36 protein-coding genes and 1 tRNA gene (1 of these 37 running past the window's edge) are annotated in these 57,671 nt (G+C 43.4%); 25 read left to right on the forward strand and 12 right to left on the reverse strand.

Annotation, left to right across the window (positions count from 1 at the left end; genetic code table 11):
• The 10 genes from ACQ4LT_RS08120 to rpoC form a co-directional block, all read left to right on the forward strand.
• On the forward strand, window positions 1-210 hold a 210-nt coding region (locus ACQ4LT_RS08120), incomplete at its 5' end, for an EF-Tu C-terminal domain-related protein (protein WP_445665536.1).
• Window positions 211-280: 70 nt separating this feature from the next.
• Window positions 281-353: transfer RNA gene (locus tag ACQ4LT_RS08125), tRNA-Trp, on the forward strand.
• A 24-nt stretch (window positions 354-377) separates the two neighbouring features.
• Window positions 378-560: a preprotein translocase subunit SecE gene (secE, locus tag ACQ4LT_RS08130; RefSeq protein WP_445665537.1), complete on the forward strand. Its 183-nt coding sequence runs from the start codon at window positions 378-380 to the stop codon at window positions 558-560.
• Complete coding sequence (gene nusG / locus ACQ4LT_RS08135; RefSeq protein WP_445665538.1) at window positions 557-1,120, forward strand: transcription termination/antitermination protein NusG; 564 nt, start codon at window positions 557-559, stop codon at window positions 1,118-1,120. Before secE ends, nusG begins: the two co-directional genes overlap by 4 nt.
• 74 nt (window positions 1,121-1,194) lie before the next feature.
• Window positions 1,195-1,626 (forward strand): 50S ribosomal protein L11, encoded by a 432-nt coding sequence (gene rplK / locus ACQ4LT_RS08140; protein WP_445665539.1) that lies wholly within the window; start codon window positions 1,195-1,197, stop codon window positions 1,624-1,626.
• A gap of 16 nt (window positions 1,627-1,642) precedes the next feature.
• On the forward strand, window positions 1,643-2,344 hold the full coding sequence (gene rplA / locus ACQ4LT_RS08145; protein WP_445665540.1) for a 50S ribosomal protein L1: 702 nt from the start codon (window positions 1,643-1,645) through the stop codon (window positions 2,342-2,344).
• Window positions 2,345-2,365: 21 nt separating this feature from the next.
• Complete coding sequence (rplJ, locus tag ACQ4LT_RS08150; RefSeq protein WP_445665541.1) at window positions 2,366-2,890, forward strand: 50S ribosomal protein L10; 525 nt, start codon at window positions 2,366-2,368, stop codon at window positions 2,888-2,890.
• A 53-nt stretch (window positions 2,891-2,943) separates the two neighbouring features.
• Window positions 2,944-3,315, forward strand: coding sequence for a 50S ribosomal protein L7/L12 (rplL, locus tag ACQ4LT_RS08155; protein WP_445665542.1), 372 nt, complete (start codon window positions 2,944-2,946; stop codon window positions 3,313-3,315).
• Between the two features lie 180 nt (window positions 3,316-3,495).
• Window positions 3,496-7,311, forward strand: a complete 3,816-nt coding sequence (gene rpoB / locus ACQ4LT_RS08160; RefSeq protein WP_445665543.1) for a DNA-directed RNA polymerase subunit beta — start codon at window positions 3,496-3,498, stop codon at window positions 7,309-7,311.
• A gap of 53 nt (window positions 7,312-7,364) precedes the next feature.
• A complete protein-coding gene (rpoC, locus tag ACQ4LT_RS08165; RefSeq protein WP_445665544.1) occupies window positions 7,365-11,705 on the forward strand; it encodes a DNA-directed RNA polymerase subunit beta' in 4,341 nt (1,446 codons plus the stop codon).
• Window positions 11,706-11,835: 130 nt separating this feature from the next.
• Here the strand turns inward: rpoC and ACQ4LT_RS08170 are convergent, their stop codons facing one another.
• From ACQ4LT_RS08170 to ACQ4LT_RS08185, 4 genes are all read right to left on the reverse strand, one after another.
• On the reverse strand, window positions 11,836-12,174 hold the full coding sequence (locus ACQ4LT_RS08170) for a YtxH domain-containing protein (protein WP_445665545.1): 339 nt from the start codon (window positions 12,172-12,174) through the stop codon (window positions 11,836-11,838).
• Window positions 12,175-12,313: 139 nt separating this feature from the next.
• Window positions 12,314-15,382 (reverse strand): efflux RND transporter permease subunit, encoded by a 3,069-nt coding sequence (locus ACQ4LT_RS08175; RefSeq protein WP_445665546.1) that lies wholly within the window; start codon window positions 15,380-15,382, stop codon window positions 12,314-12,316.
• A gap of 10 nt (window positions 15,383-15,392) precedes the next feature.
• Complete coding sequence (locus tag ACQ4LT_RS08180) at window positions 15,393-18,662, reverse strand: efflux RND transporter permease subunit (RefSeq protein ID WP_445665547.1); 3,270 nt, start codon at window positions 18,660-18,662, stop codon at window positions 15,393-15,395.
• Between the two features lie 30 nt (window positions 18,663-18,692).
• Complete coding sequence (locus tag ACQ4LT_RS08185; RefSeq protein WP_445665548.1) at window positions 18,693-19,916, reverse strand: efflux RND transporter periplasmic adaptor subunit; 1,224 nt, start codon at window positions 19,914-19,916, stop codon at window positions 18,693-18,695.
• A gap of 241 nt (window positions 19,917-20,157) precedes the next feature.
• Here ACQ4LT_RS08185 and fsa point away from each other — a divergent pair, with 241 nt between their 5' ends.
• The 3 genes from fsa to ACQ4LT_RS08200 all read left to right on the forward strand — a co-directional run bounded on the left by fsa (window position 20,158) and on the right by ACQ4LT_RS08200 (window position 23,014).
• Complete coding sequence (gene fsa, locus ACQ4LT_RS08190) at window positions 20,158-20,820, forward strand: fructose-6-phosphate aldolase (protein ID WP_445665549.1); 663 nt, start codon at window positions 20,158-20,160, stop codon at window positions 20,818-20,820.
• A 127-nt stretch (window positions 20,821-20,947) separates the two neighbouring features.
• Complete coding sequence (locus ACQ4LT_RS08195; protein WP_445665550.1) at window positions 20,948-22,330, forward strand: replication-associated recombination protein A; 1,383 nt, start codon at window positions 20,948-20,950, stop codon at window positions 22,328-22,330.
• 114 nt (window positions 22,331-22,444) lie between these two features.
• On the forward strand, window positions 22,445-23,014 hold the full coding sequence (locus ACQ4LT_RS08200; RefSeq protein WP_445665551.1) for an NADPH-dependent FMN reductase: 570 nt from the start codon (window positions 22,445-22,447) through the stop codon (window positions 23,012-23,014).
• A 42-nt stretch (window positions 23,015-23,056) separates the two neighbouring features.
• Here ACQ4LT_RS08200 and ACQ4LT_RS08205 read toward each other — a convergent pair whose 3' ends face one another.
• The 4 genes from ACQ4LT_RS08205 to ACQ4LT_RS08220 all read right to left on the reverse strand — a co-directional run bounded on the left by ACQ4LT_RS08205 (window position 23,057) and on the right by ACQ4LT_RS08220 (window position 28,065).
• Window positions 23,057-23,761, reverse strand: a complete 705-nt coding sequence (locus tag ACQ4LT_RS08205) for a response regulator transcription factor (RefSeq protein ID WP_445665552.1) — start codon at window positions 23,759-23,761, stop codon at window positions 23,057-23,059.
• Window positions 23,751-25,448, reverse strand: coding sequence for a sensor histidine kinase (locus ACQ4LT_RS08210; protein ID WP_445665553.1), 1,698 nt, complete (start codon window positions 25,446-25,448; stop codon window positions 23,751-23,753). The genes ACQ4LT_RS08205 and ACQ4LT_RS08210 overlap by 11 nt, the downstream gene beginning before the upstream one ends.
• Before the next feature lie 175 nt (window positions 25,449-25,623).
• The gene (locus ACQ4LT_RS08215; RefSeq protein ID WP_445665554.1) at window positions 25,624-27,648 is read right to left on the reverse strand and encodes a M1 family metallopeptidase; all 2,025 of its coding nucleotides are present in this window, start codon (window positions 27,646-27,648) and stop codon (window positions 25,624-25,626) included.
• Between the two features lie 36 nt (window positions 27,649-27,684).
• Complete coding sequence (locus ACQ4LT_RS08220; protein WP_445665555.1) at window positions 27,685-28,065, reverse strand: response regulator; 381 nt, start codon at window positions 28,063-28,065, stop codon at window positions 27,685-27,687.
• Between the two features lie 426 nt (window positions 28,066-28,491).
• Between ACQ4LT_RS08220 and ACQ4LT_RS08225 the strand changes: the two genes are divergently transcribed.
• The 9 genes from ACQ4LT_RS08225 to ACQ4LT_RS08265 all read left to right on the forward strand — a co-directional run bounded on the left by ACQ4LT_RS08225 (window position 28,492) and on the right by ACQ4LT_RS08265 (window position 49,064).
• Window positions 28,492-29,883 (forward strand): efflux transporter outer membrane subunit, encoded by a 1,392-nt coding sequence (locus ACQ4LT_RS08225; protein WP_445665556.1) that lies wholly within the window; start codon window positions 28,492-28,494, stop codon window positions 29,881-29,883.
• A gap of 63 nt (window positions 29,884-29,946) precedes the next feature.
• The gene (locus tag ACQ4LT_RS08230; protein ID WP_445665557.1) at window positions 29,947-31,146 is read left to right on the forward strand and encodes an efflux RND transporter periplasmic adaptor subunit; all 1,200 of its coding nucleotides are present in this window, start codon (window positions 29,947-29,949) and stop codon (window positions 31,144-31,146) included.
• 29 nt (window positions 31,147-31,175) lie between these two features.
• Window positions 31,176-34,316 carry an efflux RND transporter permease subunit gene (locus tag ACQ4LT_RS08235; RefSeq protein WP_445665558.1) on the forward strand — a complete coding sequence of 1,047 codons (3,141 nt, stop codon included), beginning with the start codon at window positions 31,176-31,178 and terminating at the stop codon, window positions 34,314-34,316.
• A gap of 901 nt (window positions 34,317-35,217) precedes the next feature.
• Complete coding sequence (locus ACQ4LT_RS08240) at window positions 35,218-36,348, forward strand: tyrosine-type recombinase/integrase (protein ID WP_445665559.1); 1,131 nt, start codon at window positions 35,218-35,220, stop codon at window positions 36,346-36,348.
• A 736-nt stretch (window positions 36,349-37,084) separates the two neighbouring features.
• Window positions 37,085-40,252: a SusC/RagA family TonB-linked outer membrane protein gene (locus tag ACQ4LT_RS08245; protein WP_445665560.1), complete on the forward strand. Its 3,168-nt coding sequence runs from the start codon at window positions 37,085-37,087 to the stop codon at window positions 40,250-40,252.
• Window positions 40,253-40,294: 42 nt separating this feature from the next.
• Window positions 40,295-41,656, forward strand: coding sequence for a RagB/SusD family nutrient uptake outer membrane protein (locus ACQ4LT_RS08250; protein ID WP_445665561.1), 1,362 nt, complete (start codon window positions 40,295-40,297; stop codon window positions 41,654-41,656).
• Window positions 41,657-41,777: 121 nt separating this feature from the next.
• Entirely contained in the window at window positions 41,778-44,906 is a 3,129-nt protein-coding gene (locus ACQ4LT_RS08255; RefSeq protein WP_445665562.1) for a WD40/YVTN/BNR-like repeat-containing protein, read from the forward strand.
• Window positions 44,907-44,935: 29 nt separating this feature from the next.
• Complete coding sequence (locus ACQ4LT_RS08260; protein WP_445665563.1) at window positions 44,936-48,082, forward strand: VPS10 domain-containing protein; 3,147 nt, start codon at window positions 44,936-44,938, stop codon at window positions 48,080-48,082.
• Window positions 48,083-48,416: 334 nt separating this feature from the next.
• Complete coding sequence (locus tag ACQ4LT_RS08265; RefSeq protein ID WP_445665564.1) at window positions 48,417-49,064, forward strand: LexA family protein; 648 nt, start codon at window positions 48,417-48,419, stop codon at window positions 49,062-49,064.
• Here ACQ4LT_RS08265 and ACQ4LT_RS08270 read toward each other — a convergent pair.
• The gene (locus tag ACQ4LT_RS08270; protein WP_445665565.1) at window positions 49,044-49,406 is read right to left on the reverse strand and encodes a hypothetical protein; all 363 of its coding nucleotides are present in this window, start codon (window positions 49,404-49,406) and stop codon (window positions 49,044-49,046) included. The genes ACQ4LT_RS08265 and ACQ4LT_RS08270 overlap by 21 nt on opposite strands.
• An 80-nt stretch (window positions 49,407-49,486) precedes the next feature.
• Between ACQ4LT_RS08270 and ACQ4LT_RS08275 the strand changes: the two genes are divergently transcribed.
• Window positions 49,487-50,827, forward strand: a complete 1,341-nt coding sequence (locus tag ACQ4LT_RS08275; protein WP_445665566.1) for a DNA polymerase Y family protein — start codon at window positions 49,487-49,489, stop codon at window positions 50,825-50,827.
• A 303-nt stretch (window positions 50,828-51,130) separates the two neighbouring features.
• Here the strand turns inward: ACQ4LT_RS08275 and ACQ4LT_RS08280 are convergent, their stop codons facing one another.
• The 3 genes from ACQ4LT_RS08280 to ACQ4LT_RS08290 form a co-directional block, all read right to left on the reverse strand.
• Window positions 51,131-52,651 (reverse strand): sensor histidine kinase, encoded by a 1,521-nt coding sequence (locus ACQ4LT_RS08280; RefSeq protein ID WP_445665567.1) that lies wholly within the window; start codon window positions 52,649-52,651, stop codon window positions 51,131-51,133.
• Window positions 52,652-52,907: 256 nt separating this feature from the next.
• Entirely contained in the window at window positions 52,908-53,348 is a 441-nt protein-coding gene (locus ACQ4LT_RS08285) for a hypothetical protein (RefSeq protein ID WP_445665568.1), read from the reverse strand.
• A gap of 160 nt (window positions 53,349-53,508) precedes the next feature.
• Window positions 53,509-55,323, reverse strand: coding sequence for a PAS domain S-box protein (locus ACQ4LT_RS08290; protein ID WP_445665569.1), 1,815 nt, complete (start codon window positions 55,321-55,323; stop codon window positions 53,509-53,511).
• 620 nt (window positions 55,324-55,943) lie between these two features.
• Here ACQ4LT_RS08290 and ACQ4LT_RS08295 point away from each other — a divergent pair.
• Both ACQ4LT_RS08295 and ACQ4LT_RS08300 read left to right on the forward strand, forming a co-directional pair.
• Complete coding sequence (locus ACQ4LT_RS08295; RefSeq protein WP_445665570.1) at window positions 55,944-57,281, forward strand: M1 family aminopeptidase; 1,338 nt, start codon at window positions 55,944-55,946, stop codon at window positions 57,279-57,281.
• Window positions 57,282-57,521: 240 nt separating this feature from the next.
• A protein-coding gene (locus ACQ4LT_RS08300) for a DUF5694 domain-containing protein (protein WP_445665571.1) crosses the window boundary here: on the forward strand, window positions 57,522-57,671 show its start. 549 nt of this gene lie beyond the right edge of the window; 150 of the gene's 699 nt are visible here — the first part of the coding sequence; the start codon lies at window positions 57,522-57,524; its stop codon lies beyond the right edge, outside the window.

Below are 57,671 nucleotides of genomic sequence, written 5' to 3' on the forward strand. Positions count from 1 at the left end.
GGCTATCGCCCGCAGTTTTACTTCCGGACCACAGACGTGACGGGGAGCTGCGAGCTGCCCGACGGCGTAGAGATGGTAATGCCGGGCGATAACGTGACGATGGAAGTGAGTCTGATTCAGCCGGTCGCGATGGAAGAAGGCCTGCGCTTTGCGATCCGCGAGGGCGGCCGCACGGTAGGCGCCGGTGTTGTAACTGAAATTATTGAGTAATAAGACACGTTTCTGCACGTAAAATTGCATGAAAGGATGGGCTTATTAAAAGTCTGTTCTTTCGGCATATACGGGTGTAGCTCAATTGGCAGAGCAGCGGTCTCCAAAACCGAAGGTTGTGGGTTCAAGTCCTTCCACCCGTGCAAGTTTAGAATTGAATAAAATTCATGAATAAGATTAAAGAATATTTAGAGGATGTGCGCAAGGAGATGAAGAAAGTCTCCTGGCCAGATCAGGACGAGTTGGTCGACTATACTATTGTTGTAGTAGTGTTTACAATCATCTTGTCTGCATTTATTTTTGCGGTAGATCAAGTTTATAGCACGATATTAGAAGCCATTTATCAATGACACAAGAAGATCAACATCAGTGGTACATAGTTCGTGTTTTTTCAAATCACGAGAAAAAAGTGAAGCGTTATTTGGATCGTGAGATTGAAATGCGGGGACTGGAAGATAAGATCAGTGAGGTGTTGATTCCTACTGAAACGATAATTGAGATACGGTCGGGAAAGAAAAAGACGCGCGAAAAGAATTTTCTGCCCGGTTATATTATGCTAAAAACGATATATGATGAAGAAGTAAATAATCTTATTCAGGGTGCTCCGTCAACGATAGGATTTTTGAAGAACAAAAAGGAGCACAAGCCCAAGCCTCTCCGTAAGTCTGAGGTAAATAGAATTCTTGGACAAGTTCAGGATAATGAAGATATGGCGGAGCAAGAGGGCAAGATTGAGATCCCTTATGACGAAGGGGATATTGTTAAAGTTATTGATGGACCATTTAAGGATTTTGACGGAACCGTACAAGAGGTTAATACTGATAAACTCAAACTACGTGTTCTTGTAAGTATTTTCGGTCGAAAGACCCCGGTTGAAGTTGGTGTGAACCAGGTAGAACCTGCAACTTGACCACATAACTAATCACTTGATGCAAAGTGAGCTATTACGCGGCAAATAAGAATAAGTACAAGCAGTAAATTAAAATGGCAAAAAAAGTAGATCAAGTACTTAAGCTCCAGATTCGTGGCGGGCAGGCAAATCCTGCACCACCTGTTGGACCTGCGTTAGGTCAGGCTGGAATCAATATTATGGAGTTTTGTAAGGCATTTAATGCTGCTACACAAGAAGACGCCGGAACGATTATTCCGGTTGAAATTACTGTGTATCAGGATAAATCCTTCACTTTCATAACGAAGACTCCACCTGCTGCAGTACTGCTAAAACAAGCAGCTGGAATTGAGTCCGGTTCCGGAGAGCCAAACAGAACGAAAGTTGGCCAGGTAACTTGGACCCAGTGCAAAGAGATAGCAGAACAGAAGATGCAGGATCTCAATGCTTTTGAGATTGAGAATGCTGCAGAAATGATTGCAGGTACGGCCAGAAGTATGGGGCTGCGAGTACAAAGAGATAAATAGAAGGTAAAATTAATTTATGTCAACTAAACGAGGAAAAAAATACCAAGAGGCCGCAAAGCTCATTGATTCCGAGTTGGAATATACTCTGGAGGAAGCTTGTGATCTTGTGAAGAAAACCTCTACGGTTAACTTCGATGCATCCGTCGATCTGGATTTACGTCTGGGAGTCGATCCCCGGCATGCCGATCAGATGGTGCGCGGTTCTGTTACCTTGCCACACGGCACGGGGAAAGAAATAAGCGTATTAGCTTTAGTTAATGAAGCTAAGCAAGAAGAAGCCAAAGAGGCCGGAGCAGATCATGTAGGTCTTGACGAGTATATAGAAAAAATTGAAGAAGGATGGACAGATGTTGATGTAATTATTGCTACTCCGGATGTTATGGGGCAAATAGGTAAGCTTGGACGCATTTTGGGTCCGCGTGGACTTATGCCTAATCCGAAAAGTGGTACTGTTACAAACGATGTCGCTGAGGCAGTTGAAGAAGCTAAAGCCGGTAAGATTGATTTTCGTGTAGACAAGTATGGTATATTGCACGCTTCAATCGGACGGGTAAGTTTTGATGCCCGCGAAATCCGTGAAAACGCTCTGGAATTTTTACGCACGGTCATGAGACTCAGACCCGCTTCTGCTAAAGGATTGTATATCCGAAGCGCGTTTATGAGTTCAACAATGGGCCCAAGTATTCCATTGAGTCGTTCATCCGTAATTTCTGCATAAAGACAAAATAGGAACTGAATAATGCCAACATTAGCAGAAAAGAAACAAAAAGTTGAAGAAATTACCGAAGATCTGAAAAGTTCAGGTGCTGTATATATCACCAACTACTCAGGCATGTCGGTAAAAGAAACCAACAACATGCGTGGCGAATTCTTTGAAGGCGATATCAAGTATAAAGTGTATAAGAACACCTTGGTAAAACGAGCCATGGACGAAGTTGGTGGATATGAAGATTTGTATCCCCACTTGGTTGAGCAAAATGGCTTTGCCTTTGTAGAAGAAGAGCTTGCCGCACCCGCAAAAGTGATTAAAAATCTATTTGAAGAAACAGAAAAGCCAAAATTTAAAGCTGCAATCATCGACGGAGATTATTACGGTGAGGATGAGCTTGGAACCTTGGCTGCTATGAAGTCTAAGACTGAGGTTATCGGAGACATTGTTGGTCTCTTGCTTGGTCCTGTTTCTAATGTTGTAGGTGCTTTACAAGCTCCCGGTCGAAATATTGCCGGAGCCCTTGAAACAATCGCTGAAGAAGGCGACGAATAACAATTACTAACACACGAATTTCAATTCATAAAGATCAATCGGAGAAATAAACAATGGCTGACGTTAAAGATTTAGCTGAACAATTAGTCAACTTAACTGTAAAAGAAGCAAACGAACTCGCAAACTTTCTTGAAGAAGAATACGGCATTGAGCCTGCAACCGGAGGCGCTGTAGTAGCAGCCGGTGGCGGAGAAGGTGGCGGTGAAGAGGAACAAACTGAATTTGATGTTGTTCTGAACGGTCCCGGAGACAAAAAGATTGCTGTTATTAAGGAAGTGCGCAGCATTACTGGTCTCGGTCTTAAAGAAGCCAAAGAATTGGTTGATAATGCACCGAACCCAGTAAAAGAAGCTGTCTCTAAAGAAGAAGCTGAAGACCTTAAGTCTAAGCTTGAAGAAGCAGGTGCTGAAGTTGAGCTTAAGTAATTAAGGCTCAATAAAATAACTTATTTGTCATTAGCCAATATCGTTTTACGGTATTGGCTATTGGCGTCTATTTGCAAGCTACCAATTCACTTTGTATAAAGTGCATAGAAGCGGCAAATTCAGCTCATCATCATCTAATTAATTTTAAAGGAGAGGTTCCTTTTGAATAAACAAAGTAAAATGGAGAAAATACCTTTCACCGACCGCTTATCATTTGGAAGTACCGAACATGTGCTTGACTATCCTGACTTTTTGGATATTCAGCTCGAATCGTTTTCGGACTTTACTCAATTGGATATAGCACCGGAAGACCGTAAAAATCAGGGTCTCCAAAAAATATTTAACAACAACTTTCCCATTCAGGATTCTCGGGAAACGCATATTTTGGAATTCATGCATTATAGTGTGGATACTCCAAAATATAGTATTAAAGAATGCCAAGAGCGTGGGCTTTCTTATGCCGTACCTCTGAAGGCAAAGCTCCGTCTCTCTGCTGTTGACGATGATGACGAGACTACCGAAACAATTGAACAGGAAGTATTTTTGGGCGATCTACCCTGGATGACGGAAAAAGGGAGTTTTATTGTCAATGGTTCTGAACGGGTTATTGTAAGTCAACTTCACCGTTCGCCGGGAGCATTTTTCGGTCAGAACGTGCACCCCAATGGTACGCAACTGTATAATGCCAAGGTAATTCCTTTTAAAGGATCTTGGATTGAGTTTTCGACAGATATTCGAGATGTACTTTGGGCCTATATCGATCGTAAGAAGAAGGTACCATTTACAACTTTGCTTCGAGCGTTGGGATACTCCAGTGATGAAGAACTGTTTAACCTTTTTGGAGGAACTGAGCTCGTTGAAATCGAATCCAAGAAGCAATATAAAGAAGAGCTCGTCGGTCGACGCCTTGCTACGGATATTGTAGAAGAAAAAATTGAAGAGGTTATTGATGATGAGACGGGAGAAGTTACTGAGGCAGAGAGCCGAGAAGTACTTCTCGAAGTTGATCATGAGCTGACGGAAGATGATTATGGGCTGTTACAAGAAGCCGACTTAGATAAGATTCGTGTTCAAACACTTGAGCCGGAAGAGTCTGAGCGAGACGTATTTATGAATACGATGCGTAAAGATCCTTCCCACGATGAAGAATCAGCACTTGCAGAAATTTATCGCCAAATTAGAACCGGTGAAATGCCTGATGCTGAAACGGCACGACAGGTGCTTGAACGTCTGTTTTTTAGCGACAAAAAGTATGATCTTGGTGAAGTAGGTCGATACCGTCTAAATAAGCGTCTGAAAATTGACGTGGATATGGATATCCGTTATCTGACGAAAGACGATATCCTGGCTATTATCAAAGAAATCATCCGATTGAAGAACATGAAAGCTCAGGTCGATGATATTGACCACTTGAGTAATCGTCGTGTTCGAACTATTGGTGAGCAAATATCGCAGCAGTTTTCTATCGGTCTTGCGCGGATGTCGCGGACGATTAAAGAACGAATGAACTCTCGTGATGCTGAGCAGCTGACACCACAAGATTTGGTTAATGCACGGACGATTTCGTCTGTTATTAATACGTTCTTTGGTACAAACCAGCTGTCGCAGTTTATGGATCAAACCAATCCGATGGCGACACTGACGCACAAACGTCGTATGTCGGCACTTGGACCAGGTGGGTTGACGCGTGAACGGGCTGGATTTGAGGTTCGTGACGTTCACTATACACACTATGGACGTTTGTGTCCCATAGAAACTCCAGAGGGACCCAATATTGGTCTTATTACATCCCTATGTGTGCATTCAAAAGTGAATGACTTTGGTTTCCTCGAAACGCCTTATCGCAAGATTAAGGATGGAAGGGCAACGAAAGATATTGAGTATTTATCTGCCGAGCAGGAAGATGAAACAATTATTGCTCAGGCAAATGCTCCTATCGATGAGAAGGGAGTCTTCAAGAATGATAATATTTTCTCTCGCTTCCGCGACGGTGAAGTTGGTTTGGCCGATCCGGAAGAAATTCATTTTATGGACGTTTCAACAAACCAGATTGCGTCTGTTGCCGCATCGTTAATTCCTTTTGTTGAACATAACGATGCTAACCGTGCTCTTATGGGAGCTAACATGCAGCGTCAGGCTGTACCGTTGTTGCGTCCCGATTCGCCGGTTGTTGGTACTGGATTGGAACATCGCGCTGCAAAAGACTCTCGTGCTATCATTACTGCTGACGAAGATGGAGAGGTGGTATATGTAAGTGCGAAAGAGATCCATGTTAAGTACGATCGTAGTGATATGGAGCAGCAGTGCTACTTTGATGAGGGTATTAAAAAATACGATTTATTGAAGTTTGAACGTACTAATCAGGATACGACCATAAACCAGACGCCGATCGTTGAGGTTGGTGATAAGGTTAAGAAAGGTCAAACACTGGCTGATGGTTGTGCTACTGATCAAGGTGAACTTGCGCTGGGACGGAATGTTCTTATCGGATTTGTACCTTGGAGAGGATACAACTTTGAGGATGCGATTGTAGTAAGTGAACGTGTTGTTCAGGAAGATATGTACACCTCTATCCATATTGAGGAATTTGAGCAGGAGGTCCGTGATACTAAACGTGGTGAAGAAGAATTAACCCGAGAAATTCCGAATGTAAGTGAAGATGCTACCAAAGATCTTGACGAGCAAGGAATTGTCCGAACGGGTGCTAAGATTAGCCACGGCGATATCCTTGTAGGAAAAATTACCCCTAAAGGTGAGACTGATCCTACACCGGAAGAAAAACTACTGCGTGCAATCTTTGGTGATAAAGCCGGAGATGTTAAAGACGCATCATTGAAAGTTCCTCCGGGAGTATCGGGTACTGTAATTGATACAAAGCTCTTTAGCCGCAAGCGCGATGAGCAGATTTCCCGCAAAGAGGAGAAGAAGCAGGTTGAGCTCGAAAATGAGCGTCATCAGGAAAAAGTTGATGATCTGAACAGTAAAATGGTGGACAAGCTCTATACCCTACTGAGGGATAAAACATCTCCCGGTGTATACGATTTCAGCGGAGTTGAACTTATTCCTAAGGGTGAAAAGTATCGTAAGTCGGACTTTGAAGAACTCGATCCCGTGAATATTAACGAAAATATTCAGTGGGCTACCGATGATGAATTGGTAGAACATGTGCGATTGCTCTTTAAAAACTATCGTTCGCTTCGAAGAGAAATTGATACCGAAGCTAAACGAAGAAAATATCAGATACAGGTTGGAGACGATCTCCCGCCTGGAATCATCCAGAAAGCGAAAGTTTATGTTGCTAAAAAGCGTAAGCTACAAGTAGGCGACAAACTTTCCGGACGTCACGGTAATAAAGGTGTGATCGCCAAGATTGTACCGGAAGAAGATATGCCGTACATGAAAGACGGAACTCCTATTGATATTGCTCTTAATCCGCTGGGGGTACCATCTCGTATGAACCTCGGTCAGATTTACGAGACTATTCTTGGATGGGCCGGTGAGAAACTGGGTGTTAAATTTGCATCGCCCATTTTTGACGGCGCCAGCGAAGAGCAGGTGAAAGAGAAAATGCGTGAAGCTGGCTTGCCTGAAGATGGCCGTGTTACATTATACGATGGCCGAACCGGTGAACCGATGGATCAGCAATCAACAGTTGGATATATGTATATCCTTAAGTTGAATCACTTGATTCAGGATAAGATGCATGCTCGTTCAATCGGACCGTATTCTCTTATTACGCAACAGCCACTGGGTGGTAAAGCACAGTTTGGTGGTCAGCGTCTTGGTGAAATGGAGGTGTGGGCGCTTTATGCCTATGGCGCTTCCAGTATCCTCAAAGAGATGCTTACTGTAAAAAGTGATGATGTGAAAGGTCGTTCTCGCGTATACGAAGCTATTGTAAAAGGCGAAAACTTGCCTGAAGGTGATGTGCCAGAATCATTCAAGGTACTGCTACGCGAGATGATGGGTCTTGGCCTTGATATTCACATCGACTAATTAGAACAACAGAATTTATACTGTTACAATAAAGTCAATCCGGAGGTACTTCCTTGCCGACTACTAACACATTAACAGTTTCGAAAGACTTCGATAAAATTGGTATTTCCCTTGCGTCACCTGAGACTATCCTGTCTCGGTCGCACGGCGAAGTCTTAACGCCCGAAACAATCAACTATCGTACATTTAAACCGGAAATGGATGGTCTTTTCTGTGAAAAGATCTTCGGTCCGGTCAAAGACTATGAATGCCACTGTGGCAAATACAAACGGATCCGCTATAAAGGAATTATTTGTGACCGTTGTGGTGTAGAGGTTACCCGAAAAGCTGTTCGACGTGAACGTATGGGACACATTTCCCTGACCGTACCCGTCGTACACATCTGGTACTTCAAATCACTACCCAACAAACTCGCATATCTCCTCGGATATTCTTCCAAAAATCTTGAGAAGATCGTCTATTACGAGACCTATGTGATTATGAATCCCGGGGTTGCCCGTGATCTTGGTTACAAGAAGGGAGACCTGATTTCTGAAGAAGAGTATTACGATATTCAGGAACAGCTTCCCGAAGATCAATGGGAGATGGATGACGATGATGAAGATAAATTCAGAGCCAAAGAAGGTGCTGAGGCTATTGAAGAGCTATTAGCAACTCAGGATCTGGATGAGCTTGCTTATCGTCTGCGTTACGAAGCTCGTAACGAAACATCGCAGATGCGTAAGAAGAAAAAGCTAAAGCGTCTGCAGGTCATTGAATCGTTCCGTGCCGCAAATCAACATACCGAAAACCGTCCCGAGTGGATGGTCCAAAGTGTGATTCCTGTTATTCCTCCGGAATTGCGACCACTTGTGCCTCTGGAAGGGGGACGATTTGCTACTTCTGATCTTAACGATCTTTATCGACGGGTCATCATCCGAAATAATCGACTCAAGCGTCTGATTGATATCAAAGCGCCGGATGTGATTTTGCGTAATGAGAAGCGTATGCTGCAGGAGGCCGTTGATTCGCTTTATGATAATTCCCGTAAATCCAATGCAGTACGCAGTAATAACCGTCCCCTAAAATCTCTCAGTGATATGCTGAAAGGTAAGAGCGGACGATTCCGGCAGAACTTGCTCGGAAAGCGTGTTGACTATTCTGGTCGTTCGGTAATTGTGGTAGGACCTGAACTGAAGATGCATCAGTGTGGTCTGCCCAAAGAGATGGCTGTAGAATTGTACAAACCATTTATTATCCGTCGCCTTATTGAACGCGGATATGTAAAAACGGTTAAGTCAGCGAAGAAAGTAGTTGATCGGCGTGATGCGGTTGTTTGGGAAGTGCTCGAAAATGTTATTGACGGTCATCCCGTGCTTCTTAACCGAGCACCGACATTGCACAGACTTGGTATACAAGCATTTCAGCCGGTATTGATTGAAGAAAAGGCTATTCGATTGCATCCTCTCGCATGTACGGCTTACAATGCTGATTTTGACGGTGACCAGATGGCTGTTCACTTGCCGCTAAGTCATGATGCTGTTTTAGAGGCATCAGTACTTATGCTCGGATCTCATAACTTGTTGAGTCCTGCCAACGGTGGACCTATTGCGGTACCATCACAGGATATGGTTCTTGGCATCTATTATATGACCAAGATGGCCAGTGATAAGAGAGGGGAGGGTAAAACCTTTGCCAATCTGGATGAGGTCTTGATTGCGTATGATCGTGATCGTATTGATATGCACGCCAAGATTAATCTCCGTATCACCAAAGAAAATGAAGACGGTGAACAAGTGCAGGAGATTATTAAGACGACAACCGGACGAGTGTTGTTCAATAAGATTCTGCCTGAACCAATGGAATTTGTGAACAAGACGCTCGGCAAGAAAGAGCTGCGTGTATTGATTGGTGATATCCACTATGAGGTTGGAACAGCTCGTACTGCCAAATTCCTGGATGAGATGAAACGTCTCGGTTTTGAGGAAGCTACAACGGGTGGAATTTCCTTTAGCCTCGAAAATATTGTAACACCTGATGAAAAAGATGAGTTGCTTGAAAAAGCTAAAAAAGAAGTAGCCGAAATTGATGAGCGTTACGAGATGGGTTTCATTACCGATAACGAACGTTATAATCAGGTTATTGATAAGTGGACAAGTACCACGAACCGTGTTTCTGAGTCGCTGTTTACTGCGTTGACAGAAGATAAGGATGGATTTAACCCGGTATTTATGATGGCTGATTCCGGTGCTCGAGGTTCTAAAGAGCAGATCCGTCAGCTTGGTGGTATGCGTGGACTGATGGCGAAGCCGCAGAAAAGTTCCCAACAAGAAGGAAACGAGGTAATTGAGAATCCTATTCTCTCATCTTTTAAAGAGGGGCTAACGGTTCTGGAATACTTTATTTCTACGCACGGTGCCCGTAAGGGTCTTGCCGATACGGCTCTTAAAACTGCTGATGCCGGCTATCTGACACGTCGACTTGTTGATGTTTCTCAGGATATTATTATTAATGAGCAAGACTGCGGAACGCTGCGTGGTATTAAGATGAAGGCTCTGAAAGACAACGAAGATGTTATCGAGAGCCTCGAAGATCGTATTCTCGGTCGTGTTTCACTACACGATATTTACGATCCAATTACTGATGAGCTTCTCTGTGAAGCTAATCAGCTGATTGATGAAGAAGTTGCACAAAGCATTGCCGAAACTTCTATTGAAGAAGTTGAAATTCGATCGGTACTTACTTGTGAAACGGAACGCGGAGTATGTTCTATGTGCTACGGCCGAGATTTATCCCGTGGTACAATGGTTCAGGTTGGTGAGGCTGTAGGAGTTATTGCAGCGCAATCAATTGGTGAGCCCGGTACTCAGCTTACACTACGTACCTTCCACGTTGGTGGTACGGCCTCTCGTGTTGAGTCAGAATCAATGCACAAGGCTAAGTTTGAAGGTGAGGTTGAGTTCGAAAATATCCGCGCTGTGGAATACGATGACGGTGAAGAGATTCATGATGTCGTACTCAGTCGTGCCGGAGAAATCAAGATTAAGGACGAGGAAGGGAAAGAACTTATTTCCTACAACATTCCTTACGGTTCTGAACTCTTGGTCGAAGAAGGCGATGAGGTTCCTAAAGGAGTACCACTGTGTACTTGGGATCCGTACAACGCTAATATATATGCTGAGATTGATGGTGTTGTTGAGTACAAAGATATCCTCGAAGATATTACGTTTTCGGAAGAAACGGATGCTCAAACAGGTCACCGTGAAAAGGTCGTTATTGATTCTAAAGATCGTTCACTCATACCAACATTATTGGTTAAAGGTGATGATGATAAAGTTCGGGAGAAAACGCTCCCCGTTGATACACACATTGTTGTAGAAGACGAAGAAGAGGTTGCTGCCGGACAGGTACTCGCTAAGATTCCACGATCTACCGGTCAATCCAAAGATATTACAGCGGGTCTGCCGCGTGTAACGGAACTCTTTGAGGCTCGTTCGCCAAGTGATCCTGCTGCAGTATCAGAAATTGACGGTATTGTTAAGATGGGTGGCCGTAAGCGAGGTAAGCAGGAAGTTATCGTTGAAAGTAAAGATGGCAAGACCGAAAAGACTTATCTCATTTCTCTGTCCAAGCACATTCTTGTGCAGGAAAATGATTATGTAGAAGCTGGTCAGCAACTTTCTGACGGTACTATTCCGGCCGAAGAAATTCTGAATATTCTCGGACCTTATGCTGTACAGTCGTATCTTGTGAATGAAATTCAGGAGGTTTACCGACTACAGGGTGTGAAGATCAATGACAAGCACATTGAGACCATTGTTCGCACCATGATGCAGAAGGTAGAGGTAACAGATCCCGGCGATACAATGTATCTTGAGGGAGATAAAGTTGACCGATTTGAGCTCAACAATAAGAACGATGAGCTTATTGGTAAATACGTTGTTACTGATCCGGGTGGAAGTGATCTTAAGCAGGGAACACTGCTCACACGCCGCGAAGTTCGAGAAACAAATAATGAATTAATTAAAGAAGGTGTGGATGAGATTGAAACACGTGAAGCCGAACCGGCTATTTCCAAGCCGATACTGCTCGGTATTACGCGTGCCGCACTATCTACAGAAAGCTGGCTTTCTGCCGCTTCCTTCCAGGAGACTACAAAAGTGCTGACACAAGCATCTATTGAGGCCAAAAAGGATACGCTCCAAGGGCTCAAGGAAAATGTAATTGTTGGACACAAAGTACCTGCGGGTACCGGTCTCCGTAAGTATGATGATCTGATTGTTGGTAAGAAAGAAGAGCTTGACGAAGATGAGCAAGAAGTTGCTAAAGTATTCGATGAGCTTGCCGGATCTGAAGGCAATGGAGAAGAAGCGAAACCAACAGCGGAAGCGGATGTAGAGGACGATGAATCCTAATCACTTCATGCAAATAATTGAATAAAAAAAGAGCCCGTCAGAAATGACGGGCTCTTTTTATTTTAAATTAATTTTGAAAGGAAAAATATAGCTTTGATTAAAAGCTATATACATCTAAAAAAAATCAGGATTATTTATCAGTTTTTTCTTGAGTAGAGTTATTCTCTTTAGCTCCTTCTGACTCATCAATCGTATCTAACAGATCTTCCGCTTCACGGATAAGATCTTCGGCTCGATGACGGGCATCTTCAACGACGAGATCACCTTGTCGCTTAGCCTCAGAAATAGCTTCTTTTTCTTCCGAAAGACGGTCAATAAGATGTGTAAGCTCATCCAGATAAGAACTTAAGCGATACGATATTATATCGCGGGTATTGCTTCCTTTATCCGGGGCGTAAAGTAAAGCTACTGCCGAACCTACTAATGCTCCGGATATTAAACCAAGTGTAAAGTCTTTTGATTTGCTCATAATAAACTCCTGCCTCCTGTAGCCTGTTTTTTCAAATATAAGTGAGATTAATTAGATACTGTATATTATTAACGTCAATTTTGTTGCTTTAATATGCAATTTAAAGAACTTATTTAAAAGTGATTGCAAGAATTAATATTTACTCTTTATGCTGACGAATTGCTTCACGCCTATCCTTTTTATTCCCCATGATAAAGGCAGGAATTACATAGAGCGTTAGGATAGAACCGAAGAGAAGACCCCCAATAACAGCTCGCGCCAGGGGTACCCAGATCTCTGCGCCAGTACCGATTCCCAAAGAAAGCGGAATCATTGAGCAAATAGTAGTGATAGCTGTTAAAAGAATGGGTCTGAGACGTCTTTTACAGGCTTCAATGGCATTGTTGAGTAAGGAATCTGAATGGGCGTTATGTTTGGTATAGAGATGCATATAGTCTACCAATACAATTCCATTATTAACGATAATGCCGACAAGCATAAACATTCCTATAAAGGCAGTGGCACTCAGTGGCGTTCCTATTATCCAGAGCCCAAATAAGGCCCCAAAGAATGCCAAAGGTATGCTGAACCAGATTACAAAAGGATCAACGAAATTTTCAAACAGTGATGCCATAATCATATAGGTGAGCAATACCGCAAAGAGCAGGGCCCATAAAATTTCATTACTTCCTTCATCGGATTCTTGAAGAGATCCAGTAAATTCGTAGCGATAGCCTTCTGGAAGCACTACCTGTTCCTGTATAATACCGGTAATTTCCTTACGAAATTCATTGGGATTTCCATCGACTTCAATATTGACATCCAGTACGGTTTCGCGATTGCGGCGAGAAATTTGATCAACGCCTTCTACGCTTTCAAAGGTACCCAGGGCGGCCACAGGCAACCGCTGGTCTTCTATTTGCAATAACTGGAGATCCAGGAGTTGTGCTCGACTGGTAAGATCATTTTTGGAGGCTCGTACTTCTATGGGGATTTCTCGGCCTTGCTGACGTAAAAAGCCTACGCGCGTTCCTTGCACCTGTGTTTTAAGCGAACTTGCAACGTCATTGAGAGAACTTCCCATTCTGCTTATTCGCTGTCGATCAACACGGTAATGTAATTCCGGAGTAGGATCGGAACGTCCGTTATCTACAGATATCACATTGGGATTTGTAAGTAGTGTGCGTTCTATTTTGTCAGAAATCGCTTTTAGTACGTCTATTTCCGGTCCAACAAGACTGAGGGTTATTCCGCCGCCAAAGCCTCCGAATCCACCTCCGCCACCGCTTATATTGACGTCCACTCCCGGGGACTGTAATTCCTGACGCAATTGGGCTGAAAAGCGGTTGGTAGTAATATCGCGCTCTGCTTCATCGACGAGGGTAATTGTCATTTGTCCGACACTCGTTCGGGTGGTGAAGCCTCGCTGGCCAATCTGAGTAACTACCGTCTCTACTATATCCTTTTGCTGGAGTTGGTCACTAAAGCCTCGTAAAACCTCAGCTGTTTTTACAAGTTTCGTTCCCGACGGTAACTCTATATTGACGGATACACTTCCGGAATCGGACTGTGGAAAGAATTCAAATCTTAAATTGTTATATAATAGGTAAGTGCATCCCAAGATAGCGAGGGCAGCAATAACAGCAGTCCATTTTCGGAACATGATCCACCGTAGAGAACGGGCATACCACTGTTCCAGTTTATGCATGCTTCCGGAAGTACCTGACTGTGACTTAAATTGATCGCTGTTTAAGAATAGCAGGGCAAGTACGGGAACCAATACAATTGAGGATATGAAGGATATCCCGATAGCAATACTAATAGTGATAGCAAATTCTACAAATAGTTGTGCCTGAACTCCGGATAAGCCAATAATGGGAACAAAAACTCCGAGCGTAGTTAGCGTTGCTCCCAAGAGCGCACCAACCACTTCATTGGTACCTTCAAGAACAGCCTGCATTTTGTCTGTATGCTCTTGCAGCTTACGGGCAATACTTTCAGAGACGACAATGGCATTATCTACCAACAGGCCAATAGCCAAGGCCAGGGCAGTAATAGTCAAAATATTCAGTGAGAGCCCGACAGCATACATTGCCCCGAAACTCGCTGTTATAGATACCGGTATGGTAGCTGCAACAACCAACGAGATTCGCCATCCCCCCATAAAAATCAGCAGAACGACAATAACAACAAGGAGCGCAGCGAGTGCCGATTGCGTGAGGTTTGATATCGAATTTTCAATATTTTCTCCGTCATCAGTCAGAACCTGCAGGCTAACGTCGGGCGGTAGATTTTTGTTAATATTTGATAGTTGATCTTTGACAGCATTGACAACATCCAGGGTATTGGCATCGGATTTCTTTTGAACTTCCAGAGAGACGCTGTTTTTCCCATTGATTTCAACAAGCGTTGTAATTTCAGCAAAGCTGTCTTCAACCTCGGCTATGTCTTTAATGCGAATGGGTACTCCATCGTCAGTAACTTTCACAATTGTTTGTCTTATTTGTTCTATATCAGAATACATAGAAGTGGCACGGAGACTGAAACTGTTTTGGCCATTTTGTATATCGCCAATAGGGACCTGAACATTGTTGGATCGCAGAGCTGATTCGATATCAGAAGGAATAAGGCGATGCTGTGCCAGTGACATGGGGGATACATTAATAAATACTTTGCGTTCAAGCCCTCCGCGAGTATCTGCCGATGCTACTCCTCCTAACCGTTCAATACGGGGTTCTATAAATTTTACTCCCAGACGTCGCAGCTCATCCAGCCCGGTGTGATCAGAATCCAAACTCAATCGCATAATGGGAAAGTTGTCGGGATCAAACTGAAATATTACCGGTTCTGCTGCTTCTTCGGGGAGTTCGTTGCGAATACGCGATAATTCTTCCCGTACTTTTAGTTCTGTATGACGAATATTTACGCCTGCTTTTAATCGAAGGATAATAAAAGCCCTTCCCTTGCTTATGTTGGATTCCAGCGTTTCGATACCCTCAATTGCCGAAACTGCACCTTCAATAGGTTCAACAATAAGGGATTGCATATCTTCAGGTGCTACATTGCTGTAGTTGGTCGAGATTGCAAGTACAGGGATGTTTAAAGAAGGCGTGAGCGTCACTTTTAGGTTGGAAAGTGAAAATGCACCGAATCCGATAATGACCAGCGTAATCATGATAACACTGATCGGTCGTTTTAAAATGCTGCCGGCTAATGTAAATTTCTTCATAGCGTTTTCATTATTTCAATTCCGATTGCAGCAGAGGATCTTCTTTATGTACCGAATCGAATCCAAAGTGCTCTACCATAATATTAATCAGTTGATAGAGACAGGGAACCACAAAAAGCATCAGGAAGGTGGACATGGCCAGTCCGCCAATGACCGTTCGGGCCATAGGACTCCACGTCTCAGAACCTGAACCCAGCTCCAGAGCAAGGGGAACCATTGACAGGATTGTTGTAAAAGCTGTCATGAGTATAGGGCGGAGGCGTCGCCCGGCCCCTTTTATTATAGCTTCGTTACGTTCCATTTCTCGAGCTTGTAGGATTTTAATATAGTCGATCATGACAATACCATTGTTAACCACAATACCCGACAAAAGTATTAGTCCCACCATAGAGGTAACGCTGATTGAGGTGCCCGTTAACCAAAGCATGAGCAAAACACCAGTCAGCGCCAATGGAATCGTAAGGATGATTATAAACGGCTCCACCAGACTTTCAAATTGTGAGGCCATGACCATATAGGTGAGAATACCGGCAATAATAAAAGCGATCATCAAATAATTAAATGATGCCTGCTGATCTTCGGCCGCACCTGAAATTTCGTATCGATACCCCTCCGGCCAATTGATTGTGTCCAGCTGCTGACGTACTTGTGAGCTGGCTTCTTTTAAATCCATGCCGGCTAAATCGGCGGTTACTTCCGTAATGCGTTCTTGGTTAATTCTAAGGATATTAGTTGGACCGCTATAACGCTCTATGCGGGCCAGGTTTGAGAGGGGCATCCATTCTGCGTCGGGCGTTTTTATCTGTAAATTCCTGAGATCATCAACACTTGTTTTGTCAGCTTGTTGAAGCTGAACCATAACCTCAAATTCTACTCCCTGATCAACATAAGTAGTTGCTAAATTGCCCTTGACAGCATTCCCGAGGGCCGAAGCTACCTGGGAAGTACTCATATCCAGTCGGGAAATACGTTCTCGATCCATGGTAATTTGTAGCTCGGGACGTCCTTCTTCAGCAGCACTATATACGTTGGCAATGCCGTCAATATCCTGTAATCTGTTTTTAGCAACATTAGCCAGTTCTTCTCTTTGTTCAGATTCATACCCAAATATTTGTACGATAAGTCCGCTTTCGCCTTGCGGACTTAAGGGATCTTCCTGAACTTCTTTAATATCTGTGCCGGGTACCTGGGTAAGCCGTTCAAGCAGGGAAGCGACAATAACTCTCTCGGACCGTGAACGTTCACTTTGGGGAATTAATTCTACCCGAACTCTTCCGTTATATCCACCAGGATTTTCTGCGCCCTCAATGCCTTTTTTATCCCCAAAATCGGATACCACAAGCCGAGTCTCCGGTACTTCTCTGTCAATGACTTGCTCAATTCGGGAAACCGAACGTTCCAGCTCAATTAAACTTACTCCCGGTTCCCGCTGAACGTCTAAGATAAATGTATTATCATCTACTTTAGGGAAAAATTCTCCACCGAGGAGACCGAATATTGGCAATGTCAGCAGAAATAACAGTACTGCTGAGATAACAACGGTGCCACTATGATCTAAAAGGACTGTTAATCGATCCCGGTATGAGGTTTCCATACGATCAAGCCCTCTGTCGATAAATGGGCCCACTTTAGTACTAAAAAATGATCCGACTTTCTTCCCAATATATTTGAATCCCCAGATAACTGGATAAATGAGTGCGCCTATTAAAAGTAATGGTGAAGCTAATATTCGTTTATAGACACTTCCCCGGCTCCAGTCGAGCAGTTGCCTGAGGTAGGAATTTGTGGCTTTATCCGATGTCTTGGTATCTAATAGTTGAGAACTCATCATCGGAATGAGACTGAGCGCAACAAGAGAGGATACCGAAAGCGCAAAAGAGATAGTGAGGGCTAAATCTCGGAATAGGAATCCTGCGATTCCCGGGACAAACAGGATGGGAATGAATACTACAAGCGTAGTTAGGGTAGATATAACGACCGGAACCGCTACCTCCTGTGCTCCCCATACTGAGGCCTCATTTCGATCGTGTCCCTCTTCTTTGAAACGAAAAATATTTTCCAGAACAACTACGGCATCGTCCACAACCATCCCCACAGCCAGTGTAAGACCCGAGAGTGAAATGATATTGAGGCTCAGATCTGCCCAATCCATAATGATGAACGTAGATATTATAGATACGGGTATAGAAATGGCAATGATAAGAGCTGAGCGCCCACTTCGAAGGAAGGTCAGCAGAATAAGGACTACCAATATGATGGCCTGTAGTCCCGTCCAAAGCAAGTTATTAATCGAAGTTTTAATAAAGTTTGCCTTGTTTGTAAGTACTTTAACAGAAACGTCGTCGGGGAGGATACGATTTAAATTGTCAATGTTATCGACTACGGCATTAGCGGTTGTTACCACATTGGCATCGCTTTGGCGATAAATATTCAGGATGACTCCCTCTTCACCATTTACGTGTACGTTGCCGATGGGCTGTGCAATGCCGTCTTCGACTGTGGCTACATCCCTGAGAATGAGAGGCTCGCCCTCGCGAACTGCAATAATGGTATTCCGAATTTGCTCTACGTTTTTGAATTCACCGATCGTACGCAGGGAGTAGATGGTGCGGCCCTCGATAAGTTCACCGGCGGGAACTTGTATATTTTCTTGCTGTAACTTATTTGCAATAGTTGAAATGCTGAGGTTGTAGGCCCGCATCTGTTTATTGCTGATATCAATATTTATTTGCCGTTCATAGCCTCCGGAGGTTTCACTGGATGCCACGCCTGGAATGCGTTCCAGATGTTGTTCCAGATCTTGTTTGGCAATGGTTCGGAGTTCACGAGGACTCCGTATATCGGAAGTTAGGGTTAGGACTATGATAGGTTCTTGGTTGGGATCGTACGAAAAGACAATGGGTTGTTCGGCACCGTCTGGAATTGTTCGACGTACGAAATCAAGTTCCTTCCGCACATCCGATTCCGCATTATATAAATTGGTACCCCAGTTAAAATCCAGTTTAACAACCGAAGTTCCCTGGTTAGACATCGACCGAACCTCCCTAACTCCGCTGATACTTCCTACCGCTTCCTCTATGGGACGGGTAACGAGCGTTTCCATATCTCCCGGAGCTACTCCTTCGTATGTGGTGTAAACAGTAATGGTTGGAAAAGATACATCAGGATAGAGATTAAGCCTCAGATTGGAGAGCCCGAAGAGCCCGAAACCAATGACAATCAGACTTATCATAAAGAAGGTAACTGGACGCTCAACCGCTTTTTTTGCAAGTGCTTTCATAAAAAAATATAGGTCCTTATAGGGGAGCTTTTATTCGTCAGACTCAAGATCTGTTGACTGCTCGGTACTATCTGAAGATGCGTTTTCGATTGGAATCTGTGAAGGTTTAGTGAAATCCTGCTGATTGGCAATCCGAACCTTGGTACTGTCTCCTAATGAACGTTGGCCCGTTATGACTACTTCATCGCCGGCTTCAATGCCTTTTAAGATTTCTATTTGGTCTCCTTGTTCAATACCAAGCTCCAATTTATGCTGAAGCGCCAGAGAATCTCCTTCTACTACGAAAGCAGAATAGGAGCGCTGCAGCTGTATTGAATTCGATTCAGGTTCTATGAATGTCTGTACGTTTTCAACCAATGTTGATCGGGGGACTACTACGGCATTTTTGTGAGTTTCAACATTAATTGTAGATTCGACTAAAACACCTTGAGCAATAAAGGAGCTGCTTTCGGTCAAACTGATAACCACTTCCCCCAATCCGGTTGTCGGATCCAGCCGAGGACTTATTTGGCTGACGCGTCCACGTCCACTGATATCGGATTTGTTGGAAAGTCGAAAATTAACCTTTTGCCCTACCTCTATCTTTCGCCATTCTTCTGCAGGTAAATAAATACGCGTCTGGTAGCCCGTCAGGTTGGCAATTTCAAACGCTGTTTGGCCCGTTGTAGCGACATCACCCACAGAAATTTCTTTGCTGAGAACGACCCCATAGACGGGCGAAGTGATTTCTGTGTTTCCCAAATTTTCCCGGCTTTGTGTCAGGTTAGCCCGTGACGATTCATACTGAGCCTTGCTATTTTGGAATGTTGCCTGTACGTCATCAAATTCTGATGTACTTATGAGCTCCTGCTCGTAAAGTTTTTTCTGTCGGTTAAACTGTAGGCTATCTCTGATATAAGCAGATCTACTTTGTTCTAATTGAGATTTCGCCTGCTCAAATTGATCGCGAAAAGGAGCATCATATATTTTGGCCATGACATCGCCCTGTCGCACTGTATCTCCCAGATCAGCATAAATGTGGGTTATTCTGTTGGAAACCTGCGGAGTGATGTTTACAATTTCTTCAGCTCTGATATTTCCGAACGATTTAATTTGGTCAGAAATACTTTTTGTTTCAGCTGTAACTGTTTCTACACTGGTTCGCTGCTGTTGTTGTCCCGAATTGTTAAAATTAGCCGGAGGTCCATTATTACCACTGCATGCTTGTAGAACAATTAGGGAAATAATGACAAGATAATAGGATGACTTCTTCACGTGTATAATGTTTTTGGTATTGTAAATGCCTGCAAGAAATAGCTTTACGTAAGCAACCGAAAAATGATACGGGATAACTCTTTATTAATGGTTTTTTTAAACTTTTTAACAACTCCACAATCATAGTTGTTATTATTGGAAGTATAGGCCGTAGAAAAATTGATAAAGAGATAATTAAGAAAGAGAACCAATTTTTTTATCTTACCGCCAGCAAAAATAACCAACAAAGAATAGATTTCTTATGAAGTTTTTTATTGATACTGCTGATCTTGATGAAATCAAGGAAGCGAATGATTTAGGGATATTAGACGGGGTTACAACGAATCCAAGTTTGTGTGCAAAAATTGGAGTTGCTGATTTTGAGGGTCATATTGCAAAAATTTGTGATCTTGTTGACGGTGACGTTTCGGCTGAAGTTGTGTCAACGGAATATGATGAAATTGTTTCCGAAGCACGCCATCTTGCTGATATTGCAGATAACGTTGTGGTAAAAGTTCCACTTATTAAGGATGGAATTAAAGCAATTAAAACACTATCTAATGAGGGTATCCGTACTAACTGCACACTTTGCTTTTCAGCAACACAGGCTTTGTTGGCGGCAAAAGCAGGAGCAACATATATTTCCCCATTTATTGGCCGGTTAGATGATATTTCTGATGATGGCATGCAGCTCATCGAAGATATAGTTACTATCTACGACAATTATGGATTTGAAACAGAAGTTCTTGCAGCCAGCATTCGTCATCCCATGCATGTACTTGAATCTGCACGATTAGGAGCTGATGTTGCTACTATTCCACTCAAAGTAATTGACCAACTGCTACATCATCCCAAAACAGATAGTGGCTTAGAACGTTTTCTTGACGATTGGAATAAATTGCAAAAAGAGCTCGACAATAAGTAAGTACAAGCTGATTATTTTTATTATCAATGCTCGGTATAACTATATGCCGAGCATTTTTTATTCTTAGTGAGATGATAAAGTAAGTTCTGCAGCGTTAGAAAACATTGGAAATTAGTGAGCAATTATAATGGATTTATTTAACGAAGAATCCGATTCTGAAAATGAAAAGGGGAAAACGAACTTTGTGAATCCCCATGAACCTCTTGCTACGCGCATGCGGCCTCGTTCTCTCGACGAGTTTGTGGGACAAGATCATATTGTTGGTGAAGGCAAAATGCTGCGTCGTATGATTGAGTCGGGTGTTATTGGCTCGCTTATTTTCTACGGTCCACCCAGTTCCGGAAAAACCACCTTGGCTCACGTAATTTCACGCGAAATTAACGCTCAATATGTAGAGCTTAACGCAGTACTTGATGGTATTAAGGATCTGAGAAAGGTGGTGGCAAAGGCCGAAAAAGTTCAGCAGATGAATGGGCGAAAAACCATTCTGTTTGTGGATGAAATTCACCGGTGGAATAAAGCACAGCAGGATGCGCTTCTTCCCCACCTGGAGTCGGGTGTGATAACACTTATCGGGGCAACAACCGAAAACCCGTTTTATTCTTTGGTGAGTCCGTTATTATCCCGATGCCAATTATTTGAGCTGTATGACTTGACCACTGATCACGTGTTGACTATGATTGATAGGTCACTGGAGGATGCGGAGCGTGGCTTGGGTAAGAAAAATGTTGAAGTAACGGATGAAGCCAAGCAGCACCTTGCAGAATTTGCCGGTGGTGATATCCGAAATGCGATTAATGCTCTGGAAGTAGCGGTATTATCCAGCGAACCTGATGAAGATGGAATCATCCATATTGATCTGGAAATTGCTAAAGAATGTATTCAGCGTCGAGGAGTTCGCTACGATAGAGGAGGAGATGAGCATTATCACTATGCATCAGCTTTCATAAAATCGCTACGTGGTTCGGATGTGGATGCTGCTCTGTATTGGATGGTGGCTATGTTAGAAGGGGGCGAAGATCCCAATTTTATATTTCGGCGCATGCTTATTCAGGCATCTGAAGATGTGGGAATGGCCGATCCACATGCCCTGTCGTTGGTTAATGCGGCCCATGAAGCGTTTACGAAATGTGGAATGCCGGAGGGGCTTTATTTTTTGGCTCATGCTTGTATTTATGTTGCCCTTGCTCCCAAGAGCAACAGCGCCGGGGCAGTCTTCTCAGTCCGAAGGGAAATCCAAAATAGTGGTATTGGTAAAGTACCTCCTCATTTACGGGATAAAACGGCTAATTCTAAACAGTCGCGATACCTGGGTATTGAGAATGCTTCTGATGATTATCACTATCCGCATTCGCATGATCATCATTGGATTCCGCAAGATTATTTGCCGGATGAGGTGAAGAATAAACAGTGGTATGAACCGGGAAATATTGGTCGTGAGGGTAAACTTTGGGATCGTCTTGAAAAGATTAAAGAAGCCTACGAAAAAGCATCCCAAAAGAAACGATAGCATAAGCTATTAAGTTGAATAAGCTTGAATAGCTTTGGGATTAAGTATTCTCATTTTTTCTGTAATAAATGGTATCTTTGGATCTCGTTTGCAGTTATTGAAATAATAATATTTATGATTAGTCTTAAAATTATCAGCGGAACGGACCGTCCCAATTCCTATGCCCTTCGGGTATCAAAGTATGTGCAAGAAAAGTACAGGCAACAAGGGGTATCTGCCGAGATCATTGATCTGCAGAATTTTCCTCTCGACCAAGTAGTTGGGGGTAAATACGGGGAGGAACTACCCGCAGTCGATAATTTTATGGAGCAAGCGGTTATCGCGGATGGATTAGTGGTGGTATGTCCCGAATATAATGGGGGGTATCCCGGAATTTTAAAACTGTTTATTGACTATCTGCCGTTTCCCAATAGTCTGGATAAAAAACCAATTGCCTTAATAGGAGAGGCCAATGGGGCTTTTGGAGCAATGCGAGCAGTAGAGCAGCTGCAGCAAGTGTTCGGTTACCGAAATGCGCATATTTTTCCAGAACGAGTTTTTATTTCCCGGGTTAATAAAAATTTTGATGATGAGGATGGAATTAAAAATGAATTCCAACAGCAACTTCTTGAGGCTCAAATCAATGGTTTTCCGGAGTTCGTCAAGAATTTGCAGGGAGATGAGTCTCTCATAACCGATGGATAATCTTGCCCGCCTTATTACCTATTTAAAGGACGATTAGAACTGTTAACTCATTTTGAGCATATAGCCGACCCCGTGTAGGGTAACGAGGTATTTGGGATCGTCAGGGTGTTGTTCAATTTTGGATCTCAGTTTCGAGATATGGACATCAACGGTGCGGGTATTTGTACTGAATTCATAGCGCCATACATTTTCCAGCAGATCATCGCGCGAAACCGGTTCATTAGAGTGGGCTACAAGATAGCGTATAAGCTCTACTTCTCTGGTAGTGAGTTCAAGCTCCCCTTTCTCAGGATGTTCGGCAACCGCACTTTTTAAGTCTACATGGATTGGATCGAGATCAACTTCTTTAATTGGCTTCATTTGGGAATAGGTCTCGGATCGACGCAAACGAGCTTTAATGCGAGCAAGAAGTTCTTTAACGCCGAAAGGTTTAGTGATGTAATCATCTGCGCCAATATTAAGACCGGTAACCTTATCAATTTCTTGATCTCTGGCTGTAAGCATAATAATGGGGAAGGTGTAATTTTGGTCTCGCACCGTACGGCAAACATCGAAACCGCTCATACCCGGTAGCATCAGATCTAAAATCATTAAATCGGGCTGCTGCTTTTTGACGATTTTAACAGCTTCGTCGCCGTTTTCAGCGATATAAACATCATACCCCTCACTTTCTAACGTATCCTTTAACGTAAAAACCAAGCTGGGCTCATCTTCGACAATAACAATTTTTTTGGGATCAGCTGACATGTTCTTCAAGCTCTTTATTTCTTGACTCCGATTCAGGTTGTGTTGGTAGCGTATTCAGTGAATCTTTTTGATCTGAATCGCTTAAGATAGGAAATGTTATGATAAAAGTAGATCCGTCCCCCGGGTTACTTTCAACATCAATAGAACCCGAATTGAGTTCAACTAAATTTTTGACAATAGATAAGCCTAATCCATGTCCCTTTGTTTTAGCAGTTAAGGAATCTTCAACCCTGAAAAACTTCGTAAAGATATTCGAAATATTTTTCTTAGCAATGCCAATTCCATGGTCTTCAATACAGAGTTTTACATGATCATTTTGGTTAGAAACACGGATGCCAAGATATTTTTCATCAGTACTGTATTTGATGGCATTATCGACTAAATTACTGATAATTGTTTCCAAACTATTTTGATCAATATTTACTGCCGGGAGGTTTTCATCGATATTAATATCAAGGATTACATCTTTATTTCGGAAAAACTTTTGGTGCTTGTCCAGATAGGATTCTACAACCTCTCCAATATCAGTAGGTTGAGGTTCCACCAGTGATTCGCCAGCGTTGGTTTTGGCCACATCAAGCAGCTTGTCTATCATTTTTCTAAGGCGGACGGCCTCGCTAAAAATATGGTTACCGTAATTCTTAAGTCGCTGTTGATCTTGAACACGCCCGTCGGCAAGATTTTCTCCGGCTGCTTGCATTACCGATAAGGGTGTTTTGAGCTCGTGGGTAACATTAGCCAGGAAATCTGTCTGCCGTTCAGCCAGAGCACGTTCTTTCTGGGCAGATCTAAACATGAAAACCAGTGCACCAAGCAGAAGCAGCATAGCTGCCCCCAGTACGATAAGATTTCTAATCAGCGATGTGTTACTGGCCGCTATTGTGGATTTATCCGTAAAAGAAACTTCTACTTTCCAGTAGTCAAAGAAATCAGGGAAGTTTTGGGCAAATTGTATTTGTTCTCGATCATACGATATATTAGGATTGCTGCTGGCGATAATCTCGTTATTTGTCCAGTCTCGCAGCCAAACATTCATGCCAGGATGTTCCTCCGCCCCAAATTTTTGAGTCAAAACTTTTGGCAGATACGAATTACGCAGGAAATCCTGGTTAAAAGGCATTGTAATATAGCCAAAAACCTCTTGTTCCGATGGATCAATAAGAGCAATGGTAATGCTGCGGTGCGAATGAAACAGCACCTTATTATTGTATTGGTAATCGGCAAGAAGGCTTTTTATTTGAGTTCGCGCAATACCCATTCCGTCACAGACAACAGCTGAATAGTTAGATGTGGGTTGAAACTTGTTATTTGAACTATATCGCAGAATGGGGTCATGCTGTTGGCATGCATCAGAACCGGAGGGAATAAAATAGATATCACTGTAAATAGAATCCTCGGCAGCTTTGTTTAGCAGTTTTGTTACTTCGGGAGTAAACTGTCCCGTATTTTTATACTGCTCCTGTAGCCGGTTGATGTCAGCAGATCCGAGACCGATAAACTTTTTAAAAAATCGGTATCGAATTTTATCAGTAAACTCAGTAATCTGGAGCTTTTTATTTTCTCTCGACGATTCCAGCGTATTTTCGTGGAGGGCATACAGTGAATACACATTCATTCCAGTAAGCCCTATAATGGCAATTACACCGACGGCAAGTAAGATCCATCGAAATGATCCGTATCGCTTCATTTGTTAGAAAATTATTAATTGTAATAAGAAAGTAAGGTAATAAATTTATGGTGGGATTAAACGTTGTTAAAGCACTTTTTTACGTGATTTAATACAAGAAATTCTGATAAATATAAAATAACAAAAGGGGGCACAAAACGTACCCCCTTTAATGTATTAAATGATTAGCGTAATGTTACTTCTCCCAGCTATTGTTTTGTCGATTCGTATCAGGATAATTTTTGTCGGGATCGATGACAACATTTGTAGCTTCACCATCAACAGTAATTACTGCTTGTGTTGCTCCTTCTAACCATGTATCCACTGAAATCGTACGGGTAAGGGTAGATCCGTCACTTTTGGTGATTTCAACGTTAGCCGGCATAGGGGCCTGACCATGATCCTCAATTACGATGCGGGTGGTGCCGTCTTGGGTAGTTACATTGCCAACAGCCTGGTCAAGTGTCCAGGTTTCGTAGTACCAAGCTCTCCAAAACCAGTCCAGGTCACGTCCTGCAACATCTTCAAAAGTATTAAACATATCCCAGGGATAAGGGTGTTTGTACTTCCACCGGTCAATAAACTCGTGCAAAGCCTTGTTGAATGTCTCTTCGCCTAAAAGGCTGCGCAGACTTACAAGCATGGTTGCCGGTTTGGGATAAGAAGCTATGCCATAAGCAAACCCGTTATAGTGATGATTAGACCATCGCATTATTGGTCCTTCGGCATCCGTATTCGTAATTTGCAGGTAGCTGTTCATATCTTGCAGATCAAAATCTGGACCTTCCGGATAGTATGCCTTTTTGGCCTGGTTTTCGTTGTAGGTGGTGGTGCCCTCATCCATCCAGGCATAGTGGCGCTCGTTTGTACTTACAATCATCGGCACCCACATATGTGCCAGTTCATGTGCTATTACTCCGTAAAGGGCTTGCGAAGATTGATTATTATAATCGCCAATAATGGTGATCATTGGAAACTCCATGCCGCCACCGATGATGCCTCCCCCTTCTACAGATGTCATGTGAGGCCAAGGATATTCGAGGTCAGTCTGTTCTGACAAGAAGGTGATAGCATGCTGCGTAAACTTAGCACCATCTGTCCATTTTGGAGCAGAACTGCGATAAATAGCATTGATATCTGTATACTCATCTTCGCCGTCGCTATCAAGATCACCAACACTTGCGCGAGTGGCATCCCATTTGGATTCTTTGGTTACGCTAAAAGCAAAATCTCGTACTTTTTGGGCTTCGAAGCTCCAGGTAAGGGTACCATTCTCAGGTGATTTTGTTACCGATCCGAAATCATCTTCAGTAACAACAGATACTACCGTATCACTCTTATGAGCTTTATCAAGCCGTTGATAAATGTCTTCGGTAAGGACGTCTTGCCCGTTTGTAAGTTGACCGGTAGAGCCCACCAGCCATTGTTCGGGGACGGTAATATCAACGTTATAATCTGCAAAGTCGTGGTAGAATTCGGAAGTTCCGGTAAACTGATCAGTCATCCATCCGACAACATCATCATAAACGCGCATCTGTGGGTACCAGTATGCAATATAGAAAAGATTGTCTTCGCTATACCCCATGCGTCCACTTGCCCCTCGCTGGGGGATTTTGAAATCCCAATCGACCTGTATTTTAGCAGAGTCACCGGGTGCAACAGCATTTTGGGGTCGAATAAATAGATGTGTTCCGTTAACGCCATATCCCGTTGGATCTCTGCGCGTTTGCAGCTGGTTGAGCTCATCACCATTAAGGCCAACCTTATGCAGGTTTATACCCCCGGTAACTTCCTGTGGGCTGCTTCGCTGTGCTCCTTCGGCATGTAGATTTTGAGCCAGTTCCATATGAAGAGCATTTAGCGTGTCGGGAGAATTGTTATAATAGGTGATGGTTGCACTTCCCTTTACGAGCGTATCGGCGGGGAGCAATTCAACGTCAATATCATAGGTAGCCCATTGTGTCCAGTAATTGTTGCCCGGTTCGCCAGACATCGTACGGGTATTATTATCAACAGCATTAAAAAATGCATTGGGGATTTCTTCGGTAATAGGGTTGGGGACCAACCGATCCAATTCCGAAGGTTTTTGAACCGCTTTTTCTTCGGTTGTTGTTTGAGGATCTTCAGTGGTTTGTTGGGGTCCGGTGCATCCTACAAATAGAAATGCAGCGAAAACCACCGGCAATATCATATTTCTTAATGATAGCAATGGTTTAAACATAGCTTGATTAATTTTAAAAAATTGTAATTATAAATTTCAGGATTTGGAAGAAAAGTATTTATCAATAGACTTTTTTAAATCCTCGAACTCGATGGGTTTGGTGAGATAGTCCAAAGGATCTGTCTCTTTGGCTCGTTCAACGTGGTAGGGATCTGAATTACCGGTGATGTAAATGACCGGAACATCAGAAAATTCGCGGATTTTGAGCATCGCGTCAATGCCGTCAATATCTCCCTCCAGAGAAATATCCATGACCACTAAGTCAGGATCAATTTTTTTTGCTGTTTCGATAGCCGTTTTACCGTAAACAAGCTCGCCTTCGGTTTCGAATCCGAGCCTCTCTAAATAACTCTCGTACAGTAAATTGAGAATGAGATCGTCTTCTACAATGATGACCTTCTTCTTTTCTTTACTCATATAATAATAGTAATCATTTTTTGATAACGTGTTTAAAATAGTAAAATCGTTGTATAAGACAATCTATTAATTTGCCAAAGATCTTCTCACAAAGGTTTTTGTAAATTTAGAATAGAAAATAAATGTTATCAATTCTAACCGTCAGAAAATCTAAACATGCAGATCAATATAGTCATATTCAAGGAGTAAAATGAAGCATTTCTGTAATGACTGTTTATGACCTCTTAAGCTAAAATCACATAGTTAATATGAATACATTCAGAGGAAATTTATATCCTGATAAACGTTTTGGATGGTAGTATTGTTTAAAGATCAGTTTTTGGAAATTGTTGGGCATAAATACTTCAAACTTCCTATAGATTTGGGTTCTATAATAGGTAATCTCACAAGTGAATTTTTATAAAAAGTAGCAAAGAAAACCACAGGATGAGCAGAGATCTCTTTATGGATTTTAAATACTTTTTGTTGGGATCTCTTTTGTTATTGGTATTTGGGTGTACTCCTCACAAAGAGACCGTTGATTCTCCGGTACAGGAATCGGCTCCCTTTTCACAAAGCGGAGCAGCGGAAGTCCCTTCCCGGTGGTGGACCTCTTTTGAGAATGATCAACTAAATGCTCTCGTCGATACGGCCTTAAGCTCCAATTTTGATATCCAAACGGCATGGCAGCGATTGCAGGCATCAGAAGCAGTGATCGATCGCGAAAAGGGCGGTCTTTTTCCTTCGTTGGATGCAAATGCAGAAGCCCGGACGACACGTAACCAGCAATTACAGTTTGGAAGCTCCGATGATTTTAGTGCGGGACTGAGCTCTTCGTATGAGATCGATTTATGGGGGCGAATTGGTTCGCAGGTTGATGCAGAAGAATACCGTGCACAGGCCACATTAGCGGATTACCAAACAGCAGCACTCACAGTATCTGCAGAGGTCGTACGAACCTGGGCGCGGCTGGCTGAAGCACAAAAGCAGTTGTCACTGGTTGAAAGCCAGATTGGAACGAACCAAAAAGTATTGGATTTGCTGAAAAACAGATTTGGAACCGGGCAGATCAGAGGGGTGGATATCCTTCGTCAAAAGCAATTGTTGGAATCCACGTGGGAACAGAAATCCAATGCCGAAGCAAATCTTAGGGTATTACAGCATGAGTTGTCGGTGCTGCTTGGGCAATCACCTCAGGATACGCTTGATATTACGCCGGAACAGATGCCTGATTTACCGCCATTGCCTAAGACAGGCGTCCCGATAGATCTTGTTCAGCGTCGTCCCGATGTGAAAAGTGCGTTTAACCTGGTTAAGGCTGCCGACCGAGATCTGGCTTCTGCAATCAGCAACCAGTATCCCCGGTTGACGTTGTCGGCCTCACTAACGACCTCAAGCAATACGGCAGGAAATCTTTTTGAGGAGTGGGCTGCTTCGTTTGCCGGTAATCTGTTGGCACCTATTTTTCGCGGAGGAGAACTAAGTGCCGAAGTTGACCGGTTAGAAGCCGTTAAAAAGCAGCGACTTTATGAATACGGGCAAACCATACTTACGGCTTTTCAAGAAGTGGAGGATGTGCTGATCCGTGAAGAAAAACAGCGCGAAAGTATTGATCGACTGGAAGAACAGGTAACATTGGCTGAGCAGGCGTACAATCAGCTGCGACTGGAATATCTTAATGGAACGTCGAATTATTTAGACGTGCTTACAGCACTTGATGAGGTTCAGCAGTTACGACGAGATTTGCTGACGGCCGAACTGACCCTCATTGAGTATCGTATTGGATTATACCGGGCGCTGGCCGGTTCTTTTGAAACCAAACGTGAAAATGAGGATTGACGGTTTTATTTAAGCAGTTTTCTTAATCGTATAAAGGGGATCATACACTAAACCATTTTAACAATGAGTTGGAAACAGACACTTTTTATTAGTATCGGTATTTTGGCAATAGCTGGTGCCGTAACAGTACTTATTTTTTCTACTGAACCAACAGCAGAGCAATCGGGGGCCACCAAGGCAACTCCAATGCTTGTGGATGTTACAGGTGTGGAAAGAGATGATTACCGCCCCACGATTCAGGCGATGGGTACCGTTCGTCCGTCAAAGGAGGTAAACCTTAGTCCCAGGGTGAGTGGGGAAGTAGAAGCCCTTTCGGATGCATTTACTCCCGGCGGCTATATTGAAAAGGGAGAGCAGCTGCTGCAAATTGATTCTTCTGATTATAGAAATACTTTGGAACAGCGGAAAAGTGAGCTACGCCAGGCCCGAGCCGATCTTAATATTGAGATGGGTCGACAGGATGTCGCCCGTCAGGATTACCAGTTGTTTGCTGATACGTTATCAGAAGAAAATAAATCGCTGGTTTTGCGTGAACCCCAGCTGGAATCGGCCCGGTCGAGCTTAGAGTCTGCCCAGGCGGCGGTTGACCAGGCTCAATTGGATCTTGAACGAACAACGATTGAAGCTCCATTTGATGCTCATATTTTAACTCGTAACGTAAATGTAGGATCGCAAGTGACTACGGGCGAAACGTTGGCTCGTTTGGTGGGGCTCGATACCTATTGGGTTGAAGCAACCGTACCGGTTTCCAAGCTTCGCTGGATTACGCTTCCGGAGGGGGATAAACAGCGCGGTTCTGAGGTGAGGGTTAGAAACAGAACCGCATGGCCGCCGGATACCTATCGGCAGGGATATTTGTTTCGACTGATCGGTACGCTTGAAGATCAAACGCGCATGGCCCGGGTGTTGGTTTCCGTACCGGATCCGCAGGCATATAAAACGGACGACCCCGATGTGCCGCGATTAATGCTGGGATCATTTGTAGAGGTACATATTAAGGCCGATGCGCTTGAGGATGTAGTTCGGCTGAATCGCGATTATGTGAGAGATGATGACACGGTTTGGGTTATGAATGACGGGGAACTGGATATTAAAGATGTAGAGATTGTTTTTCGAGATGCACAGTATGCGTATATCAAAAGTGGCCTGTCGGAGGGAGATCAGGTGGTTACCACCAATCTGTCTACCGTAAGTGACGGTGCCCCACTCCGGCTTGAAGGCACAAACACTGCTGAGCCCGATACATCCCAGGCATCTCAATAACAAATTTTACCTCCTAACTTCAGGAATAAATGAGCAACTCAGTACCAAATACAAACGAATCCAATAGCAACACCGGTGGCGGATTCATATCCTATATGGCGAAAAATCCCATTGCTGCCAATTTGTTAATGATTATTCTGATTGCCGGTGGGATATGGACAGGGTATAATATCCAGAAGGAGGTATTTCCCGAGTACCAGCTCGATATTGTAGAAGTAAGCGTGGTATACCCGGGCGCCTCACCGGCCGAGGTAGAGCAGGGGATACTGCGTCCCGTGGAAGAAGCCATTCGCGGGGTTCAGGGTATTAAAGAAGTGACTTCTACGGCGTATGAGGGATCGGGCAGCGTATCCATTGAGTTGGTGACGGGAGCTGAACGAATGAAAACCTTTCAGGATATCGATCAGGCTGTGAATCGGATTCGTACGTTCCCGGATGATATTGAGGAGCCGGAAGTGCAGCTGCAGTCCAATCAGCGCGAGGTGATGACCATCGGATTATATGGGGATTCCGACATATGGACGCTTCGCAAACTGGCCGAAAACATGCGTGATCGCCTGCTGAGTAAAGAGAGCATTACACAGGTCGAAATTGGCAACGTGCCCGATTATATAACGCATGTGGAGATACCGAGGAATACGCTACGCGAGTACAACATAACGCTGGGCGAAGTGGCAAATATCATCCGGCAATCCAGTGAGGATATTCCCGCAGGTGCTATCGAGACCAATGCCGGGGAAATACTTTTGCGGATGCAGGAGCGCAAGCAGTGGGCCGATGAATACGGCAATATCGAGATCATCACCTCGGATGTGGGAGGGAATGTCAGGCTGGAGGATATCGCAGAAATTACCGACGGCTTTGAAGAGACCGGCTTCCATGGACAGTTTAATCAACAGCCTACGGTAGACCTGCAGATCTATCGCATTGGAAATCAATCCCCACTCGAAATAGCAGAAACGGTCAAAAATGAACTGGAGATTGCAGAGTCCGGATTTCCTCCCGGCGTAAAGTATCGTATCGACAGTAACAGTGCGGACGATTTCAGCGAGCGTCTTTCACTGTTAGTCGAGAATGGAGTCTTGGCTATTCTCATTGTGCTGGTTATTCTGGCGCTATTCTTGGAGTATCGCCTCGCTTTTTGGGTGATGATGGGAATGACAATCTCCTTTGTAGGGGGATTGCTATTTTTACCGCTGCTGGGATTGAGTATCAACATGATTTCTATGTTTGGCTTCCTGGTGGTGCTCGGTATTGTGGTCGACGATGCCATTGTGGTGGGGGAGAATATCTATGAGTATCGTCAGCAGGGCATGAATTTTCTGGAAGCGGCCGTCAAGGGAGCCAAAGAAATGAGCAAGCCGGTGACTTTCGCCATTTTGACGAATGTGATTGCCTTTTTCCCGTTACTCTTTATCCCGGGAACTACCGGAAAATATTGGTGGCCGCTGCCGGCAGTAGTTATTGTAGTATTATTGGTATCGCTTGCAGAGGCGCTGTTTATATTGCCGGCCCACCTCGCTCACAGTTCCAAAGAGGAAAGTCGCTTTAAAATTGGGCGCCGCTTGCACCACTTTCAGCAGAAGTTTGCCCGGCGGTTCAATCATTTTATTGACACTTATTATCGTGCCTTTTTAGACTTCTGTCTCCGTTACCGGTATATCACCTTAAGTGTAGCTGTAGCATTACTGATTATGGTAGGTGGATACGGGTATAGCGATCACATGGGGATGATCATGATGCCCGAAGTAGCGGCCGACGAAATTGAATCCGGGGTGTCGCTGCCGGTAGGAACGACAGCAATACAGGCGGGCAAGGTTGCCGAAGAAATTACAAAGTCTACACGACGCATGTTTGATGAGCATAATCTGGATCGCGTGGCCGAAGGAATCAAAACGAATGTGCGCGGACAGAGCTTTATTGATGTTGAAATTGTGATGAAGCCGCCCAATGAGCGCGATATGTCGGCCCAGGAAGTAATCGAGCTATGGCGTGACAATATCGGTGATATCGAAGGAGTGGACCAGATTACCTTTGAAGCTGAACGAGGACCGGCCGGGTATCTCCCTGATATCAGCGTGGACTTGAGTCATTCCGATATTGATGTTCTTGAAAAAGCCAGCCAGGCATTTTTGGAGCGTGTAGAACGCTTTGAGGCTACGCGGGATGTTAACGATAATTATGACAGGGGTAAGGCCCAGCTCGATTTCAAATTGCTTCCCGAAGGAAGGCGGCTCGGTTTAACCTCGGAAGATGTAGGACAACAGCTGCGAAATGCTTTTTACGGGTCGCTGGCCATGCGTCAGCTGAGGGGCGTTAATGAGATTGAAGTCCGCGTAAAATTACCACGAGAGCAGCGTCAGGATGTATATAATTTGGAGGATTTCGTTGTACAGACTCCCGCAGGAGTAGAAGTTCCGCTCTTGGATGTGGCAGAGTTCGAAAAGGGAGAGGCTTTTACCAGTATCAATCGTCGTAACGGACGGCGCGTTGTAACCGTAAGCATGGATGCTGAGCCGGCCAATGCTGTTTCGCGTGTTCTCGAATCGGTACAAACCGAAACCCTGCCACAGCTCAGAGAAGATTTTCCTGGTATTACATGGACCTTTGAAGGAAGTCAGGCCGAAATGCGGGAGTCAACGCAAGCCCTGTGGGGTACTTTTGGACTGGCGATGATTGTCATTTATGCCCTGTTGGCTGTGGCTTTCCGAAGTTATCTGCAGCCACTCATTGTGATGGGAGCTATTCCCTTTGGTATCGTAGGAGCGGTTATTGGCCATATTTTACTTGGATATGATTTATCACTGGTCAGCATGATGGGAGTTATAGCATTATCGGGGGTAGTGCTTAATGATTCTCTTATCATGATTGACCTGGCAAATAGGAAGCGAAAAGATCCGGACGTGTCGATTTATGATGCCATACATGAGGCGGGGCTTAGACGTTTTCGTCCTATCATATTGACAACATTAACCACATTCGGTGGATTAACCCCTATTATTTTGGAGACCTCACGTCAGGCAGCCCATTTAGTACCCATGGCCATTTCACTCGGTTTCGGCATTGTATTTGCGACTTCTATCATCTTGGTGATCGTTCCCTGCTTGTATCTTATTCTCGAAGATGTGGTTTCCAAACTTGGGGTGCATGTTATACAGGAGGAAGTATAGAATGTGTGATAGATTCCTTCTTTGTTTTAGGTGTAATGTTGGTATTTGTTTTTTGGGACAAAAGGATATAGGTGTCCCTTTTACTATGCATCATTATACGATACTTGATATAAGGATGTATATTCATTTTTTGTGACCAAAAAACGAATCAAAAAAGTCTTGGTGGGAATCGTAGATTTTGTACTTATTGAAACTGGAAACCAGGCAATGCTATTCCACATCAGTCATTATTCTAAATACAACTTTCCGCGATTCCCCCAAACCCCCATTGTTTAAAACCATGAATACAAATTAAAGGTTTATTGTTTTTATTGCACTCTTGAAAGTTATAGGTCCCAATCATGGAAATTTCTGTATGACGAAGTGCTGGCTACAATTTTAATCAACGTTAATTTATGGTATCAGCACTGAGGAGTTAAATTTCCATAGATCTTTTACGAGCCTTTTGGATCATGCCAAAAGGCGGAAGTCCGATACAATTCTTAGACTTGGTTTTTTCTTGAATAGAATAAATAGATGATTCGCAATTTTTGAGTTTGACAATTACAAAAAACTTACAAAAAACTTACAAAAACCATTGTAGAAGTAATATGTAATCCCTTATATTTGGTTTCTCGAAAAATTGGTTATCCTTCGAAAGGAGCTAATCATTTAATATGTTTGCCCGAGTGGCGGAATTGGTAGACGCGTCGGACTTAAAATCAATTCGATTCCCCTCTAAAGACGTCTAAGGGCCGATTTTTCTCCTTTCTGTTACCTGTTTGTTACCAAAATTGGTACTCATATCGTACTTCTCCTTCAGTTTGGGTCAATAAATTGTTGGTCTACCCAAACAAAGCCAATCCATATGTAGGTACTTATTCCTTCAACGTTTAATTACAACTAAACAGAAGGTACAATTATGGATTACGCAGTTTACCCTTTCAAACGAAAAAATAAGTATCGTCTCTACGTTCGGTTCGAAGATGAAAACGGAGAGCGCAAACATCTTTCCACTGGAATAACCTATCCGTTGAAGGCCTCAAAGAAAAAACGCAAGAAGGCTCAACAAGAGGCCAAGCAGAAAGCAGCTGATCTATTGGTAGACTATTTTAAGGAGCAACGTATTCTGGAAGAGGAGGAAAGCAAAGCTATGGAGCTTTCCGATTACCTGGGTGAGTATTATTGGCCGCATGTGGGGGCCACATGTGCTGACACCACGTTGGTGAGCTACCAAGGGGCGCTGAATCATTTTATGCGGATCATCGGCGATGACCCGCTCGATGAATACGATCGGAAAATGATCAGTAAATACAAAATTCATCGATTGGATCAAGAGAATATTGCAAAGACAACTATTAACATTGAAATACGCTCTATCAAAGCAGCGTTCTCTTGGGCCTATAAGAATGACTTTTTGCAGAGCCACCCGTATAAAGGGCAGGAATTCCTTTTTAAGACGAAAAGCAAAAAGCGGGAGTTCAAGCGATATGAAATAAAGAAGCTACTTGAACATACTGAGGGTACCCACATTGGTCTCGTCATCAAACTTGCCTATTTCACAGGTATGCGTATCGGAGAGATGACCAAGGTTACTTGGAATATGGTGAATTTGGATGATCGCTATATTGATCTTTCCGCAGGTATTACCAAGACGTTCCAGCGTCGTGCTATTCCCTTGGGAAACAAAGCCTATTATGTAGCAAAGATGTTTGGCAATATCTTGGACCAAAAAATGAAGAAGTCTCCCGAAAAGTATAAGAACGTGACTCGGGAGGAGTGTTATCTGTTGCAAAAGCAGCGTGGCCATGGCCAATATAAAACGAGGAGTATTCAGGATAAATTTCGCCGGTGCATGAATGAAGCGGGGCTACCTAAAGAGCTTACGTTTCATTGCCTAAGGCATTCTTTTGCCACTCATGTCTTGGAAAATTCGGATGCTGACTTGTTTGGGGTTAGCAAACTGCTAGGACATACCACTCCGAATGTTACCGCTGAGTTTTATGCTCATACCGACGCCCTAAATTATAGACAAATTGCTGATATGATTTAGTAAATTTTAAACAAAAAAGCCCGCCAAAGTAGGCGGGCTTAAAATTACTGTCTATTGATATTATTCAACGGCTTATCTACCAGTAAGAACTTTTTAAGAGCCAATCCTTACAAAAACCCTTTACTTTCCTTTAGACCTTCTAATTGCCTTTTAGGGCGTGGTTTCCCACACTTTTTTACGCTTTTGAGACTATTCAAATACTCCCTTTCCTGCTGTTTTATGGAACTACCTTTGGTCAGTTCTTTGACTGTTTTCTAGCACCGGTAGCAGGTCATCAGATAATCATTTATTCGCAGTTTACAATCTCTCATAATGAGATTTGCCAGAAACCCAACGGGGTAAACTATATTGACGGAACTATCGAGCTTAATGTTATAGATTTTATTGTTGCCGCCGCGGTTAGTTGCAAATACCAGCTCGCTGCTATCTGATGAATAGCTGATTGACGTTTTCCTGGGAGAATTGTTATTGGGGTAGGCTCCAAGACGAGGAGGTATTATCTGTACTATTAGCGGTTAAGTTAATCAAACTATTAAGACCGTTAGTACTAATTTTTGGGGGTTAATTTAAATTACTAATTCACTGAGATTTCAAAATTTATTTAAGTAAATACCATTTGATTTTTAAAAAAAGTTTAGATAGGATGAAAGAAGAAAATAATATCAGGGCATTTTAAAAAAATATAGAGTCTGCAATGTCAACGGATCTATTATCTCAATTCAAATATCTTGTACCTATGAATAATAAAATTATAGTTACTATTATCTCATTTCTGTTTTTGGGAGGTGTATTGACATCTGCACAAGCACAAACGCAGGAAATTACAGGGACAGTTGTTTCGGCGGATGATGGACAACCTCTACCAGGGGTTACAGTAGTTGTAAAAGATACTACCAACATTGGAACATCGACTGACGTTGATGGGAAGTATACATTAGAAGTTCCTACTGATAAGAATGTGTTGGTATTTTCTTATATCGGTTTTAAGGAAAGAGAGGTTATGATTAATGGCCGATCTGAAATTAATATTGAATTGGAGGAGGATGTACAGCAACTAGAAAATGTAGTAGTTGTTGGATACGGTTCACAAATTGAAGAGAATGTAACAGGAAATGTGTCTAACGTTAGTGGCGAAGACATCCAAAACACAACCGAAAATAGTGTTGAAAGGACCTTGCAAGGTCGTACTGCCGGTGTTCAAGTAACTAGTGGAAGCGGAACACTGGGAGAGGGTATTAGCGTTCAAATTCGAGGATCTTCATCAATTTCGGCTGGTAATCAACCTCTTTATGTAATCGATGGTGTACCAGTGACCTCGCAAAGTCTTTCTTCAACGGGAGGTCCTAAAAGCAATCCCATTGCTAGCCTTGATATGAGTAACGTAGAATCTATTTCGGTTCTGAAAGATGCATCAGCCGCTGCAATTTATGGATCGCGAGCTTCAAATGGTGTGGTTATTATAAATACAGAAACAGGTCAGGAAGGCGAGACGATTTTTGATGCTTCTTACCAGGTAAGTAGCAGTGTTCCTACAAATAAGCTGGATTTTATGAACGCTGAACAATATGTGGATTACTTCCGTCGTGCAGCAATCGGAGGGGGAGAATATAACTATCGTATGAATCCTGGTGCTTGGAATAGCGAACAGGAAGCGGTCGATTATTTTTTGACTCAATATTATGAACCCACAATGAACAGTGTATCAGAAGGTAATGACTGGCAAAATAATCCGACCAATTATAATTGGCAAGATCAGGCATTTCAGGATGCTGTATCCCACAGTTTTAATTTTAGTGCAAGTGGTGGAAATGAGAAAACAACCTTTATGGCTTCTGGTGCTTACAGTGATAAGGAAGGTATTATGCTTGAAAATACCTTTAAAAAATTCAGCGGGCGATTAAATTTAAATCACAAGGCAACTGATAAGCTTGATTTAGGATTGCGTGTAAGTATTAATAGGACATTAAATGATAGGTTACCCGCGTCATCTAGTTTTGGAACGCCAATGCAGACGATTGCCCAAGCGCCAATTTCACCTATTTATACAGATGCGGATCCGAATCAACCGGGCTACCAGCAGGGAGATACGTATAATAAAAATACGCTGTATCCTAATAATGTGGATATTGTAAAAAATTCAGACTTTCGAGCTCGAATATTCCATACGTTGACCAACGTGAACGCCGAGTACAAGATATTGCCAAATTTAAGTTTTAAGAGTCGGTTTGCAATGGATCTTATTGATCAAAATGAAGAGCGGTACAGTGAGCCTAGACTCAGTTATTATACAGGTGCTGACGGTACTGGTTATAATGCATGGACAGAAGTTCAAAATTATACCAACGATAACATTTTTACTTATCAGAATACATTTCAGGGACAGCATGACTTGGAAGTCGTCCTGGGTACAAGTTATAACTGGGTGATGCAAAGTTTTACATCTACAGCGGGAGAAGATTTCCCAAGTAAGAATTTTAGAAATATCGAAAATGCTGCAACCATTACATCAGGTATTTCCAGCGATACTAAATACCGGTTCATGTCATACTTTACACGAGCTAATTATAGTTACAACGATAGATATTTGTTATCGCTTAGTGCTCGTATAGACGGCTCTTCCCGTTTTGGAAAAAATAACAGGTATGGTTTTTTCCCAGCCGCTTCAGTAGGCTGGATAGTTACAAATGAAGAATTTATGCAGGATACCGAAATGATTAGCTTTTTAAAGCTAAAAGCGAGCTATGGAGTTACAGGTAATGCAGAGATTGATAACTTCCCGTCTGTAGGGTTATTTGAAGGGATTTCGTATTCAGGTAACTCGGCATTGAGTCCTACACAAACTCCAAATCCTGATTTAAAATGGGAAACAACAAATCAGCTTAATATTGGAGTTGAATATGGGTTTTTCGAGGATCGTATTAATGGTAGTATAGATGTCTACCATAAAAAAACAACTGATTTACTTCTTGCTGTTGATGTACCCGGAAGCAGTGGATACGCTACTCAACTTAGAAATGTAGGGGAGCTAGAAAACAGAGGTCTGGAGTTTGTGGTTAATAGCACAAATATCACAGGAGCATTTTCCTGGTCCAGCAGTTTTAATATTGCATTTAATCGAAATAAAATAACGAATCTAAATGGTCAAGTGCTTACGGTGCAAAGTTATGCAAACCGGTATGTGAATCGTGCACTTGAGGGTGAACCGATTGGTGTTTTTTATACCAATGAATATGCTGGTGTAAATCCCGCAAATGGTGATGCATTGTTTTATCTTAATCATGACCCATCACAGCAGGAGATTAATAACGGTACCGCTTTTAAAGTAGATGGAATGTTTGGTGGCCGCTATGTAACTCGAGATGTTAACCAAGCGTCACGAAAAGTCGTAGGAAATCCCAATCCAGATTTTACCGGCGGATTTAATAATACCTTTTCTTACAAGGGATTAAGACTGAGTGTACTATGGCAATTTGTGTATGGAAATCAAATATATAATGCTAATTACTTTTCTAGAGCCAGCGGCAAGTATTTTGATAATCAGCTTGTAAGTCAGTTGGATGCTTGGCAAGAGCCCGGTGATATTACTGATGTACCAGAAGCAAGGCTTTATGGAAATAATGGGGTCGCGCCAAAATCGAGTAAGAAATTATCAGATGGCAGTTATTTGCGGTTAAAGAATGTAAAGCTAACCTATCAGTTACCAAGTCAGTTTCTTTCAAAGATGGATTTAAGAAGTCTGGAAGTGTTTATTACTGGGACTAATTTGCTGACTTTTACTGAATATGATGGATTTGATCCTGAGGTTAACCTTAACTTTGCTCAAAGTAATCTCAATATAGGAAATACCTTTTATACAGCACCACAGGCCAAAACAATAAGTGCTGGTTTAAATATCGGTTTCTAAATATAGATTATAGTTTTAATGACAATATTGAATTGCAGTGATATGAAAAACACAAAACATATATTTGTAGCTTTTTTACTGCTTACCTTTTTGGGATGTGATAATATCCTTGATGTCGAACCTCAGCAGTCCATAAGCTCAGATGCAGCTTTAAGTTCTCCCGAAAACGTTAAGAAAACGTTGATTGGGGCCTATGATAATATGGGAGATGTTGACGTTTACGGAGGGTGGATGTATGTACTCCCAGATTTGATGGGGGCTGGTAGAGAGGTGCAATATACAGGGACACAACCTCCTCCTGGGGAAGTCTATCAGAAAAATATTACGGTAACAAATGCATTTATTCGTGATATGTGGCTCGATAACTATAGGACCATTAATGTGGCAAATAATGTGCTTTCAGCCGTAGATGTGGTAGAGCAAGGAGATCAAGATAGAGTTGAAGGAGAAGCTAAGTTTATTCGAGGGGCCGTCTATTTTCAACTTGTTCGGTTGTTTGCCAAAGATTTTAATGACGGTGACCCTACCCAAAATATGGGAGTTCCGTTAAGTTTAGAAGCTACAGAAACTATTGATGAAACTGCTAATATACCCAGAAGTTCAGTACAGGAGGTTTACAATCAGGTTCTGAGTGATTTAAAGGCTGCTAGAGATCTTCTTGGTCAAGAATCTCCCAGTTATATTTATGCAGATAGTTTTGTAGCGAGTGCATTTCTAGCGCGTGTTTATCTACATATGGGAGAATATGAGCTTGCTCGAGATGAGGCGAACCGTGTAATAACTCAGGGCCCATATTCTTTGGTTAGTGAATATTCAAGTGCTTTTAACAACTCAAATAATAATACATCCGAAGATATTTTTGCGACTCAGGTTTCTACTCAGGATGGAGATAATGCACTCCATGGTTCATATGCTTCTTCGGATGAGGGAGGTGGTAATGCATTTTCGGCTGTGATAACTCAAACTCATCTGGATTTATATGAATCTCAGGATGATCGCCTTGCATTCTTTTATGAAGATAATAACGGTAACTGGCATCCTGGAAAATGGAAGAATCAATATGGAAATGTGAATGTGATGCGGCTTGCTGAGATGTATCTTATCCGTGCTGAAGCTAATAATAGATTGAATGAAACAGTTGGAGCAACCCCTACTGAGGATATCAACACATTACGAGACCGTGCTGGCTTAAATGATCTGGCTTCGCCTGTTACTTTAGATGAAATTCTTCAAGAACGACATCTGGAGCTGGCCTTTGAAGGACATTTTCTGTTCGACTTAAAGCGGACCCAGGGTTCGGTAGGTGGTATTGCATGGGATTCGCCGCGTTTAGTTTTTCCAATTCCACAGCGTGAGATAGATGCAAATGACGAGCTGGTCCAAAATGAAGGATATGGAAGCTGATATTTAAACAAAAGTTAGTGTGAGAATGTACAAGCTTGTAATTTTAAAGTGGCATACTGTATCAGTTATCAGTAACAATTATTAGTTATAATTTTAGCTGTTAAATAATATACGGGGTGTTATGTTTAAGGGATCACTATTTGGGAAATCAATAATTACTGTTTTTCTATTCTGCTTATGTGAAGTAGGATTGCTGTTTGGACAGGTTAATAGTAATGAAGTTGTGAACAAACAACATTATCAAAGCCTCGATTATCGTCAGATTGGACCTTTCCGTGGAGGACGTGTAACAGCTGTTGAAGGAATTTCAACAAAACCATCGACCTATTATATGGGGACAACGGGCGGCGGGGTATGGAAAACCACTGATTCTGGTAAAAAATGGGAAAATATTACTGACGGATTCCTCAATGTAGGTTCAGTAGGTGCAGTTACGGTAGCCCCATCTGATGATAATGTTATCTATGTAGGAACAGGTTCTGCTTGTCCCCGCGGTAATATTTCAATGGGAGATGGAATGTATAAATCTACGGATGCCGGTAAGAGTTGGCAACATATTGGGTTGCCGGAAGCAGGATTAATCGGTGATGTCATTGTAGATCCAAATGACTCAGATCGGATTTATGTAGCAGCTCTCGGTGATATCTTTGGCCCGAATGAGCAGCGTGGAGTGTTTCGATCTGAGGATGGTGGGGAAACCTGGAAGAAGGTTTTATTTGCCAGTGATTCCACTGGGGCGGTTGATCTTGCAATCAATCCCTCTAATCCGAGAATTATGTATGCTGCTATGTGGAGGGCCGAGCGAAAACCTTGGACGCTGATTGATGGAGGCCCTGAAGGAGGCGTATGGAAAACAGTAGATGGAGGAGATACTTGGGAAAAGTTAAATAAGGGACTTCCAAGTGGAACATTGGGACGGATAGGAGTTGCGGTGTCACCTGCTGATCCAGATCGGGTATGGGTATTGTTAGAAGGAGATGAAGAAAAGGAGGGCGGCCTGTATCGCTCTGAAGATGCAGGACAATCCTTTGAAAGGATTAACAGGAGCCACAAGCTGCGGTCCAGAGCTTGGTATTATATGCATGTCCATGCTGATCCGCAGGATTCTGAAACCGTTTATATTTCGAATGCTGGTTTTTACAAGTCAACAAATGGCGGAGAGGATTTTAAGGAAGTTGAGACTCCCCATGGTGACAATCATGATCTTTGGATCAATCCTCACGATAATCGCAAAATGATTAATGGTAATGATGGAGGAGCCAACGTCTCGAAGAACGGTGGACAATCTTGGTCAACGCAGCGTAATCAGCCTACAGCTGAATTTTATAGAGCTACAGTTGATGACCAGTTCCCCTATCGGGTTTATGGTGCACAACAAGATAACTCAACAATATCGGTACCTAGCTGGAATCCCGGTGATATAACTCCTAAACAGCATTGGTATAGTGTAGGGGGAGGTGAAAGCGGTCATATTGCAGTAAAACCTGATAATCCTGATGTTATTTTTGCAGGTAATTACATTGGTACAATTACCCGGTTGAATCGTGAAACAGGACATCAGCGGAATGTTGTTGCCTATCCGCAATTGCATGATGGAATGGCTCCACGAGATATGAAATATCGTTATCAATGGAATGCACCAATTCGTATTTCGCCTCATGATTCTGATGTTCTCTATCATGCCTCACAATATGTTCATCGATCTACAAATGAGGGACAAAGCTGGGAAAAAATTAGTCCTGATTTGACAACTAACGCCAATGAATACCAGGACATTCCAGGGGGACCTATCCAGCATGACCATACTGGGGTTGAGGTATATACAACAATTTTTTCGTTTGAGGAGTCCCCTCTAGAAGAAGGTGTACTTTGGGCTGGGACAGATGATGGTCTTGTCCATCTTTCTAAAAATGATGGAGAAACCTGGGAAGAAATTACACCAAATAGCATGCCTGAAGAAGGTACGGTTAACACAATAGACTTATCCCATCATAAAGATGGACGAGCTTATATGGCTGTCTACAAATACCGAGAAAATGATAATACCCCTTATATCTTTAGAACTGAAAATTATGGTCAAGACTGGGAGCTTTTGACTGGCAGCCAAAATGGAATTCCGGATGATCACTTTGTACGTGCAGTTCGAGAAGATCCTCATAATGAAAATATACTGTACGCGGGAACAGAATTCGGCATGTATATTTCTTTTGATAGAGGTGGTCACTGGCAATCTTTTCAGCAAAATCTTCCCAAAACTCCCATCACAGACCTTCAGGTACATCGCGACGATCTTGTAGTTGCTACACAGGGGCGTTCATTCTGGATTATGGACGATATTTCGGTGTTGCAAGAGTTGGAAAATGAACCAATTACAAATACCCCTTATTTGTTTACTCCAGTTAATGGATTACGCACTCAGTTGGGTGAGTTCGGAGGTCATGGAGTACCCGAAAGTCCAAGTCCGGGTGCTAAAATCTACTATAATCTTAATGGGGAGCCCGATTCGCTGTCAATCGAAATTCTGGATGAAAATAAGCAAACAATAAAAACATTTAAGCAGGAGCAGCATGAAAATGTAACAGCTAATACAGGATTAAATCGTTTTGTCTGGGATATGAAATATCCGGCTCCTGATGTAGTTGACGATGCTGTTATGTCACTTAGTTATACGGGAGGTCCTAAAGCGCCGACAGGAACATATAGTGTACGTCTTACCGTTGATGGTGATACTTATGAAAAACCGTTTTCTATCGAGAAAGATAGACGATGGGATGATATAACCGATAGTGATTTACAGGCACAGTTTGATTTAGCAATAAAGGTGCGTGATGAATTGACTAAGGTTAACAGCGTTATACGCGGTATTAGGAGTGCTCGAAAACAGCTCAAGAACACTGCGAATCTTATAGCAGAAGCTGAATATGAAATAAATAGTCAATCCTCTGTTGATAGTTTGATTAAGGACCTTACAGAATTGGAGGAGGAGCTTATTCAAACAAAAAATGAATCGAGCCAAGATCCTATTAATTATCCGCCCCAATTGGATAACCAGTTAGCCTATTTATATACGGTTGTGAATGGACAGGATGCGCGGCCCACGGAAGGTTCCTATGAACGTTTTAAAGATGTAAAAACACAGTTGCAGCCACATTATGATCAGTTTAGTGAGCTTAAAAAGGAAATTGCTAAATACAATACTCACTTAGATAAGGCAGATATACCATCCGTTATCATATCCCCAAAACTTTAATATCCATAGAATATTAATTTCCTATTATTATGAAAATTCAAAGTTTCTCTTGTTTCTTGGCGCTTTTTGTACTTTTTACCTTTCCATTTACAACAGAAACAAAGGCGCAGTCTACAGATGAAAATCAGGTTGTGGATCCATCTTTTCTAGAGGGATTAGAATATCGGTCAATTGGTCCATATCGTGGAGGACGGGTTACGGCTGTGGAAGGTGTAACATCGAAGCCTCATACATTTTTTATGGGGTCTACGGGGGGCGGAGTTTGGCAAACAACGGACGCCGGGGAAACTTGGACAAATATTTCTGACGGTCAAATTAAAGCGGGTTCCATTGGGTCCATCGAAGTATCACAATCTGACCCAAATGTAATTTATGTAGGCACCGGTTCTGATGCACCAAGGGGCAATATTTCTGCAGGCATTGGTATTTACAAAACGACTGATGGGGGAAAAACGTGGAAGCATGCTGGACTTCGAGAAGGAGGGCAGATTGGAGAAATTAGAGTACATCCGGATAATCCCGATTTGGTATATGCCGCAGTACTAGGCAATATCTTTGGCCCGAATGAGCAGCGAGGAGTGTTTCGATCTGAGGATGGGGGGAAAACCTGGGAGAAGGTTATGTATATCAGTGATAAAACAGGTGCCGTAGATGTTGAGATTGATCCGAATAATCCTCGGATTATTTACGCTGGATTCTGGAGGGCAGAACGTAATCCATGGGCATTGATTGATGGAGGCCCTGAAGGAGGTGTATATAAATCCAAAGATAGTGGAGATACATGGGAGCGAGTAACTGGAGGTTTGCCGGAGGATGAGCCACTTGGTAAGGTTGATATTGCTATTTCACCTGCTAATTCAGATCGTTTATGGGTTATGCAACAGACACAAAGAGATGAGTCTGGCGGTTTATACCGTTCAAGTGATGGCGGTGAGACGTGGGAACATGTTAATAACGAACATAGGTTGCGGCAGAGGGCTTGGTATTACACGCATATTTTTGCAGATCCTCAAGACCAAGAAACAGTGTTTGTATTAAATACCGGGTTTTATAAATCCACTGATGCCGGAGAATCATTTGATGAAATTGACGTACCCCACGGGGATGTCCATAGCCTTTGGCTAAATCCCAATAATCCAGATGTCATGGTAAACAGTAATGATGGAGGGGCTAATGTTTCGGTAAATGGTGGAAAAACATGGACAACACAGAAAAATCAGCCAACGGCCGAATTTTATCGTGTTGAAGTAGATGATCAGTTCCCCTACCGAGTTTATGGTGCACAACAAGATAACAGTACAATTTCCATACCTAATAAAATGCCCGGGGATGTTACCCCTAAACAGTACTGGTATTCAGTAGGAGGTGGTGAAAGTGGTCACATTGCCGTACATCCAAACGATTCTGATATCGTGTATGCCGGCTCATACAGCGGAGAAATTACACGTTTTCATAAGGGGACTGGGCAAACGCTTCAGATGACAGCTTATCCTCATTATACCGAAGGTACTAATATGACTGAATTGAAGTATCGGTTCCAGTGGAACTTTCCAATTGTGATATCTGAGCATGCCCCGGATACGATGTATGTAACATCGCAATATGTACATCGCTCAACAGATGGAGGATTTACATGGGACATTATAAGTCCTGACTTAACGACAAATGATCCTGAGTATTTGGATCGTATTCCAGGTGGACCGATACAGCATGATGCTACTGGGGTAGAGGTTTATAGCTCTATCTTCTCATTTACCGAATCGCCACATCAGCGCGGCGAACTATGGGCTGGAAGTGATGATGGACTCGTACATATCTCAGAGAATGGCGGTGAATCTTGGGAAGAGGTCACTCCTGATAATATGCCTGAAGGGGGGACGGTAAATGCTATTGAACTGTCTGAACATGATCCGGGAACAGCGTATATCGCCGTGTACAAATATCGAGAGGCTGATTTTAGTCCCTATATTTTTAAAACAGAAAACTATGGGCAGAGCTGGGAGCAATTAACAAATGGTGATAATGGAATTCCCGATGATCACTTTGTGCGTGTAGTTCGAGAAGATCCTGATCGTGAAGGATTATTGTATGCGGGAACAGAGTTCGGCATGTATATTTCTTTTGATGATGGACAACATTGGCAGTCGTTTCAACAAAATCTGCCCCATACGCCGATAACAGATATTGAGGTACACCGCGATGATCTGGTGCTAAGTACACAAGGTCGCTCTTTTTGGGTTTTAGATGATTTGTCTCCACTACATCAATTGGATAACGAGATTGAAAATTCAAATTACCATCTATTTAATCCCAGAGATGCATATCGAACTCAGCTCCGGGGGTCAGCAGGGTCATCAGGACCTGATAGCTATCCAACAGGAGCACTAATAAACTTTTATCTGGATAAAAAGGCGGCTGATAAGAAGGTGGATTTGGATATTCTTAACAAGTCGGGAGAAACGATACGGAGTTTCTCAACAGATTCAGAGGAGTTAAAAGAACGCAATAAGTTAGAGGTGTCTGAAGGATTAAACCGATTTGAGTGGGATTTAAATCACGAGGGTCCATTTACCGTTGATGATTTGGTAACAATGGTAATTGGGAATCCACCCCGTGGTCCTGAAGCAGCACCGGGAACGTATTTAGTTAGACTTTCAATCGGAGAGGAGCAGTTGCAGGAGTCTTTTCAGCTCAAAGCTGATCCACGCTGGAATACAACCACTGAAAACCTTCAAGCAACGTATAAGATGGCGAATGAAATTGCCGATATGATCACGAGTTTTCAGCAGGCCATTGATCAGATACGTTCAGTTCGAAGGCAGATAGAATCCATTTCAGAAAATAAAAGTGATTCGCAACCTATTCAGGATCAAGCGAAAGCATTAAATCGAAAATTGACAGAAGTGGAAAACAAGTTTATTAATAATGATATCAAGAGTGGGCAAGATCCTATTGGTATGGAGCGTCGGTTAAGCAACCGAATGGGCAGATTGTATCAAGTCGTACGGGATCATGATGCAAAGCCTACTGGAGGTATGGAAGAAAGATTTAAAGATTTGAAAAAGGTTTATGAAAAGTATATGGGGGAATTTAATACAATTGTAAACCAAGATATCCAGGAATTTAATAACCTGCTTGATCAGCAAGGTGTAGACCACATAATTCTTGACAAATAGAGTTCCCATAGGTAAAAGTTTATGCCAGTCTATGTTTACTATGCCTCCTGAATAAATTATTCAGGAGGTTCTTTATCAATGGGCAGTGTTAAATAATATAATCCCTTAGGATTCTTACAGAGATCTCCCATGGTTTTCAAACCAGAATCTGCTAACCAGCATACAAAAAGCCCGCCCCCTAGGGCAGGCTCAATGTAACTCTCTCTTGATATTATTCAACGGCTTCTGTTAGTAAGACCCCCGCGGAGCCCAATCCTTACAATATTATTTTTATTTCATACTATAATTATTAAAATTCATGTGGTTATACATATAATTTTGTATCATACCGCCTATGAAATCACTGACCGACAAACAGCGACAACTTTGGGAATATATCCTCTCCTTCTACGAGGACTACAGCCAGTTCCCCAGCTATGATGAGATGCAGGATGAATTTGGCTATAGCTCCGCCAACAGCATCTACCAGCACTTGCAGGCGCTGACTAAAAAGAACTATCTCGCCAAACACGGCCGAGGCCATTACGATATTCACCCCAGCAAGCGCAATGAGCTGAGCGGTTTTTATCCCGGCATTCCCGTGAAGGGGCGTATTGCCGCCGGGGCTATGCACGAGGCCATCAGTGAGAACCTTGGGCACTTGCCGGTAGAGATTCACCCCGAAAAGTCGGATCACTACTTTGCGCTGATTGTAGACGGGGAAAGCATGATTGATGCGGATATCCGCGATGGCGATTATATTATCATAGATCCTCGGGAGCCCAGTGATGGAGAAATTGGAGCCATTCTTTACCGTGGGGAGACGACGCTTAAAACAATCCGAAAACGAGACGACGGGATTACCCTGCAACCAGAGAACCCGGCTTATGATCCTATCAACATTACTCCTGACGAATGGGAGAAGGTTACGGTCTATGGTACGTACGTTGGGAAGGCCTGGAAGAAGGGCAACGATTGGGGCTTAATCTTTCGATCTGGATAATCCGTCCCACTGAATTTCGACATTGATCTCTTTCTCATCGAAGAGCATCTGATCGTCAAACTCATACAAGAGGATCCAGATAATCTTATCGGCATCATAGACCAGGTGGAAATATCGGTCGTCTTCGCAGTGGATCACGAAGTGGATCTGCAGGCGCTTGCCTTTGCGCTGGCCGTAAGAGCGACGAACTTCTTTAACCTTTAGAACTTCCCCGCCTTTTCGTTTGACGTAGCGGGGCTCAATGCGCTTGTGCTCCCATCCGCTGCGCGTGGTAGAGCTGTCGCTTTTGAAGCTGCGAAAGACGGCATCGACATTTACTTTTTCTTTGAGGACGGTTTGCATGAATTTACCTTGAAACTTCTTTCCATATATCTTTTCATGTATATTACAAAGAAATAAACCATCAGTACAACAACTGTTTCATGTCATCGTATCCTGCTATTAACGTCGGAACCTACAATCCCGACGAGGACGTCCACAAGATTACCGACTACCGGTGCGTAAGTCGGGACATGCAGCATAGCTCGATCAATGAACGGCTGTACCTGCACTTGGATATGAACTGTTTTTACGCACAGGTTGAGCAGCAGTGCTTTAAGCTTCATGGGTTGCCCATTTATGTTGGCGGATGGTATAAAGGCGAGCAGGGCATCCCCCGAGGCATTGTAGCCACCAGTTCCTATGAGGCGCGAGCGTTGGGGATCAAGACCGCCATGAGTGCCTATGAGGCCGAGCAGATCTGCCCATATATTATTGGGCTACAAGCCGACTACGAAAAGTACAAAGGCGTCAGCGCTCTCATTGAAGATGTGCTGGAGGAGTTCGCTCCCACCGTCGAAAAGTATTCGATGGATGAGTACTTCTTGGACATCAATTTTTTGAAGAACAAATCGAGGGAAGAAATCGAGCAGTTTGGCAAAGATCTGAGGAATTTGATCTACCGGGAAATTGGGCTCGTCTGCTCCATCGGCATTTCGTACTCAAAGACCTACAGCAAGCTGGCCAGCGACATCAACAAACCCGATGGGCTGACCTTAGTGCTTGATAAACAAGAAGCGGATGAGATGCTGGGGCCACTATCGTTGGATGAGGTCTGGGGCATTGGCCGCAAGCGCTACGCCAAGCTGAAAGCCCAAGGGCTTGTTACCATATCCGATGGGATCCAGCGAGGACATAAGGTGTTCCAAGAGCTGTTTGGGGAGTACTTCGGCAAGATCATGTATGAGATGGTGGCTGGAAAAGACCGAGCGCGGGTACTCACCGATCAGCTATCGCCGAAAGAGCAAGTCCACTACAACCATACCTTCAGCGTCCAAACCGATGATATCATCCAGACACGGGGGGAGATGATGCAGGGCATTACCCGCCTGGGCTACCGTATGCGGGCCTATGGGATGCGAGCCCGCAAGTACTTCTGCTTTATTGGGATCCAACATAAAGACCACAAAGGCTTGGGGTTTCGGTTTACCACGGATGGATTTACCAACCTCGACGACTATATCCACTACGAATGCATGCGGAAAGCGCGGCCCCGTATTGAGGCTCTGCTGAACAAAGGTTTTGCTCTTCGCCGTATGAGTATTGGTACGGTGAAGGTGGATCACTCTGGGCAACGGGAACTGTTTTTTCGGGAAGACCCCAAGACCCGAAACTTCTACCTTGTGCAAGATGCCATCAACAACCGACACGGTTCCGATACAATCACCAAGGCAGCCGTTATGGACAGTGTGCCCGGCAAAACGCACTTCTTGGAACGCTCTTAGGTCAGGAACGGTCTCTCTGGAAGTACATGGACAACTTCAGTTCTGTGATAAGATATTCTATGCACTGTGGGCATTGTATGAGCCTGATCCAAAGTTCCATGGCCTCTTCTTCCGACAACTTCCCCTGCAAGTAGTAAGTAATGTATTTAAAAGTCATAGGTACTCCTAAAGGCTGTTTAGTAGGTAAGACTGCTGACAAGGGCAATCCTTACTATCTTTGTTGAATATTGGTTTTCCTAACGGTGCAACGTATGAGGCATTCCCTTCTGGAGTATGGCTAATAGCCAGTTAGTTAACATGAAATTACAAAGCGTTAACACTTCCTTTCTTATCGTTTTTTTGGAACGTTATCCGAAAGGTGGTCCTATCATTTTTGTCGATTGCCAGCTCTGCATTAAGTTGTTTTACAAGGGTATCTACCAGGGTAAATCCGAGATTGCCTTTCTCCTGTAGCTCTGAAGCATCCATGTCCAGTCCCTTCCCCGTATCACTGACTTCCACGCTTACTATACCAGGTTCCTTTTTCAAGACAAGCACCCTAATCGTGCCCTCCTGCTTTTCCGGGAAGGCATGCTTGATCGCATTTGTAATTAATTCATTGATGATCAGTCCAACGGGCAGCGCCTGGTTCACATTCAACGACAGCTCTGCAACTTTCAGCTCAATAGCAATTTTCTCGCTGTCCAATGGATATGTTTCTTCTAAATGTGATATTAATGCTTCCAAATACTGCTCCAGCTGTACGTTCGCAAAATCTTCCGTTTGATACAGCAGTTCATGTATTTTTGCAATCGACATGATACGCGACTCACTGTTGCGGAGGACATTGAGAATCCTTTCATCCTCCGTCTGAAATCGTTCCAGCTGCAGCAGACTACTTACCACGGCCAGGTTATTTTTAACCCGGTGGTGCACTTCGGAGAGCAAGATCTCCTTTTCCTCCAGGGAGTCTTTCAGCTGCTCTTCGGCCCGGTGTTGTTTAGTTATATCCCTACCGGTGGCCAGCAGCTTCTCGTTATACCGGGTAAACGTCAAGTTCAGCCAACGTTCCTCGCTATCCGATGAGGTTAGTTGCACGGGAACCCCTAACTTGCCCCGATCCTGGGGCTCATTGGTCCACTGTTTGATATGATTTTGAATATTGACTTGCTCAATTAGGTCAAATAAATTCTTTCCAACCAAATCAGCATCGGAACAACCAAGGATCTGTTCGGCTCCTTCGGCCTTCAGAATTTTAAAGGTGACCGGTTCCAGCACCCACCGAATGTCGGTGGAGTTTTTCAAAAAGGCCCCTGCCTCCTCAAGCCGATCCCGTTGGGCTTCCACAGTCTTTTTTTCTTTTAACAGCTTTATGCGAGCCTCAACTTCTTTACCCAAATCAACCAAGGCTTGCCGTTGTTCTTTCGCAAGCTCTTTTGGTTGGTTCCCGATTACACAAAACGCCCCAATCCGGTTGCCGCTCGGAGACTTGATGGGGACCCCGGCATAGAACCGCAGGTCATCGTTATCGGCAATTTCCTTGATGGTCTTTGTACGCTGGTCTTTCCGGGTATCCGGAATAACCAATAGGTCCTCCTCTTCGACAGTGAATTGACAGACGGTCTCTTCTTTGGGTAATGTTTGGGCGGACCAGTCCCCAAATTTGGAGGCGTTATACTGAAAGTTATTATCCAGCAGATTTACCAACGAGACCGGTGTATCACAGATATAAGCCGCCAGCCGATTCAGGGGAGCGAGTTCCTCTTCCGAATTATTAATAAATTCAAACGTATTTTCCGTATTAACCCCATTTTCTCCCGATGATACCTGAATGAACTGATCCATAACAATATATTTTTTTAGTTAAACATCTACCAGATTAATATTTCGTGGGTGACAATCAGATTATTCTAAAAAACGTTCCTTTTTAGATCGACTTTTAGCTTTCCCACGTTCGCACAATTATTACATTAATAGTCTTCCCTACTCTTACGACTCATTTAATATTCCTCTTTATAACAACTCTCAATCCTTGATAACAAGGATGCTATCACATTGGGTATGATCATTTATTAACCTAATAACCCACCCCTGTGTGTTCTTAGTGGTATTCGATCTGTGTTGTCAGCTCACCGGCATAATGATCCGAAACGACCGATGGAGCAGTTGGTTTGCCGCTAAAGGTTAGCGTAAGCTTTCCATCCGAGTCGGTATGTTGGTCGACGGAGGCATTAAGATCCCAGCTGCTATTTTTACCTTTCATCTCGATGACCGGATCAAAGCTAACCGAATATCCCGTTCCTTCCGGAAAGATGATTTGTTGGTCCCCAAGTATATATGATTCTCTCTTCTCTTGGAGCTGATCAGTAATATCCGGGATGATATTATCAACAAAGGCAGGAACGTCAATAACCCGGACCGTTACGGCCATTACGGCTTGAGCTCCTTGTTGGGCTTGAACCTGCGAGTTTACGCCCATGAACATGAGAGAAGCCGTTGCCGCAAATTTCAATCGTTGTCGCCATGTTAACTTCGTGCTCATATAACCTCTTTCCTTGCGTGCGTGTTATGATGAAACGTCGCTTGCTTGGCGTTCGATTATTTACTCATCGTATTTCCGTATTGGTTAATGCTAAGGCAGCTATATTTGGTTGTTACCCGTGCGGCAACTGGTCCACCCGGACTCAAGCTCGGCCAGCGATTTAACGCTTATACTTGTTTATTTGCAGGTTACTGGATGAACCTGACTTATCCGCTTTCTCAAAGGTGATCTCATAGCGAGTACCTTCTGGCTCCCCGCTGGCAACCACAATATCCCCATCCAGTTGTTTGACCAACTGGTGTATCAGGCGGTGGCCGAGGGAAGTCTCCGTCATGGCCTCAAAATCGTCCGGCAGGCCGGGACCGTTATCGCGGACCACAAGGCTGATCGTTCCGCCCTCGTTTTTAAACCGCACCTCGAGCTCTCCCGGCCGCCCCTCATTGAAGGCGTATTTAAAGGCATTCGTCACCAGTTCATTGATGATGAGCGCGCAGGGCAAGGCTTGGTTTATATTCAAGGTCACCTCATCGCAGTCGACGGTGAGGCTAATATCTTTATCCCTTATATTCATGTTCTGGACAATGGTCTCGGTCAACTCCGTGATGTAGTTGCCCAGATCAATATCGGTAAAGCTTCCGGTCTGATAGAGCTTCTCGTGAATTTTAGCCATGGAGTGGATCCGCAGCTTGCTCTGGGTAAGCACTTGATATACCATCGTATCCTCTTCCCAATTCATGGATTCCATAAGCAACAATCCCGAAATAATTGCAAGATTGTTTTTGACGCGGTGATGAATTTCCGAAAGAAGGATCTCTTTTTCCTCCAAGGAATTTTTAAGATCACGCTCGGTGGCTTTCAACCTCGAAATATCCGAATAGACGGCAAAGGCGGCGATGGTGTCCCCATCGATGGTAACCGGCAGCTTTCCCACGAGCAGATCTTTCGGCTCTCCCTGTTTCGTAATACGCTGGTCCTCGGAGAAATGCGTCATTCCTTCCTCCGAAAAAATCTTCTCGTACATCCCGTCGATCTCATCGTAGCGGCTGGCCGGCAGTTGGTGGGCCAGCAGATCTTCGCCGATCAGCTCCTCCTGGCTGTAACCGAACAGCTCCTCGAAGCGTTGGTTCACCTTTTGGACGTTTCCGTCAGGGGCAATCATGGCAATGCCCACCGGGGCATCCAAAAACAGCGTTTCAAACAGGGTCTCGCGGCGTTGCAGCTCAATATCTGCTTTTTTCTGCTCGGTAATATCCTGCAGGATGCCGGTCATCTTCACCAGTTCACCCTCGCTGTTAAAGATCCCCTCCGTGCGGCACTTCACATATATGAGATCTTCATCCCACTGTCCATCTCCAATGCGAAGGGTATAATCAAATGGTTCGTTGGAGTGTTGGACCTGTGCCATGACCTCGTCCAATTTTTCCCGATCACCGGGATGCACGAGCTCACGAAAGGCCTCGTAGGTTCCGTCATAGGTTTCCTTGTCTACGCCCAGCATATCATAAAGCAGGTCGGACCAAATGGTCCGATCCTCATCAACATTATACGTCCACCATCCACATTGGGCAAGCTGCTGGGCGTGCTCAAGCCGACGTTTCTCGGTCTGCAGGGTATTTCGTAGTTCAATGGATTCGGTTACGTCGTGGACATGCACGATCCGGGCTTGGCGTCCTTCCATCGGAAAAGGCTGGCTGGTAATGTTCACATGGAGGAGCTTCCCGTCTTTGGTGCGGTGGCGAACCGTCCCGAGGTCAGCCACCGTTTGATCGTTGTCAAGGGACTTAAGCTCCTCGCGTAGTTGTGGGATATCCTGGGGCGGACGAATATCCTCAATAGTAATCTTCCGGAACTCGTCCCTTGTGAAACCGTATTTTTGGGTCGCGCTTCTGTTGACCTCCAGAAATTCCAGCGTGGAGGTGTCAAAAATAAACATCGGATTCGGGTGGTGATCGAAGAGTAGTGTTTGCGTCTCCATATTCAACCCTCCGTGACCTTATATGAAATATCCTATTAGTTAATAGCTCTATCACTTCTTAACTACCTACTTCTCTTGTATGAAACTTTCCATGAAATATTGCGCTTTTTAAACAGGGCTTAGCGTATCATGATTTCGCTTTAACATTAAGATATTTTAATGTTAAAGCAATAGAAAGTGTGCCATAACTAATTTTACAGCAGCAAAAAATATATCTTAACTCGTAATACCATGTAGATATTATCTTCAACGGCTTATCTACCAGTAAGATCATTGGGGAAGGAAATCCTTGCAAAATTTTTTCACTTCATCTTATAATTACTAAAATTCATTGCGTTATACATAACTTTGTGTAACACTCCTCATGAAATCAATGTACAACAAGAAATAACCGGTTGGTGAAGATACCAAGGTCGCTGATAGAAAGACGTACCAGGCAAGACGCACTTTCTGGAACGATCATGATTGCTCTTGGCGGAAATGAGTGACCAGCTGAATATCGATCGTGAGATATTCAAGACACGTCGATTTGCAAGAAGTGTAACATAGGCTACATTTATTGGTATACTTATAGTTACGTATTAAATTCAATCATATAATCTGATGTTCAAATGTGTTCATTGGACGCACTACCAGAGATACTCCGCCGCAGTACACTTCCTTATGTATTTTCAGCCATCATACTTGTTCCATTTTTTATAATTGGTTGCCAGCCAGGTACCGATTCCACAGCGAAGAAGCCTGTTTTTCCAGATAGCACAACGCATTATCAGATCGATGCGCAAATTCGTCCTGACTCGGGTCAGTTCGATGTAGCGATAGACATGCGATTCGTCCCCAAGGCATCAACTGACACCCTCCGCTTTTTGCTTCACGATGCCTTCAAACTGGAAGAGCTCACTGGGCCGGTTGTAGGCGACTACTCAACAAGTCCGTGGCGCTTCGGTGGAGAAGACACCGTACACACCAAAGTTGTTAGTATTCCACTTTCCGATACTATGACACCGTCGGATCAGGTGTCGATATCATGGAAGTACGCCGGGCATCTCCAAAACAATCAAATTCCGAATATTGGAGGGGCGGTCGTGACCACACACTGGACTGAGCTGCCATTAGAGGCTATGTGGGTTCCCGTGCACGCCTCTCTTAGTTCCCGATTTACGTTTGACGCAACGGTCGATCTGCCCAAAAACTACGAGGTCGCCAGTATTGGTGTGTTGCAGAAAATGGATGGAGACTGGAACATCCAGTCTTCTGTACCGGGACCTGACGTACCTCTTATAATTTCTGACAAGATGCAGACCCAGAAGTATACCGATGGTGAGGTTCCTTTGACCGTATATCATGGAGGGGCACCTGATTCCCTAATATCGTTTGTCGCTGAGCGATCCCAACAGATTCTTAACCGCTATGCCCGACGGTTCCAAGGTGGAAGCGATACTGATGCACTGCGTATCACCCTGGCACCGGTTGAACGGGCCACTCCGAGCAGCTATGCACGAACAGGACTCATCGCACTACGACATGATATTAAACCAGATACCAGTCTTTTTGGGCTAATCGCCCACGAGGCCGCGCATCTCTGGTGGACAGATTCGGTAAATCCCATGAGCCGTCACAACTTCCTAAATGAATCATTCGCCGAATATGAATCTTGGCTGGCACTACGTAAGATATATGACGACACTATCTTTCAGAAACGGATAGAAGAGGCACGTAAGAATGCCCAGAAGGCGCCGAGTTTCGATGAGTGGCAACCTCGTTTCGATGGCGCACTCTCTTATAACAAGGGGCCCCTGCTCCTCCATCAACTACACCAGCGCATCGGTGAAGCCAATTACCAGTCCTTTCTGAGATCACTTCAGCAAAAAGATGTTGGTACGATTGGTGACATGATCGCAACACTCGAAGAAGTCACCAATCCCGAGACTGCCACTTGGTTTCGGAAGAAGTTATAGTTGCTCACCATCACCTAATCATTTTATGTGCAGAGACCTTATTGGGATACATAGATAGTTAATTTAATAATTAATAAAGGTAGATTAATATGAAGCATTTAAAAATATATCCAATAATATTTGTAGTTGTCTTTCTATTTTCTTGCAATAAAAAAAACACAGATCCCTCAATAGCTAACCAACAAAAAAAAAGAGCAGTCCTATGAGAAAGTCCACGTCTTGAATTTTGGCACCTTTCACATGGGGTTCACCCCTGATGCAAATACCACTGAATTTGATGAAGAAGACAAGAAGAATCAACAGCGTGTTCATGCTGTAGCTGAAAAGTTATCGGACTTTCAACCAACCGTAATTTTGGTAGAGCAAGAACCAAAGTACAACGAAAAGATT

The organism is Fodinibius sp. AD559, from assembly GCF_052712805.1.

Coding starts and splice junctions, on each gene's coding strand:
- ACQ4LT_RS08195 (WP_445665550.1), top strand. CDS start 20,948: ATGGATTTATTTAACGAAGAATCCGATTCTGAAAATGAAAAGGGGAAA.
- secE (WP_445665537.1), top strand. CDS start 378: ATGAATAAGATTAAAGAATATTTAGAGGATGTGCGCAAGGAGATGAAG.
- ACQ4LT_RS08170 (WP_445665545.1), bottom strand. CDS start 12,174: ATGAGCAAATCAAAAGACTTTACACTTGGTTTAATATCCGGAGCATTA.
- ACQ4LT_RS08240 (WP_445665559.1), top strand. CDS start 35,218: ATGGATTACGCAGTTTACCCTTTCAAACGAAAAAATAAGTATCGTCTC.
- ACQ4LT_RS08215 (WP_445665554.1), bottom strand. CDS start 27,648: ATGTTTAAACCATTGCTATCATTAAGAAATATGATATTGCCGGTGGTT.
- ACQ4LT_RS08200 (WP_445665551.1), top strand. CDS start 22,445: ATGATTAGTCTTAAAATTATCAGCGGAACGGACCGTCCCAATTCCTAT.
- ACQ4LT_RS08230 (WP_445665557.1), top strand. CDS start 29,947: ATGAGTTGGAAACAGACACTTTTTATTAGTATCGGTATTTTGGCAATA.
- rplJ (WP_445665541.1), top strand. CDS start 2,366: ATGCCAACATTAGCAGAAAAGAAACAAAAAGTTGAAGAAATTACCGAA.
- ACQ4LT_RS08290 (WP_445665569.1), bottom strand. CDS start 55,323: ATGGAGACGCAAACACTACTCTTCGATCACCACCCGAATCCGATGTTT.
- ACQ4LT_RS08285 (WP_445665568.1), bottom strand. CDS start 53,348: ATGAGCACGAAGTTAACATGGCGACAACGATTGAAATTTGCGGCAACG.
- ACQ4LT_RS08180 (WP_445665547.1), bottom strand. CDS start 18,662: ATGAAAGCACTTGCAAAAAAAGCGGTTGAGCGTCCAGTTACCTTCTTT.
- ACQ4LT_RS08220 (WP_445665555.1), bottom strand. CDS start 28,065: ATGAGTAAAGAAAAGAAGAAGGTCATCATTGTAGAAGACGATCTCATT.
- ACQ4LT_RS08255 (WP_445665562.1), top strand. CDS start 41,778: ATGTTTAAGGGATCACTATTTGGGAAATCAATAATTACTGTTTTTCTA.
- rpoB (WP_445665543.1), top strand. CDS start 3,496: ATGGAGAAAATACCTTTCACCGACCGCTTATCATTTGGAAGTACCGAA.
- rplA (WP_445665540.1), top strand. CDS start 1,643: ATGTCAACTAAACGAGGAAAAAAATACCAAGAGGCCGCAAAGCTCATT.
- fsa (WP_445665549.1), top strand. CDS start 20,158: ATGAAGTTTTTTATTGATACTGCTGATCTTGATGAAATCAAGGAAGCG.
- ACQ4LT_RS08175 (WP_445665546.1), bottom strand. CDS start 15,382: ATGAAGAAATTTACATTAGCCGGCAGCATTTTAAAACGACCGATCAGT.
- ACQ4LT_RS08210 (WP_445665553.1), bottom strand. CDS start 25,448: ATGAAGCGATACGGATCATTTCGATGGATCTTACTTGCCGTCGGTGTA.
- ACQ4LT_RS08250 (WP_445665561.1), top strand. CDS start 40,295: ATGAAAAACACAAAACATATATTTGTAGCTTTTTTACTGCTTACCTTT.
- ACQ4LT_RS08225 (WP_445665556.1), top strand. CDS start 28,492: ATGAGCAGAGATCTCTTTATGGATTTTAAATACTTTTTGTTGGGATCT.
- ACQ4LT_RS08270 (WP_445665565.1), bottom strand. CDS start 49,406: ATGCAAACCGTCCTCAAAGAAAAAGTAAATGTCGATGCCGTCTTTCGC.
- ACQ4LT_RS08280 (WP_445665567.1), bottom strand. CDS start 52,651: ATGGATCAGTTCATTCAGGTATCATCGGGAGAAAATGGGGTTAATACG.
- ACQ4LT_RS08260 (WP_445665563.1), top strand. CDS start 44,936: ATGAAAATTCAAAGTTTCTCTTGTTTCTTGGCGCTTTTTGTACTTTTT.
- rplK (WP_445665539.1), top strand. CDS start 1,195: ATGGCAAAAAAAGTAGATCAAGTACTTAAGCTCCAGATTCGTGGCGGG.
- ACQ4LT_RS08265 (WP_445665564.1), top strand. CDS start 48,417: ATGAAATCACTGACCGACAAACAGCGACAACTTTGGGAATATATCCTC.
- nusG (WP_445665538.1), top strand. CDS start 557: ATGACACAAGAAGATCAACATCAGTGGTACATAGTTCGTGTTTTTTCA.
- ACQ4LT_RS08275 (WP_445665566.1), top strand. CDS start 49,487: ATGTCATCGTATCCTGCTATTAACGTCGGAACCTACAATCCCGACGAG.
- ACQ4LT_RS08245 (WP_445665560.1), top strand. CDS start 37,085: ATGAATAATAAAATTATAGTTACTATTATCTCATTTCTGTTTTTGGGA.
- ACQ4LT_RS08205 (WP_445665552.1), bottom strand. CDS start 23,761: ATGTCAGCTGATCCCAAAAAAATTGTTATTGTCGAAGATGAGCCCAGC.
- ACQ4LT_RS08235 (WP_445665558.1), top strand. CDS start 31,176: ATGAGCAACTCAGTACCAAATACAAACGAATCCAATAGCAACACCGGT.
- rplL (WP_445665542.1), top strand. CDS start 2,944: ATGGCTGACGTTAAAGATTTAGCTGAACAATTAGTCAACTTAACTGTA.